This is a genomic window from Acidovorax sp. NCPPB 3576, from assembly GCF_028473605.1.
Lineage (GTDB): Bacteria > Pseudomonadota > Gammaproteobacteria > Burkholderiales > Burkholderiaceae_C > Paracidovorax.
Window position 1 is genome coordinate 3468091 of the sequence record NZ_CP097267.1, and the last position, 57671, is coordinate 3525761.

Below are 57671 nucleotides of genomic sequence, written 5' to 3' on the forward strand. Positions count from 1 at the left end.
CTCAGCATCCAAACCACCGCCCTGGTGCCACCGGCTGGAATGCCATGTTCAACCAACCATATTGCTGCCCCGTGCTCTTTGCGGGCATAGCTGCGCCAGGCATGAGACGCACCTCTGCCCAGCCGGTAGGTCCATCCAAAAGTGTGTGACTGCGTGGTCATGGTCATCCTCCTTCGCCGTCCGAACCGTCAGCCTCCCCACGGATTGATCACCTGGATGCCACAGTCCAGGAAGTCCTTGACGTTGCGTGTCGCCAAACTGGCTCCCCGCGATTTTGTGATTGCCGCGATCATGGCGTCAAACTGGCTGATAGGCCTTCCTGCCGCCTTGCGTGATGCGGAGATTTCCGCATAGGCATCAGCGGCATCGTCGTCGAAGCCGAGGATCTGACCAGCCATGTCCGTGACGAAAATTCCTTTGACGGCCTCCAACAAAGCCGTCTTTCGTTGCCCATCCGGCAATACATGCACACCATAGAGTAGTTCTGCACGCGATATGGTGGTCGTGAAGAGTGCAGAGCGGCGCTGCCGGTCGAGCCAGGCCATAGGCACATCTTCCGGAGCCGCTCGCAGAGTCTCCGACAGGACGTTGGTATCGAGAACGATCATGCGCCGAACTCTGGCGGCACGCGGATGGCTTCACGTGCTGGCAATTCTATTTCCACACCTCCGAGACCCTCCACACGTGCCCTGATGGCCTGCACCAGCGAGGGCGCGCGTTCCGGCTCCTTGGACAGAGCGGCACGCAGGATGTCCCGGGCTTCTTCCTCCATGGAGCGGCCATGGATGGCGGCCTGGATACGGAGCCGTCCCTTGAGCTGCTCATCAATGTTCCGAATGGTCATCGTTGTCATCATTGCATCACCTCATTAGTCAATGACTGCAATTTAGTCGTTGATTGAAATGAACGCAACCGGCTGACGTGTTCGAGACCAGTTCGTGGGTTGACTGCACGCCGCTTTCTTCAAAGATTTGCACGGGACGACGCGATATACCAAAAGGATGAGGGCAAAAGGCAAGGGAATGGGGCCGAAGGGGAATGGCCCTACCTGCAAAAGGAAAAAGGCCCATCCGCTACCAACTCCAGGGATCGCATGTTCGCGCTGTTCCAACGAAAACGCCCTCCGCCACCCGCACAGGCCCCGCACCAGGACGCTGCGCCAAAAGGAAAAGGGCTGACCCGCCCCGAGCCCGCCGCGTCGCTGCTCGCCACCCCGCGCCGGCAAAAGCTGCTGGAACACATCTGGCAGCGCACTTCACTCTCACGAAAGCAGTTCACCACGCTGTACCAGGGCCCCCTGGAGCGCTATGCAGAACTGGTCCAGCAGTTCCCCGCGTCGGAAAGCCATCACCACGCTTACCCCGGCGGCATGCTCGATCATGGCCTGGAGATCGTCGCCTACGCGCTCAAGCTGCGGCAGTCGCACCTGATGCCAGCGGGTGCGACACCCGAGGACCAGGCAGCACAGGCCGAAGCCTGGACGGCCGCCACCGCCTACGCGGCCCTGCTGCATGACATCGGCAAGATCGCCGTCGATCTGGACGTCGAGCATGCGGACGGCAGCGCCTGGCATCCCTGGCATGGTCCGTTGCGCAAACCCTACCGCTTCCGGTATCGCAAGGACCGGGAATACCGACTGCACACCGCCGCGGCGGGCCTGCTCTATCGCCAGCTGCTGGACCGCGAAATCCTTGACTGGCTCAGCGGATACCCGACCCTCTGGGCCGCGCTGCTGTATGTGCTGGCAGGCCAGTACGAGCATGCCGGCGTGCTGGGGGAAATCGTGACGCAAGCCGATCGCGCTTCGGTCGCCCAGGAACTGGGCGGCGATCCCGGCAAGGCGATGGCCGCACCCAAACACGCCCTGCAGCGCAAGCTACTGGACGGCCTGCGTTACCTGCTCAAGGAAGAACTCCGGCTGAACCAGCCGCAGGCTTCGGACGGGTGGCTGACGCAGGAGGCGTTATGGCTCGTCAGCAAAACCGTGTCGGACAAGCTGCGCGCGCACTTGCTGTCACAGGGCATCGATGGCATTCCGGCCAACAACACCGCCGTCTTCAACGTCCTCCAGGACCACGGCATGCTGCAGCCCACCCCGGATGGCAAAGCCATCTGGAAAGCGACGGTGACCAGCGACGCGGGGTGGTCTCATGCCTTCACGCTCCTGCGGCTTGCGCCGGCGCTGATCTGGGAGGGTCACGAACGACCTGCGCCGTTCGCGGGCTCGGTAGAGGTGGTGCTGGACGAACCGGCAGCGTGCCAGGAAACGCCAACCACAGAACCGGAAAACTCGCACACAGTTCCCGGCTCCGGCCCATCGCCGTCAGTCGCTGCAGCGTCATCCCTGACGAAAGTCCCGCCTGTGCTGCCAACCCCAGGCGACGGCGTGGATGCGCTGCTGGCCTTGATGGAAACCCCGACAGTCGAACCCGTTGCAACCGAGGCGGCGAAAGCACTGTCGCAACCGACCCCAAGGAACCCGCCCACGGACAGCAGCCCCGAGCCGTCACGCAGCACAGGAACAGCCGTACAGGCACCATCGGGCGAGGACTTCATGGGCTGGCTGCGTCGGCACATCGAGCGACGCACGCTCATCATCAATGATGCCAAGGCCTTGGTGCACACGGTCGCTGGGACCGCTTACCTTGTCAGCCCGGGCGTTTTCCAGCGCTATGCGCAGGAGCACCCGCACGTCGCAGTCCTGGCCAAGCAGGACCAGGTGGCCGATTGGCTGTGGGTGCAAAAACGCTTCGAGAAACTGCAGCTCCATCGCAAGCAGGACAGCGGCCTGAACATCTGGACTTGCGAAGTCACGGGGCCACGCAAGTCCCGGCGCTTGCATGGCTACCTGCTGACGGACCCGAAGCGGTTATTCGAGGACGTGCCGCCCGACAACCCCTATCTGTCCAATCCCGTGAGCGAAGCGGCGCCGGATGGCAGCGCCCGGAAGGAATTGGCGGGAAAGTCCGTCACCTAAGCCGACCATTGCGCGTTGGGCGCTTTCTCCTTCAAAGTGAAGCACACGGCCATGACGGCTTCATGGAAGTTTTGCGGTGTCACGGCCTGAACGGGGGCCAGCCCATCCAACAGGTCGTGCGGCTGTGAAAGCACCCGGTAAATCTCCCAGGGGTCGGCATCACCGGCATGCTTGAGAACCGCCTGGATGAGCCTGTGTTTGAGTGGGTCGAAATGCCAGTCGGGAACCCGCTGGCCCAGGTTCCCCATGCTCAACGCGAGGATCTTCTTGTTGCTGATTTCGTAGCTGATCCAGCGGCGGGACTTGCCCGCCATTTTGGCGAACTCCGCAGCGGACAGGACATTCGGCGCATTGAAGATGTCCACCATCTCGTTGCGCTGGCGCTGGGCGTCGGACAACACGGACTGCTCCCTCGGGCCCGCGATGGCCGACAAGCGGCGCACCGTGTCCGGCACCGTTGGCGCAGTCTGAGGCGTACTGCTCACCAGCCGTACCGGCGTTGGTGCGATCACCCCGCGCGCATCGTGGTGCGAGTGTTCATGCAGAACTTCCGGGACGCCCTCCAGATGCAGGGTCAGGCGCATGCTGCCCGCTTCGACCTGATGCTGCTCGAACAGATCGAGCCGGTCCGCCCAGTCCTGCATCATGTGCCGACGTTGCTCCACATATTCCGCATGGTTGTAGGCGGCGCTCACCTGATCCGGGTCGGTGTGGGAAAGCTGGGCATCGATCCAGACCTTCGGGTAACCGATTTCGTGCAGTGCGGTGGACATGGTTCCCCGGATACCGTGGCCGGTCAGTTGATCGGTGTAGCCCATGCGCTTGAGTGCGGCATTCAGCGTGTTTTCGCTGATGCGTTTTTTCAGGTCGCTGTAGTGGCAGAACAGGTACTTTTGCGCGGGCTTGAACTTCGCCAGCATGTGCCGGACGATCTCCATGGCTTGCACGGACAACGGCACGATGTAAGGGGGAATGTCGGCGGGACGCTTGCCCTCCTTGCGCATCTCCAACTGCAATTGCTTCACGACCTCGGGCGGGATGATCCACAGGCCCTGATCGAGGTGAAACTGGTCCGGGGTCGCCAAGCGCAATTCCCCCGTCCGCACCCCGGTCAGCATCAGCAATCGTAGTCCGAGCTGGGTTTGCAGTTTGCCGTGGTATCTGCGCAAACGCTGCAGCATCGCGGGCAACTCGGCCATGCGCAGGAACGGGTTATGGCGAACCGGAGGCTGCGGCATGGCCACGACATCCAGATCGAACGCCGGGTTCTGTTGCAGTCCGGGCACGACGATCAGGGCGTAGCGAAACAACTGGCGCAGCCATGTGCGCACTTTCTCGGCGACGCTCAGGGCCTTGCGCCGCTCGATCTTGGCAACGACCTCCAAAAGGTCAGGCCGCTGGATTTCGTAGATGGGCGTTTTTCCGAGGGTGGGCAAAACATCGTTGTCGAAAACCCGTTTGATCTGCGAGAGCGTCGTTTGACGGCCTTCCTTGAGGCTCAGAGAACGGTGGATGACCCACTTGTCGAAGACAGCCTTGAAGGTGTTCTCGTCCGCCAGGCGCACGGCCTGCCGCTTTTGCTTTCGATCCGAGCGGGGATTGATCCCCTTGGCCAGCAGAGCACGGGCTCCGTCGCGCAATGCACGGGCTTCTCGCAGCCCCACTTCCGGGTAGGTTCCGAGCGACATGCGTTTTTGCTTGCCGACCCAGTAGTAACGGTAGTGCCATGCCTTGCCCCCGGTCGGAGAGACTGCGAGGCAAAGCCCGTCGATATCGCTGAGTGTGTAGGGTTTGCCGTTCGGCTTTGCGTTGCGGACGGCCATATCCGAGAGTGCCATGCTATCTCCTGAGCTTCGCGTCAGGGCTACATGCTTGTCTCTTTGGCCTCGCTCCTCCAGCAACAATCCGGTCTGCGCCGCGTCCGTATTGATGGACTTAAAAATGGACTTAAAAGTCCTGGATGCAGGCGGAATTCAATGGACGTCACTGGAATGAAAAAAGGGGCAAAAGCCCCTGTTTTCAACGACTTACAGACGTCAGTGGAAGTCTGTAGATCATAAATTGGAGCGGGAAAAGAGTCTCGAACTCTCGACCTCAACCTTGGCAAGGTTGCGCTCTACCAACTGAGCTATTCCCGCATTCTGCCTGATTGATTTCCACCAACCTAGCAAGACTCAAATTATAGCACTGCTTTTATCCACTCAATCTAGAACAAACGAATGTTCTTGTCATGGGCATCAAAATCGCTTCAGCGATCAGTGCTGGAGGCGCGGGCCGGAGTCGAACCGACCTACACGGATTTGCAATCCGGTGCATAACCGCTTTGCTACCGCGCCAAACCTGCTTCCCTTGGAAAAAAGGGGAAGCTGTGCTTCCCCTTTTTTGGAAATTGGAGCGGGTAACAAGCTACCCGCTTTTTTCCTAAGCCGTTGATTCAACACGGGTTCTGGGAACACCTCGCTGTTGAACGGACTGCATTGTGTACTACCTGCCGGATGTTGGCAAGGCTTTTCGTCCCATGGGATTCCATCGACCGCCACGCCGGTCTTCTGCGGTCCGGTTTTCCGATGGCCTTGCGCGAGAACGGTTGGCCTCACCATCGCCACCGACGAGTTTGCGCTCCGCGGACACTGCGCCAGTCCTTCCATGGCACGCCACCGAGGGCTGCACCATCGATTGGTCCGGTGGCCTTGGGCGACTGTGGGTCTCGGTCGCGCCTCGCGCGCTGCATCTGCGGATGCCGACCATTGCCCCGATTGCGACAAACCGGGTTTGTCGCAGTCCGCATTGTTCGCTGCCCCGGCGCTTCTTGTCGTCCTTCATGGCGGCGTCCGGCGAATCGCCGATGCCATCAGGAGAACCGACATGACGAACCAAGAGCCTTCCAAGGCCGTCACCATCGCCAGCGGCGACGTATCCACCCAGCTGCCATTGCTCCCAGTCCCGCTCGCCCTGCTGCGCGACCGGCGCGTGATGCCGCTGGAGCGCAATGCCTGGATGATCCTGCACGCTGGTGCCGATCCGAGCGGCTGCGTCAGCGGCGTTACCTATGCCGAACTGCAACAGTTCCTGTCCTGCGTCCCCGACCGCGAACTGGCCTCGCGTGAGACCGTCTCGCGCTGCCTCACCATCCTGCGGCTGACACGCTGGATTCACATCGATGCACACATCCGCAATCCGTTGACCGGGCGGGTCCGGGTGAACCACTATGTCGTCCATACCCGGCCACTGTCGTTCGCGGAAGTGCTCGGGCGTGACCTGACGTGGATCGGCCTTTTGGACCACGCGCTGGACCATCCGACGATCACGGTGCGCCAGATTGCGGAGCAGGCGTTGCGCGATCTGGCGGGACACCCCGAAGACCTCGCCCGGCTCCCGCAGCACCTGATCGCCCATGCCGGGGCACTGCGGCAGCAGGACGATGGCCGCGAGAATGGCGGCGATGATGATGATGATGACGATCCGCAAGGCGGTTGCGGTGATTGCGCAGGCGATGACAGTGAACTTGCCGTCTTGGACCGGCTACCCGGACAGGGGCACCCCCGCGACAACCCGCAAAGCCGGTCGCACGGGCGGCTCCCGCACACGCTCGCGCGTACGGTACGTAAAAATATAAATAAAAATAATACTTACGTACCGTGCCCGAGCGGCGTCCCGAACCGGGCCGATGGAGGCGGTCTCGATCTGCCGGCTTCCTTCGGCGCGCTCGCCGCAGACCAGCAGCGCGACGTACTGCGCCAGTTGCGGCGGGTGGCCCCCGACCGGCAACAGGAGGTGTTGGACGAATGGTCCGCACGCTGCCTGCTCGGCAAGGTGCTGCGGCCGGTGGGCTACCTGTTTGCGCTGATCGGCAGGGCGATCAAGGGTGAATTCCGTCTCTTTGCGGCAAAGCCGCGGGCCAGTGCCGCATGCGCGGACAAGCCGGCCTGCGCATCTGCTGCGCCAATCGGAACGGCGGCACGTCCCGATGCGGCCCCGCCTCGCCCCATGCCTGTCGTCCCCGCCTCTGTCCCGGTTCCAAACCGCAGGCAAGCCCCCCAGGTCACGCCGGCCGTGCGCGAGGCGGCGCGGGCATGGCGCGCGAAGATTCGCGCCAATCTCGGGCTGCCCGACACGGGCCTGCCGCAGCAGCTCGCATGCGCACCGATTCCGGCCATGGGATGGTCCGATGCATAGCGCTCCAGGCTCGCGCTGCCGCAGCCGGGTCGTCACTGCCCACCGCAGTGACGACCCGGCCCCCTGCCGCAACAATACGGTCTGGCGCAGCATCGCATTGCCTGCGGCCTGCATGACGATGGCCCGGCATATTGGCGCAGCGGTGACCTTCCGGCGGGTTTCCAACACCGGAGCAACGGGTGCAATGTCCCATGCACCGCTCACGTTGCAACTGCCCCGCCGTACCCATTCGGCGGCCCGCAAGCAGCGCAGGTTCCCGCACGCGCTGCGCCCCCCATCGGGGGTGGAACCGTCCTGGCACGCACCGGCTCGTCGCGCGCGCCGCCCCTGCCCATGGGGAGAGCCTGTTTTTTTACCGTGGCAGGTGTCCATCCGGCCCTCTTGCGTCCTTCCTCCAACCCGCACCGTGGGTGCGTTCCCGCTTTCACCGGCCCCGGCGCACGCCGCACGGCCATGCCTTTTTCCTCGGTCTGGCGCAGCCTGCCCATCGGTTTTTTCATCCCCCCGTTCTTCAGTTTCAAAGGAGGTCTTCATCCCGGCGTTTTCGCATGCGTCATCCCGGCCTTGCGCCGGTTTCCCCCGCTCCGGCTTCCCACAGGAAGCAAGGCGGGTGCCTCATCGGAGGCAAGAGGTGTTCTGAGCACCTGGCCCTTTGCCCTTAGGGGATTCCGCCATCGGCGGATTGGCATCAACACTGACCGGATTTGCCCTCAGACGATAACCACGTCGGCGCGCGCTGAACCAGCGACACGACGTGACATGACCAACTCCCGCGAAAGGACCGCGATGGACGATCTGACCTATACGCTGCGGCAACTGTGCCAGCGCAACCGCGACGGCAGCCATGCGACGCAGGCGGACCGGCAGCGTTCGCTGTCGCTGGCCGCCCGGCATTTGCGCGAGGCGGGGTTTCGGCAGATGCGGGCGTCTTCGCTGAAGGGCCGGCATGTGGACGCGCTGCTCGAACGCTGGCAGGCCGAGGGGCTGTCGGCGGGCACTTTGAAGAACCGGCTGGCCCATCTGCGCTGGTGGGCGGAGAAGGTGGGCAAGGCGGGCCTCATCGCTGCGGACAATGCGCAACTGGGGATCGCGCAGCGCCGCCATGTGAGCCAGGAGAGCAAGGCGCGCGCGTTGGGCGATGGGCTGGACCGGGTGGGCGATGCCCATGTTCGCATGAGCCTGCGCCTGCAGGAGGCGTTCGGGCTGCGCCGTGAGGAAGCGATCAAGTTCCAGCCGGGCTATGCGGACCGGGGCGATCACGTCGCGCTCAAGGGGTCATGGACGAAGGGCGGGCGCGAGCGCTGCATCCCGATCACGACGCCGCAGCAGCGCGCGGTGCTCGATGCGGCACATGCCCTGGCCGGGGCGGGTTCGCTGATCCCGGCGCACAAGACCTATATCCAGCAGCGCCACACCTATGACGGGCAGTGCAAGGCGGCAGGGCTGAGTCACATGCATGGGCTGCGGCATCGGTTCGCGCAGGCGCGGTATGCGGCGTTGACGGGCTGGGCCGCGCCCGCAGACGGCGGGCCCACGTCCCGCCTATTGACCCCGGCGCAGCGTGTTCAGGATGCCGAGGCCCGGCAGGCGATCAGCCGGGAACTGGGCCATGAGCGGGTGCAGATCACGGCGGTGTACCTGGGGCGGTAGCGGCTAAGGCTTGATGGCAAGGGGCGTGATGGCGGGGTGCGCCCGCTGCTGGGCGTGCCACAGGTCATGGGCGATTTGTTCGGCCAGGAACTGGCGGGCGGCCCCCAGGCCGGACAGTTCCAGCCGGTGGGCCAGATCGGCGGTGATCGGCGCATGGCCGTTCAGGACCGAGGACAGCAGGAGCGGCGAGTAGCCGATGTGCTGGGCGAGTGCCGTCGCGCTCAGGTCGAGGGCGGGCAGCACGTCTTCGCGCAGTGCGGCTCCGGGATGGGGCGGGTTGTGCATGGGCATGGGTATGGTGGTGATCGGTCGGGCAGTGAGGGAAGATCAAATCGGCCGCGACGTTCACAGTCCGTCGGGAATGCGCAGGTCGGGCCAGTCCTTCTTGTAGCGCACCAGCACGCGATCAAGCAAAGGTGTTTCCGGGTCGGGAAGCGGGATATCCGCTAACGGTGGCAGATAGGCCAATGGCTGGTTCATCAAGGGATGATCGAAACTGGTTGGGTTTTTAAGACCCGCCCACTCGCGGATGCGAAGGAAGGCAAGAATTTCATAGGGAAAAAGCTTGAATCTCGGATCATCGAATTCGTTGACGGCATCTTGGTCAGAATCGTCCGTCGCACGCAGGTGGTGTTCGGCCATGTCCTCGACCCACTGTTTGACCTTCACCAGATCCGTGGATTTCCAATCGGCCAGCACCTGGTCGTATGGAGCCATGTTTTCCGGATGGGAATAGGGCGTCATATCGATGAAGGATTCGCCTTTTCCCGCACGGAAAAGCTGGATCAGAAACCAGAAATGCGGATAGAGAGAACCTGCATCATGTCGATCATTAATGCGTAGATCGAGCAACTTTGTATCCAGCCCTTCCACGAAGGCGTCTCCCACGGCCAACGCCCGATTTTTCCAGCCGCAGATAATTTGAAGAGCCAAATAGAATGCTGCTACATCCTTGAGCAACGCGCCCGCTCGCCCTGCCCTTGCGGGAGGCTCTTCCATCAATGCACGCCAAGCGGCATATTTCCCTGCAAGAGCCAATGACAAGTGATCGCGCTTGGATTGCAGTCCTGATATTTCATAGGCAGCAAAATTCCATGTGAGAAAACTTTCGACTTGAAGCCGAACCGCGATAAATCCCGGAGTTCCAGCCACATACTTTTCGAGTTTTTCAGTAGGCTCGCGGGAGTGAAGTTTAATCATTAATGGGTTGGCGTGCCAGTCGCCAAGATCTCCATTCGCCGCCTTCAAAAGACGGACAACTTCTTTCGAGGGATTCATATTAATCAACTCCATAACGCAATTATATAAGATTATTTTTTCTTTTTCTTCTTCTCAACTATATCCCAAGGATTTGTAATCGCTTTCTTTTTTATGCACCCTTTTTCAGGGTCATCAATGAACACATCGTATTTTTCGTAATCAACCTTCTTACCTAGCTCCTGTGCTTCTAGTAGCCATTCAAGTCCCTTGGCTCCATTTGCAATCGCATCAGGAGAATTCTTGTAGTGGCCTCGACCGTTAGCTGCTCTCCCCAAGCGGCTGTTCGTAAACCCTTCACCGCCCAGCTTCGCCTGATCCCCCTTCAACGAAGGCGCAGTGGTCCCATCGGTGGTTTTAACCTCCAGCACCTTGATATCACCATTCGGATTCCGTGCCATCACGTCAATGCCGTGGCCAGACTTGTTTTGCACCTCCATGATTTCGGTGTAGCCCGCGTCGAACAAATCCATCTTGGCCAACCACTCGCCGCACTTTCCCTTGAACTGTCTGGAGCCGTCAACTTTACCCCCCTCCGGATTGCCCTTGTCCGTGGTCTTCTTGGCGGCAGCTTCCTCGGCCTCTCTGGCTGCGCGTTCCTCGGCTTCCTTCGCAGCCTTCTGCCCCGCCGCTTCCGCCGCCTCGCGCCCCGCCGTCTTGCCCAGGGCCTCGGCACCCGCTTCCGCGACCTGCTTGCCGTACTTCGTGGCGGTAGCGCCAGCGCCAAGGCCAGGGATCATGGCCACGGCACTGATGGCCGCATTCACCTTGTCGCCCTCGGCAAGATAGATCAGGGCGTTGGTGCCATCCGCCACCTCTCCGAAGCCGGGAACCAGCCCGACGGCATCCAGCCCGGTGTGCAGCACATTGCTGCCCCAGCTCGTCCACCAGCCTTTTTCAGGCTCCGTCGGCTTGATGGGAGGCGCGCTGTCGAAGTGAGGATTCGGAGCCGTTTCCGGCACCACCAGCCCGGTCGTGTTGCCGATGGGGCCGGGCGACGACCAATTGTTGGGTTTGATGCGCGCCGCAGGCGTCTGCGCAGCATCGGACGGGTCGTCATCCGGCCCGCGTTTTCTGGTTGCCATACAGCAATGGAGGTTGGATCAATTCATCCACCATCCGCAGCGTCAGTTCCGCAGGAGGTGGGCATTTGGGCTGCGTCCGTCAGCCCTTGAACGAGACGGACGACAGGCAATCGGGCTTGGACCATTTGAAGCCCAACGCAAGACGCTGCCCCTTGAAGGTCACCTCGCGTGTGATGAGCGCATCGGGAAACGGATTGGAGGGCGGGGTGGGCGGGCTGACCGGGCCCAGGTGACGCTCAATCGCTGCCACGTCCACGCATGTGCCTTGCAGTTCACGCAGAACGACGAACGGCGGTTTGTTCTGGGTCTTGAACTCGCGCACATCGGCCACGCCGACGACGACGCCATCCTGCAGCTTCAGCGGTCCTGGACTTTCGTAGAACACCACGTAGGCGTTCTCGCTGGCCTGGCGCAGTTCGATGCCCGATACGCGCGCGATGGCAGCGGCATCCTGACCGCCGGCTGGCGCAGCAAGGATTTCGATCAGAGCCCACAAGGTTTGCATCATCGTTGCCTTCATTTCTTTTTGTCCGCTATGTTCTGGTCGTACCAGTCCCCGTAATAGTTCGCATAGGGTTGCTTGGTGGTCGATGTGATCTCGCCCTGGCCAAACACCTTCCCCATGCTGTCGCGCGCCGCAGCGGCGTTGCCGTCCTTCACGTACTGGTCGAATGCGCCGTTGTAGGCGCCGTGGTTCGCGCTGTTGCCGGCGATGCCGATGTCCGGACCGCCGTTCTTGATGATTTCACGCTGGACCTCGATGTTCTTCATAGCCGCCGCGCCTTCATCCGCCAACTGTCCGTTGACGTAGGCCGCGCGGGATGAGTAATCCGCTTGATAGGAATAGGTGGCATGGCCCACCTCGTGCGACAGGACGCGTGTCGCGGCCGTCGGATCGTTCTTGAGGTTGCCGTCGAGCGTGATGGTCTTCGTGCCCTGGTTGGCAAAGCTGCCGCCGCCTTCCTTCCCATACTCGATCTTCCAGCCGTCCTGCTGCAGTTTGTCCAAATCCTGTTGCAGCGTGGGCGACTTGGCAACGATTTCGTCCACCCCCTCTCCAAGGCCGGTGGATGGGCCGGCCTTGCCGGCCGCCCCTCCCCCGGGCGCAGGCCAGTTCATCCACATCTTGTCGCCGGTCCGGACGATCGCGCGGCCGTTGATGAAGACCGATTTACTGTGGTCGATGTCGTGGCTGATCTTCATGTGCGTCTGGCTGACGACACCTTTGCCCGCGCCTGCCTCATCGCCTTTGACGTTATCGACGTAGCTCTGGTTATGCAGGTAGGCAGGCTTGCTGGCGATGAAGACATTCGGCGAGCAATGCATGCTCTGGTCCATCATATGAACGATGGGATAAGGCACCGGCACACCATTTTTGCTGGGCGTGAGGCACACGTCCGGCGCCATGCAAATGATCTTGAATCTGGCGTCCTTGGCGGTAATGGATTCACTGGCCACGGCTGTTTCTTTCCGCGGCCTTCGCGCGAGCAGCCCGCATCATTTCCTCATCGAGTTCCATGGCCGTGCCGGGGGGCCAGGTGCCCAGCTCCAGCCGCCGCACGCCTGTCTTGCCGCTGACGACGGCGCGGCGCACGATGCTGAGGACGCCGGTGCCCATGTCGAGGATCACGGTGTCGATGTTCATGGGAGCGAACGCCAGCACACCGACATGCAAACGCACCAGCAATTGCAGGTCCTGGCGCGGCAGGAGAAAGCCGTAGGGCCCTTGGTGGCGTGCGGCCGATGTGAAATGCACCAGCACGATTTCCTCGCCGCCCTGGGGATAGTCGATTTGCTGGTCTTCGGGCGCGCAGTTCCAGTATCGGTAATCGTGATCGTGCGGGCTCTTGGGCCACCGCGTCTGCTTCCAGCGTTCGTCGTGCGTGCCGGCCAAGGCGACCCGAGGCGCCCACCAACGACCAACCGGCCCTACCCCGATCACGGGATAGTCGCGCTGGCCATCGTAGGGGTGATCGAACACCTCGATCTGGGGAGCAGGCCGCAGGACATCGGGCGTGGCCCGCGCCGGGTCACCCGCGGAGAACCCGTCAAGCGCTGTGTCAGCATCGGGAATGGCATTGGGCAAGCGACCGCATCCGATGGGATTGGGCGCGAAAAATGCCGGCAACTTGGCATGGGCGTCACGGGCATGCATGCGCTGCTGATCGGTCAACCCGCCGATTGTTCCGTCCGCATGGACCTGCAGCAACCGCTCTTGCCGGATGACATTCGGCCCACCGAACGCCAGCTCGTAGCGCAACGGAACATGCTTCACGGCTTCCGGCTCGGTCACTTGCAGCGTGCCGAGCGTTCCGATGGAGCGTGCGAACCGCCGCGGGCCCGTGACGTGGAAGCGCTTCTCGATAGCATCGCCGAAGCGAAAGCCTACGGGCCAGCGCTGCATCGGCTGGCTCGTGGGGGAATGGGCCGTGGCATTCACCAGCAGCACATCGCATTTCGGCTTGTAGGGCGCGAAGTCACTTTCCAGCAGAGTGCTGGTTTCGTTGGGCTCGCCCAGAAATTGATCGGCTTCGCAAAGCGGTGACTGCTCTTGCGCCGGCAGCAGCCGGGGCACCATTCCACTGTCAGTTTTCTCCAGATTCAGCATGGAATAGGAGGTGCGGCTGACCATGACGTGATAGATATCGCCGAGCGGGTCCACGTGCTGGAAATACTGGCTGGGCCACTGGGTGTGGTTCGCAACCTCGGGAACCGCGGCGGAACGCAGCGGGGAAGGCAGGGCATGGGACGGCTGGGCCATGGCTGCTCAGTTCACATCGATGCGCTTGGCATCCAGGCCGATGTGCGTCGCTCCAACGACATCGATGTTGTTGCCGTTGATGGAGATCTGCCCGTCCTTTTCCATCTTGAATACCGAGGCGCCACATACCAGTTCGATGGAATCGCCGGCCTGAATGCGGATGGTTTTGCCGGTGGTCTGGTTCCAGTTGTCTCCCACCTTGGTGTCCTGGTCTTTCCCGACCGTGACGGACCGGCTATGGAGCACATTGGTGGACTGCGTGAATGCCACGTTGACGATCATGGCCGCGCCCACGTTCACGTTGTAGGCTGCGCCGATGTTCATCATCTTGGCCAGCCCGACGTTTTGCAGGTAGGCCAGGCCGACGGTCTCGGTCTTGAAGCTGCCGACCTTGATCGACCAGTTGTTGCCGATCTTGTCCTTCTCATTGCGACCGATGGTTTTTGTCCGGTTCTTGCCGATGCTCACCGTTTCGTCGATACCGACGTCCTCGCGGCGGTTGTCCCCGATGCTGATCTTCTCGTCATGGTCCACCCGCTCGGTGCGGTTGTTGTGGACCGTGATGTCCTCATTCCGGTCCACCGTTTCCGTCCGGTCGCGGTGGATGACGTTGGTCTCGTCCCGGTCGATGGTCTTGCGCCGATCATTGCCCACCCACTTGTCCTCGTCGTTCTCGACCTCGGTGAGCTGGTCCTTTTGCGCATGCAGCCACAGCTGCTCGGCCCCGGCCTTGTCCTCGAAGCGGATGGCGTTGGCGTCACCCGCGCCGTTCTTCAATCCGTCGCCGAACGCCCCGCCCTTGCTGGATTTGGTCTTGATGCCCGATTGCGTGGCGTTGCCCGGCAGCGCCCACGGCGGCATGTTGTCGGCGTTATAAACGCAGCCGGTGATGATCGGGTAGTCCGGATCACCGTTCAAAAAGTCCACGATGACCTCGTGGCCGATGCGCGGGATGAACATGGCCCCGAAGCCCGAGCCTGCCCAGCTACTAGACACCCGCACCCAGCAACTGGAGTTCTCGTTCATGGCGCCCACGCGGTCCCAGTGGAACTGCACCTTGACGCGTCCGTACTGGTCGGGCCAGATTTCTTCACCCGGGGGGCCGACGACCACGGCCGTCTGCGGGCCGGTGGTGCGCGGCTTGCGCGTGGTGCGCTCAGGCGTGTAGGGCAAGCTGGTAGGCTGGGCCTGCAAGGTGAACTTCTGGAACGACCCTTCTTCCTGCGGGGTGCCCTTGGGGCCGGGGGCTGCGGCGCTGACCTGGGGGTTTTCCTTGAAGTGGTATTCGATGCCGGTCAGCAGGTACTGCTGGTTCTGGTCTTCCCGCGGGTAGTTCTCCAGCGTGAAGGTGTAGCCGGGGGCCAGCGCCCGGTGGCGCGACTGGCCTTTGACGGTGCTTTGGCCGGTGAGGCTCGATTGCAGGCGCACGCGGGCATAGGCCTCGCCGTCGCCGAACTGGGTGTAGCCGCCCGGCCATTCGTAGATTTCGTGGCTGTCGTGCGCGTGGCCCGGCGGGGTCTGGCGCATGTTGGACAGGTCGGCACGGGGCTTCTGGAAGTCGTAGTCGTCGTTGTAGTGCCGGCCCGAATGGATCGCCTGGTGCAGTTCCCAGGCATGGATGTTCTCTTTGTCGGCGACGGCGGCCTTCTCCGGGGGATAGAACGGGATGACCGCCGCCCCCGGCAGCGGGCTGTGCGAGGCGACGATGTCGTCGGCCAGGATCAGGGTGTGCTGGCCCGCGGCATGCTCGAAGTAGTAATACGCCCCTTCGTGCTCCAGCAACCGGGACACGAAGTCGCAATCGCTCTCGCCGTATTGCACGCAGTAGTCCCAGCTGCGGTAGCTGCGGGTGAGCTTCTTTTGCAGGGGGTAGCCGTATTTTCCGAGGACTTCTTCGACGATCTCCGGCGCGGTCTTGTTCTGGAATATTTTGAAATCGGTCTTGCGGGTGGCGAGCCAGAGCCAGGGTTGTAGGCGCAGCCGGTAGGAATAGGAGCGGTGGTCCTCGCCTTGCATGCCGAAGCGGGTGACGATACCGTCCAGGTAGCGCCGGCCCCCGCCCTGCGTTTCCACCACGACCGTGGCGTTCTTGCCCAGGAGTGCCTTCGGGTCGATGCTTTTGCTGTCGCTCAGCAAATCCAGGTCGAGGCAGAACAGTTGGCTGATGGCTTCCGTGCCCTGCAACTGCCGGAACTGCAGTTGCTCTCCCAGGGGCGTTTGGATCGTGACGCGGCGGGTCATGTTTTGCAGGCCCGTGTATCGGACCGTTACATTGAAATGGCCGCGATCATATATCGCTGTGCGGAAAGTCCGGAAATTTTTACCCCAGTCGCAGGCGGGACATTGCGGCAGGGTTGCGTGACTCATTCGCAAATTAGGTAAGCGCTGGAGGCAGTCAGCCCCTATTGGCCTTGGTTCTCGTGTATTCCCCGCCCATCGTCGCTATCACGTCCTTCGCGTTCCAGTCCCCAATTTCAAAAGGCCCACGGCCCCAAGGGCAAGGGGCCATAAGGGTGAACGGGCCTACCCGGAAATGGTGCACGACAAAAGGAAAAGGGGAAAAGGCCCGCCCGCAACCGCAACCCATTCAACATTCGCCCACCCAGTCATCGCGGCCCCGGCCCCGTGTGATACCTCGGCGCGCGTGGCACGTCGCCCGTGATGCCGAATTCCCGCTTCGCCAGGGCTTTGAGGTAGGCTTCGATGACTTCCAGGCTGTCGGGGGCCTGCGGCGCGGCGGTGACCGTCTCCACCGGCTCGCCGGATTCCCAGCGGTCCAGGCGGTCGGCCCAGTCCTGCATCATCGTCCGCCGCTGCTCCACGTAGTCCGCATGGTTGTAGGCGGCACGGATCTGATCGGGGTCGGCATGGGACAGTTGGACCTCGATCCATTCCTTGTGGTAGCCCAGTTCGTTGAGCGCGGTGGAGAGGGTGGCGCGGATGCCGTGCCCGGTCAACTGGTCCCGGTAGCCCATGCGGTGCAGCGCGCCGTTGAGGGTGTTTTCGCTGATGCGCATCTTGAGGCTGCTGCGGTGGGGCAGCAGGTAGCGCTGGGCGGGGCGATGGGACTGGGCCTGCAGCAGTTGCCGCACGATGGTGATGGCCTGCCGGGGCAGCGGCACGATGTAGGGCGGGATGGTCTTGCCCAGACGGCGCAGTTTCATCTGCAGTTGCTTGACGAGGACGGGCGGAATGATCCACAGGCCCCGCTCCAGGTCGAACTGGTCGGGCGTGGCCGAGCGCAGTTCTCCGGTGCGAACGCCGGTCAGCAGCAAGAGCATCAAGCCCTGCCGCGTGGTGTCCAGTCCGCCGTAGCTGCGCAGCGCCCGTAGGAACGCCGGGATTTCCTCCATGCGCAGGAAGGGGTTGTGCGAGACGGGCGGCTTGGGCAGGGCGACGATATCGAGGTCGCTGGCGGGGTTGTAGCGCAATCCTTTCTCGACCATGGCATAGCGGAACATCTGGTTGAACCAGGTGCGAACTTTCTCGGCGGTGGTGAAGGCTTTGCGGCGCTCGATGCGGCGCAGCACCTCCAGCAGATGGGGCTGTTCGACCTCGAAGATGGAGTGCTTGCCCAGCGTGGGCAGTACGTCCCTGGTGAAGATGCGGTCGATCTGCGACAGGGTGCTTTGCCGGCCCGTCTTGAGGCTCAATGCCTTGAAGTCGCGCCAGGTCTGAAAGACTGCCTTGAACGTGTTGAGGGGAGCGGCGAGGGTTTCGGCCTTGCATTGCATCCGGTAGGTGCGCGGGTCGATGCCTTTGACCAGTTGGCTGCGCAACTCGTCGCGCTGTTCACGGGCCTGCTTGAGGGACAGTTCGGGATAGGGGCCGAGCGCCACGCGCTGCTGCTTCGATGCCCAGGAAAAACGGAAGTGCCATTTCTTGGCACCCTTGCCGCTGACGAACAGCACCAGACCATCGGTGTCGTTGAGCGTGTAGTTTCGACCGGTGGTCCGGGCCTGTCGAACGACTGCATCTGTCAATGCCATGGGGCACTCTCCTCAGATTTGAAGAGAGGTGTACCGACCGTGTGGGGGCTTGGCAGCAAACAATCCGCTCCACCGCGTGACCGTATTCCGTGTACTACTTTATGTACTACTTCGGGCCGGTTGGCAGTGGAATTCAGCGGAACTCGCTGGACGACCCACAGGGGGTTACCCCTGTGGAATCAATGGCCTACGGACCTTGGTAGATGTCCATAGAAGAGAAATTGGAGCGGGAAAAGAGTCTCGAACTCTCGACCTCAACCTTGGCAAGGTTGCGCTCTACCAACTGAGCTATTCCCGCATTTACCGAAGCCTCACATTGTACAACGTTTGCATCGATGGGATGAATTGTAGCGCAATTTTTAGGGACCTTCGACAAATTTCCATCAATGCTTCACAGAGCCGGCTGTCGCAGATGTTTTCTCCTCCGTCGCGGGGACTGTCGCTGCGATTTCCTCATCGGTGAGCGCGATCGGCTTGCGCTCGAGCGCCACTTCGAGCACCTTGTCGATCCACTTCACGGGCACGATTTCCAGACCGCTCTTCACGTTCTCGGGAATCTCCTGCAGATCCTTGACGTTTTCTTCGGGAATCAACACCGTCTTGATGCCACCACGCAGAGCAGCCAGCAGCTTCTCCTTCAGGCCACCAATCGCCGTGACCTCTCCGCGCAAGGTAATTTCACCAGTCATCGCCACATCGCCGCGCACGGGAATACCGGTCAGAGCCGAAACAAACGCCGTTGTCATGGCCGCACCTGCGCTGGGGCCGTCCTTGGGCGTCGCGCCATCAGGCACGTGGATATGAATATCACGCTTTTCGAACGCCTCGTCCTTGATGCCGAGCATGCGGGAGCGGCTACGCACCACGGTCCTCGCCGCTTCCACCGACTCTTTCATCACGTCGCCCAAGGAACCGGTACGAGTGATGACGCCCTTGCCTGGCATGGTGGCGGCTTCGATGGTGAGCAGATCGCCCCCCACTTCGGTCCATGCCAACCCCACCACCTGCCCCACCTGATTCTGCTGCTCTGCGCGACCGTAGGTGTACTTGCGCACGCCCAGATAGTCCGGCAGGTTGTCAGCATTCACCACGACTTGCGGCGTCAACTGCTTGAGCTGCAGCCCCTTGACGACCTTGCGGCAGATCTTGGACAGCTCGCGCTCCAGCGACCGCACACCCGCTTCGCGGGTGTAGTAGCGAACCACATCACGCACTGCTGACTCGGTGACCTGAAGCTCTTCATCTTTTACACCGTTGTTGCCCATCTGCTTGGGCAGCAGATACTTCATGGCGATGTTGGTCTTCTCATCCTCGGTGTAGCCAGACAGGCGGATCACTTCCATGCGATCCAAAAGTGCCGGCGGAATGTTCATGGAATTGGACGTCGCGACGAACATCACGTCGCTCAAATCGAAGTCCACTTCGACGTAGTGATCGCCGAACTTGTGGTTCTGCTCAGGATCGAGCACTTCCAGCAAAGCGCTTGAAGGGTCACCCCGGAAATCCGTTCCCAGCTTGTCGATTTCGTCGAGCAGGAACAGCGGGTTGCGCGTACCGACCTTGTTCAGGCTCTGCAACACTTTGCCTGGCATGGCGCCGATGTACGTCCGCCGGTGGCCACGGATCTCGGCTTCGTCGCGCATGCCGCCCAGCGCCATGCGAACGTATTTCCGTCCTGTGGCCTTGGCAATCGACTGTCCCAGCGAGGTTTTACCGACGCCGGGGGGGCCGACCAAACAAAGGATGGGCGCCTTGACCTTGTCCACACGCTGCTGCACCGCAAGATATTCAAGAATGCGATCCTTGACCTTGTCGAGGCCGTAGTGGTCTTCGTTCAGCACGCCTTCGGCATTGGCGAGATCGTGCTTGATCTTGGTCTTTTTGCTCCACGGCAGTCCGGTCAGCACCTCGATGTAGTTGCGCACGACCGTGGCTTCAGCCGACATGGGCGACATAAGCTTGAGCTTCTTGAGCTCGCTGTCCGCCTTCTTACGCGCGTCGGCGGGCATCTTTGCGAGCTTAATCTTCTTTTCAATCTCCTCGATGTCCGCGCCTTCCTCGCCTTCGCCCAGCTCCTTCTGGATGGCCTTGACCTGCTCGTTCAGGTAGAAGTCGCGCTGGTTCTTCTCCATCTGACGCTTCACGCGGCCGCGGATCTTCTTGTCGACATTCAGGATGTCCACTTCGCGGTCCAACTGCTCGAAGAGGTTTTCCAGACGCAGCTTGACATCAGACAGGTCGAGTACAACCTGCTTGTTTTCCAGCTTGAGTGGAAGGTGGGCCGCAATGGTGTCGGCCAAGCGACCCGGATCATCGATAGCGGAGATCGAAGTGAGAATTTCCGGCGGGATTTTCTTGTTCAGCTTGACGTACTGATCGAACTGCTGCATCACGGCCCGGCGCAACGCCTCGATCTCGCTGGGCTTGCTTTCATCATCCTGCGCCTCAACGGGCGCCACGGTCGCGGTGAAGTGCGTTTCATTGTCCTGAATGGCGGACACGAGGGCTCGTTGCTGACCCTCGACCAGCACTTTGACAGTGCCGTCGGGAAGCTTCAGCATCTGCAGGATGGTGGAAACGCAGCCCACATCGAACATGTCGGAGACAAGGGGCTCGTCCTTGGCTGCGGTTTTTTGGGCAACCAGCATGATCCGCCGGTCGGCGTCCATGGCCAATTCCAGCGCCTTGATGCTCTTGGGGCGCCCCACGAACAATGGGATCACCATGTGGGGGAAGACCACGACGTCGCGCAGCGGCAGCAACGGCAAGTCGATGGGGGTGGCAGGCAGTGGGGTGTGTCCGGACATGGAAATCCTCATGAAGCTGTTTGGAATATGGTCCGACAGCGAGATTTTTCAACCCATCACAATCACTACATGAGCGAAGGCAATGGGCTGCAGGCGAAGAGGACTGCAGGCAGGCCTGCTGCTTTACCGGCGGGCCGAGCCTCAGGCTTTCTTGGCGGCCTCTCGATAAACGAGCAGCGGCGCCTTGTTTTCCTCGATGGTGGACTCATCCACCACCACTTTTTCGACATTGGTCGCGTTGGGCAGGTCGAACATGGTGCTGATCAGCGACTGCTCCAGAATCGAGCGCAGGCCGCGCGCACCCGTTTTGCGAGCCAGCGCCTTGCGGGCAATGGCCTTGAGCGCGGCGGGACGGATCTCCAGGTCCACGCCCTCCATGGACAGCAGCTTGTTGTACTGCTTGACCAATGCGTTCTTGGGCTCGGTCAGGATCTGGACCAACGCGTCCTCGCTGAGTTCGGCCAGCGCCGTCACCACGGGCATGCGGCCCACCAGTTCGGGAATGAGGCCGAACTTGATCAAGTCTTCCGGCTCGATCTCGGTGAACACCTCGGTCAGCGAGCGTTGCTTCTTGCTCTTGACCGATGCACCAAAACCGATGCCTGAGGCCTCGGTGCGGTTTTCGATCACCTTCTCCAGACCCGCAAACGCACCGCCGCAAATGAACAGGATGTTCGTGGTATCGATCTGCAAAAAGTCCTGATTGGGGTGCTTGCGCCCGCCCTGCGGCGGCACGCTGGCCATGGTGCCTTCGATGAGCTTGAGCAAAGCCTGCTGAACGCCTTCGCCCGACACGTCCCGCGTGATGGAAGGGTTGTCCGATTTGCGGGAAATCTTGTCGATCTCGTCGATGTAGACAATGCCGCGCTGGGCACGCTCCACCTCGTAATTGCAGCTCTGCAAGAGTTTCTGAACAATGTTCTCGACGTCTTCGCCCACATAACCAGCCTCGGTCAGGGTGGTGGCGTCGGCCATCACGAACGGCACGTCGAGCATGCGCGCCAGTGTCTGGGCCAGCAGCGTCTTGCCCGAGCCCGTGGGCCCGATCAGCAGGATGTTGCTCTTGGACAGTTCCACCTCGTCCTTGCCGGCTTTGTCCTTGTGACGCAACCGCTTGTAGTGGTTGTACACCGCCACGGCCAGCGTGCGCTTGGCGAAGTCCTGGCCGATGACATAGCTGTCCAGGTTGGCCTTGATCTCCGCGGGGGTGGGAAGGTCGCCGCGCGATTCGCGTGTGCCATCGGCTGCTGGAAGCTCGTCACGAATGATTTCATTGCACAGGTCGATGCACTCGTCGCAGATAAAAACCGACGGACCGGCGATCAGCTTCTTTACCTCGTGCTGGCTCTTGCCGCAGAAGGAGCAGTAAAGGGTTTTTTCGCTGGAAGAGCCTTTTTTCTCGGCCATGGGGGCAATGCCTCGTGTTGCGGAACGTTGATCGGGATGATAACGAAATAAAAAACGGCGTCTTCCCTGGGGAAAACGCCGCGTATCCCATTGCGGAGCGATCAGGGGCGCTTGGAGATCACCTGATCGACCAAGCCGTATTCCTTGGCTTCATCGGCCGTAAGGAAGTAGTCGCGCTCGGTGTCGTTCTTGACCTTGTCCAGGGGCTGGCCGGTGCGCTCCGCCAGGATGCGGTTCATCTGGTCCTTGGTACGCAGAATGTCCCGCGCGTGGATTTCGATGTCCGTTGCCTGGCCGCGGGCGCCGCCCAGCACCTGGTGGATCATGATCTTGGAGTTCGGCAGCGAGAAACGCTTGCCCTTGGCACCGGCGGCCAGCAGGAAGGCGCCCATGCTGGCAGCAAAGCCCACGCACATGGTCGACACATCGGGCTTGATGAACTGCATGGTGTCGTAGATCGCCATGCCGGCCGTGACGCTGCCGCCCGGAGAGTTGATGTAGAACGAGATGTCCTTGTCAGGATTCTCGCTTTCGAGAAACAGCAACTGTGCCACCACGAGGTTGGCGGTCTGGTCATTGACCTCGCCCACCAAGAAAATGATGCGCTCTTTCAGCAGCCGCGAATAGATGTCGTAGGAACGCTCGCCGCGCCCCGACTGCTCGATGACCATGGGGACCATGCCCAAGGCTTGTGTTTCCAGTGCACTCATGTTTTCTCCTGTCAAGCGGATACTGTACCCAGAAATGAATTGGGGCTTGTGCACGCAAGCACAAGCCCCCGATGTCATTCAACCGCCAGAAACCGCAAGCGGTGGATCTGGCGGAACCAGCGCATCAGCCCTGGCCCATCAGTTCGTCGAAGGAAACGGACTTGTCCGTCACCTTGGCCTTGCCCATCACGAACTCGGTCACGTTGTTCTCGATCACGACGGCTTCGACTTCGGCCAGGCGCTGGCGGTCGCCGAAGTACCAGCGCACGACGTCTTCCGGCTTTTCGTAGCTGGCGGCCAGTTCGTCCACATGGGCCTTCAGTTGCTCGGGCTTGGCGTGCAGTTCATTCGCACGAACCAGCTCGGCCACGACCAGACCCAGGCGCACGCGGCGCTCGGCCTGGGGACGGAACACGTCTTCAGGGATTTCGGCCTTGTCGGCGTCCTTGATGCCGCGCTGCTTCAGGTCGGCACGGGCGCCTTCCAGCAGGCGGGCGATTTCGGACTGCACGCTGGCGTTGGGCAGGTCCAGTTCGGCCTTGGACACCAGGGCGTCCATCACGGCTTGCTTGTTGCGGGCCAGCAGGCGGAACTTGACTTCGCGCTCCAGGTTCTTCTTGATGTCGGCGCGCAGGCCATCGACCGTGCCGTCGGCGATGCCGAGGGACTTGGCGAGCTGCTCGTTCACTTCGGGCAGGTGGGCGGCTTCGATCTTCTTCACGGTGACCATGAAGTCAGCCGTCTTGCCGGCCACGTCCTTGCCGTGGTAGTCCTCGGGGAAGGCCAGCGGGAAGGTCTTGCTTTCGCCGGACTTCATGCCGCGCACAGCGTCTTCGAATTCCTTGAGCATCTGGCCTTCGCCGACCAGGAACTGGAAGTCTTCGGCCTTGCCGCCGGAGAAGGTCTCGCCGTCGATCTTGCCTTCGAAGTCGACCGTCACGCGGTCGCCGTCTTCAGCGGCGGCGGCTTGCGCGCGCTGGGCGAAGCTGCGGCGCTGCTTGCGCAGGATGTCGATGGTCTTGTCGATGGCGGCGTCGGTCACTTCGGCGGACAGCTTTTCGACTTCGGCGCCCGTCAGGTCGCCGATCTTGACTTCAGGGAACACTTCGAATACGGCGTCGAAAGTGACCTGGCCTTCCGGGGCACCGTCTTTTTCGGTGATGCGGGGCTGGCCGGCCACACGCAGGTTGGCTTCGTTGGCAGCCTGGGCGAAAGCCTCGCCCACCTTGTCGTTCAGCACTTCGTACTGCACCGAGTAGCCATAGCGCTGGGCCACGACGTTCATCGGCACCTTGCCAGGACGGAAGCCGTCCATCTTCACAGTGCGGGCCAGGCGCTTGAGGCGCGAGTCGACCTCGGACTGGATGGCGGTGAGGGGCAAGCTCAGCGTGATCCTGCGCTCGAGCTTTTCAAGGGTTTCAACGGTAACTGCCATGGCTCTTCCTCTATGAATATGGGACCGTGACGGCTGCTTTTACAGCCGCACCGTGGTGCGCGGGGGGGGACTCGAACCCCCACACCATTGCTGGCGTCAGGACCTAAACCTGGTGCGTCTACCAATTTCGCCACCCGCGCAAACTTACAGACAAAACAGGCGACCGGCAGGGCCGGCCACCTGTGTGAAATTGGTCAACCTTCGATTTTACCTTGTCGGCGGGCCGTCTCCGCTCAGGCCGCTTTCGGCGCGTGCCGATCGGGCTCTTTCACGCGGAACCAGGCCGCGTACATGGCCGGCAGCGCCAGCAGCGTGAGCACGGTCGCAACGATCAGGCCGCCCATGATGGCGACGGCCATCGGGCCCCAGAACACGCTGCGCGACAGCGGGATCATGGCCAGCACCGCCGCGGCGGCCGTGAGCACGATCGGGCGCAACCGCCGCACGGCCGACTCCACGATCGCATCCCACGCAGGCACGCCGCGCGCACGGTCCTGCTCGATCTGGTCGATCAGGATCACGGAGTTGCGCTGGATCATGCCCATGAGCGCGATCACGCCCAGCAGCGCGACGAACCCGAACGGCCGGCCCAGCAGCAAGAGCGCCCCAGCCACCCCGGCGATGCCCAGCGGCCCGGTGAGGAACACCAGCACCGCGCGGCTGAAGCTGTGCAGCTGGAGCATGAGCAACGTGAAGGTGATGAACAGCATGATCGGCACGCCCGCAGCGATCGATGCCGAGCCCTTGGAGCTTTCCTCCACCGCGCCCGCCACTTCGATGCGGTAGCCGCCCTGCCCGGCCGCGTGCCACTTCGCCTCGAGCTGGCGCAGCCCGGGCACCAGCGCTTCGGTGACCGTCGCGCCCTGCAGGCCTTCGATGACGTCGCCCTGCACCGTGATGGCGTAGTCGCGGTTCTCTCGCCACATGACGCCCGGCTCCCAGGTAAAGACCGGCCGCGCGATCTGCGTGAGCGGAATCGACTTGCCCGAGGCCGTGGGCAGGTAGGCATTGGCCACGTCAGTGATGGCCTTGCGCTCGTCCGGCGGCTGGCGGAACACGATGTCGATGAGCTTGTCGCCCTCGCGGTACTGGCCCACGGTCGTGCCGGTGAACACGGTGCGCGCAGCCTGCGCGATGGACTGGCTGGTCACGCCCAGGGCGCGGGCCTTGTCCTGGTCCACTTCCAGGCGCATCACCTTGACGGACTCGTTCCAGTTGTCGTTCACGCCGCGCATCTGCGGGTGCTCGCGCAGGATGGCCTTGACCTCGTCGGCCCGGGCGCGCAGCACGGCAGGGTCGATGCCCACCACGCGGAATTGCACCGGATACGGCACAGGCGGCCCGTTGGGCAACAGCTTCACGCGCGCCCGCACTTCGGGAAACTCGCGGGCCATCATCTCGGGCAGCCCCACGCGCATCGATTCGCGCACCTTGAGATCCTGCGGCACGACGATGAACTGCGACACGTTGGTCTGCGGGAACACCTGGTCCAGCGGTAGATAAAAGCGCGGCACGCCCGAGCCCACCCACACGCTCACGGTGGACACACCCGTTTCGGCGCGCAGGCGCTGCTCGACGCGGCGCGTGACTTCTTCATTGGCCTCGAACGAGGTGCCCTCGGGGAACCAGATGTCCATCAGGATCTCAGGCCGGCTCGAATCGGGGAAGAACTGCTGCTGCACGCGGCCCATGCCGACGATGCCGAGCGCAAAGGTCGCCACCGTGAGCCCGATGGTGATCCAGCGGTAGCGCACGCACCAGTCCACGCATCGGCGAAAGACGTTATAGAAGCCGCTGTCGAACGCCTCGTGCGGCTGCCCGTCTTCGCCCACATGCACATGCGGCGGCTTCTTGAGCAGCAGAGTGCCCAGGTACGGCACGAAGTACACCGACACCAGCCACGACAGCACCAGCGCGATCACCGTCACGGCGAAGATCGCGAAGGTGTATTCGCCGGTCACCGATTTGGCGATGCCGATGGGCAGAAAGCCCGCCGCCGTGATCAGCGTGCCGGTCAGCATCGGCATGGCCGTGATCTCGTAGGCGAAGGTGGCCGCGCGCACCTTGTCGTAACCCTCCTCCATCTTGCGCACCATCATCTCGACGGCGATGATGGCGTCGTCCACCAGCAGGCCCAGCGCGATGATGAGCGAGCCCAGCGATATCTTGTGCAGCCCGATGTTCCAGTACCACATGGCCAGGAACGTGACGGCCAGCACCAGCGGAATGGTGATGCCCACCACCAGGCCCGGACGGATGTCCAGCGTCCACCGCTTCCACAGCGGATGCTGGCCGGGGCGCTTGTGCAGCCCCAGCGCCAGGAAGCTCACGGCCAGAACGATCACCACGGCCTCGATCAGCACCTTGACGAATTCGTTGACCGACGAGGACACCGATTTGGGCTGATCCTGCACGTTCACGAAGCGCACGCCGGCCGGCAGGTTCTTTTCGATCTGCTGCGTGGCGGCCTTCAAGGCTTCGCCCAGGCGGATGATGTCGCCGCCCTTGGCCATCGACACGCCGAGCGCGATCACTTCCTGGCCCTGGTGGCGCACCTTCACGGCCGGCGGCTCGACATAGCCGCGGTGGATGTCGGCGATGTCGCCCAGGCGGATCTGGGCGCCCGAGGCGCCGCGGATCGGCATGGCGCGCAGGTCTTCGACCGCGCCGAACTGCCCGGCCACGCGCACCTGGACCTGATCCTGCGGCGTCTGGATGATGCCGCCGCTTTCCACGGCGTTCTGCTGCCCGAGCTGCGACAGCACCTGGTTCATGTCCAGGCCCAGCTGCGCCAGGCGCTTTTGCGAGATTTCGATGTAGAGCTTTTCGTCCTGCACGCCGAACTGCTCGACCTTGGCCACGTCGGGTACGCGCAGCAGCTGCTGGCGCACGTCGTCGGCGAAGGTCTTCATCTCGGCATAGCTGAAGCCTTCGGATTCGAGCGCGTAGATCACGCCATACACATCGCCGAAGTCGTCGTTGAAGAACGGCCCCTGCACGCCCTGCGGCAGGGTGGCGCGCATGTCGCCGATCTTCTTGCGGACCGTGTACCAGACGTTGGGCACATCGCCCGACTTGGACGAATCCTTGATGTTGAAGATGATCTGCGACTCGCCTGGCTTGGAATAGCTGCGGATCTTGTCGGCATACGGCACCTCCTGCAGCGTGCGCTCGAGCTTGTCGGTGACCTGCTCGGCCACCTGCTGCGCCGTGGCGCCGGGCCAATACGTGCGCACCACCATCGCACGGAAGGTGAAGGGCGGGTCTTCGTCCTGCCCAAGCTGAAAGTAGGCACCGAAGCCCATCAGCATCAGCACGATCATCAGGTAGCGGGTGAGCGCCGGATGGTCGAGCGCCCATTTGGAGAGATTGAAGCCGTCTTTCGGCTGGATCTGAGTCATGGGGCGGCCTTCAGCGGGCAGACGATGCTGGCGCGGCAGGCGCCGGGCCGGAGGCCGCGGCACCCGCGGGGTTTGCTACACCATTGATAGCACCCTGCGCATTGCCTGCTTGCGCTCCGGGCGTTTTAGGCTGGTAAGGCACGACCTTCTGGCCGGGCGACAGCACGTGCACGCCCGTGGCCACCACCTGCATGCCCGGGGCCAGGCCCGACGCCACCACGGCTTCGTTGCCGTCCGCCGTGGCGATCTGCACGACCTGCGAGCGCACCGTGCCGCTGGCGGCATCGAACACCCACACCGCCGTTTGCTGGCCGTCCTGGCGCAGCGCGCTCGTGGGCAGCTTGATGGCCTGCTGGCCCGCCTGGCCCAGCGCCTCGGGCAACACGTACACGGTGGCCCCCAGGGGCGGCGCTTGCGGGCCCTCGATGGCCACTTTGATCTGGAACGTGCGCGTGGCGGCATCGGCGCTGGCCGCCACCTCGCGCACCCGGCCGGCCAGCGGCGGGCCGCCCGACCATGACCGCACGGCCACCGGCTGGCCGGCCTTCACGCGGGCGACCTTGTCTTCCGGCACGGCGAACACCACGTCGCGCGGGCCGTCCTGGGCGATGCGCACCACCGGCGTGCCGGCCGAGACGACCTGCCCCGGCTCGGCATCGATGCTGGTGACCACGCCCGACACATCGGCCACCAGCCGCGTGTAGCCGGTCTGGTTGCCTTGCGAGGCGAGCTGCGCACGCGCCTGATCGAGCGAGGCTTCCGCCGCCTTGAGGGTGGAGGCACGGCGCTCCAGCTCGGCGCCGCTGATGAAGTTCTGGGCCTTGAGCGCGGCGTAGCGCTGGTAGTCGGCAGCGGCCAGGTCCCGCTGCGTGGCGGCGGAGGCGACCTGCGCGCGCGACGCATCGGCGGCCAACTGGTAGTCGCGCGGGTCGAGCTGGGCCAGCACCTGGCCCGCCTGCACGCGCTGTCCCAGCTCGGCCTGGCGCTGCACGATCTTGCCGGCCACCCGAAAGCCCAGGCGCGATTCAATGCGCGCCCGCACTTCGCCGGCATATTCGAGCTGGGTGTTCAGCGGGGCGGCGCCCACGGTGAGCAACTTGACCGAGCGCACCGGCTCGGGCGCGGGTTCGGGCTTGGAGCAGCCCGCGACGGCGAGCACGGCCGCACCGAGTGCCAGCCCTCCCATCGCGCGCTGCACCCAAGAAAATGCCCCGTGGTGGCGGGGCTGCGAGGGGGACGGCCGGGAAAGCCGCGGCGCGACAGAGGTGTTCATGCTGGTTCCGGAAAGCGGTTTGTTTTTACTGACTGACTGGTTAGTAATCTATGAGAAGCCCCGTCACCTTGTCAAGCGACAATCGCGCCGTGACGCCTCCCACCCCAAATTCCAGCCCTTCTTCCGCGCCGCCGGACACGCCCCAGGCGCCGGCCGTGACGCATTACGAAAATTTTCCCGTGGCCTCGCTGCTGTGCCCGCCGCACCTGCGCCAGCCCATCGCGGCCATCTACGCCTTCGCCCGCGCGGCGGACGACCTGGCCGACGAGGGCGATGCCAGTCCGGACGAACGCCTGGCGGACCTGGCGGCCTATGGCGCACAGCTGCAGGCCGTCGCCGCGGGCCACGCACCGGGCGCCCGCTGGGCCGCGATCTTCGGCCCGCTGCAGGCGGTGTTGCGCAGCCATGCCCTGCCCGTGCCGCTTTTGGCGGACTTGCTCAGCGCATTCACGCAGGACATCGCCCGCACGCGGGACGGCACCGTGTACGCCGACCGGGCCGAACTGCTGGATTACTGCAGGCGCTCGGCCAACCCTGTCGGCCGGCTGGTGCTGCACCTCTATGGCGTGCAGGACGCCGAATCGCTGGCGCGCAGCGATGCCATCTGCTCGGCGCTGCAGCTCATCAATTTTTGGCAGGACCTGAGCGTGGACATTCCGCGCGGTCGCCACTACCTCACCGATGCCGACTGCGCGGCGCACGGGGTGGACCGCGCGGCCCTGTCCACCCTGCGCAGCACACCCGCTACCCGCGCGCTCGTCAACGACTGCGCGACCTGGGCGCGCAGGCTGATGGAGGAAGGCGCGCCCCTGGTGCATCGCCTGCCCGGGCGCGCCGGCTGGGAACTGCGCCTGGTCGTGCAGGGCGGGCTGCGCATCCTGGACAAGGTGGAGGCGCTCGACGGCGACAGCCTGCACACCCGCCCGCGCCTGCACCCGCTCGACTGGGCCCGCATGCTGGGCCGGGCCGTGGTGATGTAAGCCAAATTCATGCCCGGCAAGCGCGGCTTCACTCACTGCGTTGGCAGTTGAAGGGCCAGACCTCCAATCGGCCTTCACCGCAATCAATACTAGGGCGTGTTGCTATATTTTTTATAGCATCAGGCCTTTTTCGACTGGCGGCATATCGGCCATCCGGCAGGGCGGGCCAGGGATACCGAGCATGCCCGGCGCCCGCTGGCCGGTTAGGCTGCGCGCCCCACCGCCCTTGGATTGCCCGCCATGTCCGTCAGTGTTTTCGATCTGTTCAAGATCGGTATCGGTCCCTCCAGTTCCCACACCGTCGGGCCCATGATCGCGGCGCGGCAGTTTGCCGTGGCCGTGCAGGAATCCGTGGGCCTGGCCCCCGTGCACCGCGTGGTGGTGGAGCTGTTCGGCTCACTGGCCGCCACCGGCATCGGCCACGGCACCGACCGCGCCGTGCTGCTGGGCCTGGCCGGGTACGAGCCCGACCGGATCGATCCGGACCGGATCGGCCCCACGGTGCAAGCCATCCGGGCGGGCGGCCAGATCGACCTGCTGGGCACGCACCGCATCGCCTTCATCGAAAAGGACCACCTGCTGTTTCGGCGCAAGAGCCTGCCGTTCCATCCCAATGGACTGAGCTTTCATGCCCATGGCGCGCAAGGCGAGCTGCTGCTCACGCGCACCTACTATTCGGTGGGAGGCGGCTTCGTGGTGGACGAAGGCGGCCAGCGCGTGCTCAACAGCGTCGCGGCCCTGGACGACGGCGCCGCGGGCTCGGGCGTGGGCCTGCCCCATCCCTACCGCACCGCGGCCGATCTGCTGGCCCAGTGTGCGGCCACGGGGCAGAGCATCGCCGCCGTGACGCTGGCCAACGAAGGGCACTGGCACAGCAGCGCGCACGTGCGCCAGCGCCTGCTGCAGATCTGGCAGACCATGGCCGGCGCCGTGCAGCGCGGCTGCGCCAGCCATGGCAGCCTGCCCGGCCCCATGCGGCTGCAGCGCCGCGCGGGCCAGTTGCACCAGACGCTGTCCGGCCGCGCCGAAGAGGCGCTGCGCGATCCGCTGTCGATGCTGGACTGGATCAACCTCTACGCCATGGCGGTCAACGAGGAGAACGCGGCGGGCGGGCGCGTCGTCACCGCCCCCACCAACGGCGCGGCCGGCGTGATTCCGGCAGTGCTGCACTACTACGTGAAGTTCGTGCCCGGCGCCGACGAGGACGGCATTGCCGACTTCCTGCTCACGGCCGGGGCCATCGGCATCATCTACAAGGAAAACGCCTCGCTGTCGGGCGCCGAGGTGGGCTGCCAGGGCGAGGTGGGCGTGGCCTGCTCGATGGCGGCCGGCGCGCTGGCGGCGGTGATGGGCGGCACGCCCGCGCAGGTGGAGAACGCGGCCGAGATCGGCATGGAGCACAACCTGGGCATGACGTGCGACCCGGTGGGCGGGCTGGTGCAGATCCCCTGCATCGAGCGCAACGCGATGGGCGCCATCAAGGCGATCAATGCGGCGCGCATGGCCCTGCGCGGCAATGGCACGCACATGGTTTCGCTCGACCAGGTCATCAAGACCATGATGCAGACCGGCGCCGACATGAAGAGCAAATACAAGGAAACCTCGCGCGGCGGGCTGGCGGTGAACGTCGTGGAGTGCTGACGGCCCGGGCAGGCACCCGGCCCCGCACCGACTGTGGCGAATAGGACGCACCCGCGGCCTGCGCCGCCCCCAAACCCTGCCATCTGGCGTTACACGCGCATACACTTTGCGCTCTTCGCCCGACGGGCGCATGCGTTTTCTCTTCACCCCTCCCCACCATGCATTTCATTTCTCGACTGCGCCCCTGGGCGCTCATGGCGGCCCTGGCCGCGTTCGGCAGCACGGCACCCGCGTGGGCGGAAGACACGCTGGCGCGCATCGCCAGCTCCGGCGAATTGAAGCTGGGCCACCGCGAAAAGTCCCTGCCGTTTTCGTTCAAGGACGCCAACGGCGCGGTGAAGGGCTACACGGTGGACGTGTGCCTGCAGATCTTCGACGAGATCAAGAAGGAGTTGAAGCGCCCCGACCTGCGCGTGCACTACCTGCTGGTGGACGGCAAGAACCGCATCAGCGACGTGAAGGACGGCGTGGTGGACCTGGAGTGCGGCGGCACCGCCAACACCGCCGCGCGGCAAAAGGAGATCGCGTTCAGCCACCACATCTTCGTGGCGACGTCTTCGTTCCTCGTGCGCAAAAGCTCGGGCATCAAGACGCTGGACGATCTGCAGGGCAAGAAGATCGCCGTGCAGGGCAAGACCACCAACGAAGGCTTGCTGCGTGCCAACGAGCGCACCTACAACCGCCACTTCAACTACGTGCTGGCCGACAGCACGCTCGACGTGGTGGGCGCGCTGGTCAAGGGCGAGGCCGATGCCGCCTTCGCCGACGATGCGGGCATCTGGATTCCGCTCACCCGCCTGGGCAAGAACGTGGACGACTACCACTTTTTGGAAAAGCGCCTGTCCCTGGAGCCCTACAGCATCGGCCTGCGCAAGGACGACCCCAAGTTCAAGGAGCTGGTGGACCGCGTGACGCGCCGCATGATCCAGGGCGGCGAGATGGCCGCGCTGTACAAGAAATGGTTCAGCGTGGACCAGCAGGGCATGCTGCCGATGAGCCTGTTCATGAAGGAAGCCCTGCGCCGCCCGAGCGACATGGGCGTGGAACAGATCGCTTTCTGAGGCCGGTCCGCCGCGTTGGCGGCAGGGGCGCGCGGTCCGGGACCGACGCGCGCCCTCCCCAGCCACTGGCTTACATGTAGCCCTGGTCGATCGCCTCCTGGTGCTCCCGCAATTCCTGTTCCTTGCGCGCCTGGATTTCCTCTGGCGTGCTGGGAGTCGAATACAGAATCGACGAAATCCCCTGGCTGTCGAACGCTTCTTCGATGTCTTTGGCCACGCTTTGCAAGGCATCCAGCTTGTTGAAAGACTGGCCGATGTCCATATTCGCCATCTGGCTCAGTGAGGCATGCAGCTGGGGATCGGCGTAGCGCAGGCCTTTCATCTCGTCGCTGGCGAGGAACTGCTTGAGCTGCTTGTGGCTTTGGAGGATGGCATCGCGCTGGCCTGACAGTTCATTGAACTCCTGGGCTGTCTTGAAGGTGCTCACCATCTGGGCACCGCTGCGGCGCATCGTGCGCTCCAGGTCGAAGGCCATGCCCGTCTGATCGACCTTGGTGAACTTGCCGGACAGGTCCGCCAGTTTCTCCAGCATCGGAAGGTTGGCCGCCAGTGCCTGGCTCAAATGGTGCGCCACGGGAATGTTCATCCTCGCCATTTCGTTGCGCAGGGCATTGTGCTCACGGACCGCTGTTTTTTTCTGGGCGGTGAGGGTTTCAAACCGCGAGTTCAGCGCGTCGTACTCCTTGTCGGACATGGCGTCGGTCGCGTTGTCCAACGCCGTGTCCACCTGGTGATGCTCCCTGGTCAGGGCGTCCATGCGGGCCTTGGCCTCCAGGTATTGCGCCTTGACCTGCCGGGTTCCGCGGATGAACTGCAATTTGGGCTGGGCCGTATCGGCTTCCGAGGATTGGGGTCTGGTCCGCCCGAAACTCGCAGAAGAGGCTGCCTGCTGAGGCCTTGCAGCTTGGGCCGTGCTCGTCGGGCGCGTGGGGCTTGATGGAGTCGTGGGACGCGAAGGACTCGTCGGGCTCGAGGGACGCGACGGACTCGTGGGCCTTGAGGGGCTCGCCGGGCTCGAAGAGCCCGAGGAACTGGTGGAGCCCCAGGAGTTGAGGGAGCTTGAAGAATGGGTGGAACCCCACGAGCTCAGCGAACTGAGGGAGCTGGACGAACCCGTGGGGCGCATCGAAGTGCGATGCACTCCCGGCTGGGACACCGGCGCATCGCTGCGCCCACCGCCGAACATCTTCAGGCCCGTGGAATCGGGCTGCTGCTTCCGGGAAGAAGGCGCGGCCGCCGAGGCCTGCTGATAACTCGAGGTTTGCACGCGCTGCTGTTGCTGACCGGCGAGGCCGGCCTGCTGGCTGCCTGGCCGGAACGACTGCAGGTTGACCCGAGGCTGCGACGGCGAGCCTTCCGGGTGGGCTTTCGCTCCGCCGGCACGGGCATTCAAGCCTGAAAACACAGACCCTTGCCGCTGTTGGGACTGCGCAGTGCCCGGCTGGGCCTTCTTCGCATGGCCTGTGGTTTGCGCCGCCACTTCTTTGACGAAGCGGTTGCCAGCAGATAGGACCTTGGAAGCGAGTTTGGACGTGAGAGACATGAAAACCTTTCAAAGCGGTCGCTGACCATGCCTCGCATGGGGAAATCGCCGCCTGAAATCCACTGTAGGCCGGCAGGCCCCATCCCACCGCCCAGCCGCCCGAAAGCGCTGTCAGGAATGCGAAGCGCCGCCCCTTGCCGTGCTGTCCGCAGGGCAAGCAGCCCACTCGCCGCCCAGCCCTGGCGCCCATGGGAGAATCCCGCCCCATGACACCGGAACAGTACGTCCAGCAAAAAGCCGCCGCCTCGGGCAGCAGCTTCTATTACGCCTTTCTGTTCCTGCCCGCGCCGCGGCGCGCCGCCATCACGGCCTTCTACGGTTTTTGCCGCGAGGTCGATGACGTGGTGGACGAAGTCTCGGACGCCGGCGTGGCCCGCACCAAGCTGGCCTGGTGGCAGGCCGAGGTGGCCCAGTCGTTCGCCGGGCGCGCCACGCACCCCGTGATGCAGGCGCTCATGCCGCACGTGGCGGCCTACGGCATCAAGGAGCATCACCTGCAGGCCGTGATCGACGGCTGCCAGATGGACCTGGAGCAGACGCGCTACCTCGACTTTCCCGGCCTGTCGCGCTATTGCCAATTGGTGGCGGGCGTGGTGGGCGAAGTGGCCGCGCGCATCTTCGGGCAGACCGACGACCGCACCACCGAATACGCCCACACGCTGGGCCTGGCGTTCCAGCTCACCAACATCATCCGCGACGTGGGCGAGGACGCGATGATGGGCCGCATCTACCTGCCCGTGGCCGAGCTGCAGCAGTTCGACGTGAAGGCGCACGAAATCCTCAAGCGCCAGTATTCCGAGCGGTTCACCGCGCTGATGCGCTTTCAGGCCGAGCGCGCGCACCGGCTCTACGACGAAGCGATCGCCCTGCTGCCCACGGGCGACCGGCGCGCCCAGAAACCCGGCCTGATGATGGCCAGCATCTACCGCACCCTGCTGCGCGAGATCGAGCACGACGGCTTCCAGGTGCTGCACCAGCGGGTCAGCCTCACCCCGCTGCGCAAGCTGTGGCTGGCCTGGAAGGTGCAGGCCCTCGGCCGCCTTTGACCGCAGCTTTTCGCATGCAACGGGTTGCCATCATCGGTGGGGGCTGGGCCGGCATGGCGGCGGCGGTGGCCGCCGCGCAGGCGGGGCACAGCGTGACCGTCTTCGAGGCCACGCGCGTGCTGGGCGGACGGGCGCGGGCCCTGCCCGCCCTCGATGCGCCTGGCGCGCAAGGCGCTCCAGTCCCATTGGACAACGGCCAGCACATCCTGATCGGCGCCTATGCCGAGTGCCTGCACCTCATGGAAACGGTGGGCGTGGACCCGTCCGCCGCCCTGCTGCGCATGCCGCTGTCGCTGCGCTTTGCCGATGGCAAGGGCATTCGCCTGCCAAACATCGCCCCGCCCTGGGACGCCGTGTGGGGCATTGCCACCGCCCGGGGCTGGAGCCCGCGCCAGCGGCTGGCCCTGATGACCACCACCGCCCGGTGGATGTGGGGCCTGGGCGGATTCCGCTGCGAGCCCGGCGATACGGTGCTGAAAATCAGCCAGGGCCTGTCGCCGCAGCTGATGGCCGAGTTCGTTGAGCCCCTGTGCGTCTCGGCGCTCAACACCCCCGCCGCCGAAGCCAGCGCCACGGTGTTTCTGCGCGTGCTGCGCGATGCGCTGTTCAGCGGGCGCGGCGGCTCCAACCTGCTGCTGCCGCGCACCGACCTGGGAGCGCTGTTTCCCGAGCCTGCCGCGCAGTGGCTGCAGACGCAGGGCCATGCCGTGCACCGGGCGCGCCGGGTGCAGGCCATCGCGCCCCAATCGCAGCAGTCCACCCAGTCACCGCCGTCGAGCGGCTGGACAGTCGATGGCGAGGCCTTCGACACCGCCGTGCTGGCCCTGCCCAGCAGCGATGCGGCCAGGCTGGTGGCCGCGTGCGCGGGCTCCGAACAGGCAGCGCCGCGCAAGGCGCTGTGCTCCGCGCTGTACGACTGGGCGGCCGTGGCGCAGGCGATGCGCTTCACCGCCATCGCCACCGTCTATGCGCGGGTGCCGGGCGCCCAGGGCCCTGTGCTGGAGAGCCCCATGCTGGCGCTGCGCTCCTGCACGCAGGAACCCGCCCAGTTCGCCTTCGACCGCGGCGTGCTGGGCGGCCCGCCGGGCCTGCTGGCCCTGGTGGTGAGCGCCTTCGAGGGCGACCGCGCCGAGCGCGAACAGCAGGTGCTGCGCCAGGCCATGCGCCAACTGGGCCTGCCGGCGCTGGAACTGGTGCAGACGGTGGTGGAAAAGCGCGCCACCTTCGCCTGCACGCCCGCGCTGCAGCGCCCGTCCAACGCGATCGCGCCGGGGCTTTGGGCCTGCGGCGACTACGTGCGCGGGCCCTACCCCGCCACGCTGGAAGGCGCGGTGCTGGCCGGCACGGCGGTCGGGCAGCAGTTGGGAAAAAAATAGCCTCCAGCGCATATTCCACTAGGGCGTATAGCTACAAAAATAATAGCAAACGCCTGCCATGGATCACGCCGTGCGGGGCAGCACGTCCGCCATCTTGAGCACGGACACACCCGTGTTGCCCCAGAAACGCTCCAGGCTGTCGGCCCGCTCGATCAGCAGCCGCTGCACCAGTGGCTCCAGCGACGTGGCGGCGGGATCGGCCACCAGCAGATAGCGCGGCTCCACGGTTTCGGGCACGCCGGCGGCGGTCTCGTTGACCTGCACCACCCAGTCGAGGGCCGTGAGCGCCTCCAGCACAGGCTCCAGCTGCAGCGCATCCACGCGCAGCGCCTGGCACAGCGCGCTCATGCGCAGCCCGCGGGCCGGCGTGCCGTGCGCCTGGTGCAGGGCCTGCAGCACTTCCACCGCCAGCTGGAAGGTCCAGCCCTGGCCGCTCGCCCGGCGCGCCACTCCGTTGAGCAGGCTGGGCAGGTAGGCCGCCACCACCGCGCCCAGCAGCACGATCACCCAGGCCACGTAGATCCAGACCAGCAGGATCGGCAGCGTCGCGAAGGCGCCGTACAGCACCGAATACGTGGGCACCGAGGCCAGGTACAGCCCCAGCACCTTCTTGGCCACTTCGATGCCGACCGAGACGAACACCCCGCCCGACCACGCATGGCGCCATTTCACCTGGGTGTTGGGCACGTAGCGGTACAGCGCCGCGGTGCCGCCGGCCAGCAGCAAAAATTCGATGGAGTCGAACAGCAGCCGCGCGCTGTCGGGCAGCGCGTCGTGCAGCCCGCGCGAGGCGGACGAGGCCACCGACGTGGTGAGCGCCAGGCTGGCCGCCAGCACCAGCGGCCCGAGCGTGATGACGGCCCAGTAGATCAGCACGCGCTGCCCCAGCGGCCGCAGCCGGCGCACGCGCCAGATGTTGTTGAGCGTGCGGTCGATGGTCAGGACCAGCGCCAGCGCCGTGCCCAGCAAAATCGAAAAGCCCGCCACGCCCAGGCCGCTGGCCTTGGACGCGAACTGCGTGAGATAGCCCAGCACCTGGCGCGAAATGCTGTCCGGCACCAGGCTGTCCACCAGCCAGCGCTGCAGCCCGGTCTGCAGCGTGCCGAAGATGGGGAAGGCGGTGAACACGGCCAGCGCCACCGTGAAGAAAGGCACCAGCGCCAGCAGCGTGGTGAAGGTCAGGCTGCTGGCCGTGAGGCCCAGGCGGTCCTCGCGGAAGCGCTCGCGCAACGTGTGCGCCGTGGTGCGCCAGGGAAAGTGCGACAGATCGGCCAGGACGGCTTCAAAGCGCTGCGCGAGTGGGGCTAAAGGCATGGCCGATATGATGCCACCCCGATGGCTTCTTCCCCCCTCTCTCCCGGCGCGCCGCGTGCCGCCTCCGGCCCGCTCGCCCCCGCGGCCCCCGCCGCCCCTGACGTCGCAGCCACCCGGTGGCTGGCCGTGGGTTGCCTGCTCGGCCTGATCGTGCTGAGCCTGGCGTGGGAGCTGTGGCTGGCCCCCTTGCGGCCCGGCGGCTCGTGGCTGGCGCTCAAGGCGCTGCCGCTGGCGGTGCCGCTCGCCGGCCTGCTCAAGCACCGCATGTACACCTACCGCTGGGTGAGCCTGGTGGTGTGGCTGTATTTCACCGAAGGCGTGGTCCGCGCCTGGAGCGACAGGCCGCCCGGCCAGTGGCTGGCGATGGTGGAGATCGCGCTGTGCCTGGGCCTGTTCGTGGCCTGCGCGCTGCACGTGCGGCTGCGCCAGAAGCACGCGCGGGAGGCGGCGGCATCCGCCAATGCCACGGCCATCCCGGCACCCCCATCCACACCGTAAAAAACGGCTCCGCCCCACGCCCTTTCCAGTCACCCCGTTTTTCGCGAGCGTTTGAAAACCATGTCCACCCTCCTGATCGACACCCTGCGCCAGACCGTCGGCGCCGCCCATGTGCTCACCGAGGGCGACCTCACCGCCTGGGAGCAGGACTGGCGCCGCCGCGCGCGCGGCAAGGCCCTGGCCGTGGTTCGGCCCGGCAGCACGCAGGAAGTGGCCGCCGTGGTGCGTGCCTGCGCCGCCGCCGGCACCTCCATCGTGCCCCAGGGCGGCAACACGGGGCTGGCAGTGGGCTCCATTCCCGATGAAACGGGCACGCAGGTGCTGCTGAGCCTCACGCGGCTGAACGCCATCCGCGCGGTGGACGCCGACAACCTCACGCTCACCGTGGAGGCGGGCGCCATCCTGCAGAACGTGCAGGACGCGGCCGAGAAGGCGGGGCTGCTGTTCCCCTTGAGCCTCGCGGCCGAGGGCAGCTGCACCATCGGCGGCAACCTGGCCACCAACGCCGGCGGCACGCAGGTCGTGCGCTACGGCAATACGCGCGACCTGTGCCTGGGCCTGGAAGTCGTCACGCCGCAGGGCGAGGTGTGGGACGGCCTCAAGGGCCTGCGCAAGGACAACACCGGCTACGACCTGCGCGACCTGTTCATCGGCAGCGAAGGCACGCTGGGCATCATCACCGCCGCGACGATGAAGCTCTACCCGCAGCCCGCCGCCAGCCTGACGGCGTGGGCGGCGGTGCCTTCGATGGAACACGCCGTGCAATTGCTGGCCCTGGCGCACAAGCACCTGGGCGCGGGCCTCACGGGCTTCGAGGTCATGGGCCGCTTCGCCCTGAGCCTGGTGGCCAAGCACATGCCGCAACTGCGCGTGCCCTTCATCGACCAGCCCGACGTGCCCTACGGCGTGCTGCTGGAAAACAGCGACAGCGAATCGGAGGCGCACGCCCGCACGCGCTTCGAGTCGCTGCTGGAAACCGCCTTCGAGGCCGGCTGCGTGACCGATGCGGTCGTGGCCGAGAACCTGGCGCAGGCGCACCAGCTGTGGCACATCCGCGAGAGCATTCCGCTCGCCCAGGCCGAGGAAGGGCTGAACATCAAGCACGACATCTCGGTGCAGATCCCGCGCATTCCGGCCTTCGTCGAATACGCCGACGCACTGCTGCAGCGCGAGATTCCCGGCGTGCGGCTGGTCAACTTCGGGCACCTGGGCGACGGCAACCTGCACTACAACGTGCAGGCCCCGGCCGAGGGCGATGCCAAAGCCTTCCTGCGCGATGAGGAAGCGCGCGTGAACCACCTGGTGTACGAGGCGGTGGCGCAGTTCGGCGGATCGTTCTCGGCCGAACACGGCGTGGGCGCGCTCAAGGTGGACAAGCTGGAGAAGTACCAGTCCCCTGTGGCGCTGGCCATGATGCGCGCCATCAAGGGCGCGCTGGACCCGCAGGGGCTGATGAACCCCCACTGCATGCTGCCGGTGCACGGCGCCTGACGGCCGGATGGCCGGATGGCCGGGGGCGGGCGGGCTCAGCGCCGCGCGTCTTCCAGCACCTTGCGCACGTCGGCGGGCAAGGGGATGGGCGCGCCGGCGTCCTGCACGTCCCATTCCTCATCGCCCGTCTGCAGCCACACGCGCATCGCGTCGCGCGACGGGTCCACCACCACGGCTGCGGCCTGGGCGTCGGGCTGCTGCGACCGCCGGCCGGTGATGTAGAGCAGGCCGCCTTCTTGCCGCAGCGGCGTGCTGACGGCCATGTTCTTCAGCAACTCGGGGGCATTGACCGGGCCGAGCAACTCCTTGATGCGCACCGCCATCGGGCCCGTGCGCAGGAAGTCGGTGCCGTCCGATGGCAGGCGGCCCACCTGCGCCTGCACGCTGGCCCAGGGGCTGGAGGCAGCGGGCGCCTGCGCTGTCGGCTTGGCGGCAGGGGATGTGGAAGCCTTGGGCGTGAGCGGCACGTTGCTGGCGCAACCGGCCAGCAGCAACGCAGCCAGGAACGGCAAAGAGGATGAAAGGCGCATGGGGCGGATTTCCTTGAATCGGGGGAGCAAGCGGCGAGCTTATCCGCTGCCGCCTAGAATCCACCGCTCCATCGTTGCGCAAGCGCCCAAGCCAACCGCCCATGACCGATTCCACCCGCCCCGTGCGCTCCCAGTACGAAGACTTCATGCGCCACGTCGATGCCCATGGCGTGGCCAAGGGGGACCGCACGGGCACCGGCACGAAGAGCGTGTTCGGCCACCAGATGCGGTTCGACCTGAACGAGGGCTTTCCGCTGGTCACCACGAAGAAGGTGCACCTCAAGTCCATCATCGTGGAGCTGCTGTGGTTCCTGACCGGCTCCAGCAGCAACCACTGGCTCAACGAGCGCGGCGTGACCATCTGGGACGAATGGGCGCGCGAAGACGGCGACCTGGGACCCGTGTACGGCGTGCAGTGGCGCAGCTGGCCCACGCCGGACGGCGGCCACATCGACCAGATCGCCCAGGTGATCGACACGCTCAAGAAGAACCCCGACTCGCGCCGCATCATCGTGAGCGCCTGGAACGTGGCCGAGCTGGACCGCATGGCCCTCATGCCCTGCCATGCGTTCTTCCAGTTCTACGTGGCGCCGCCCCAGGCGCCGGGCGAGCGCGGACGGCTGTCATGCCAGCTTTACCAGCGCAGCGCCGACATCTTTCTGGGCGTGCCGTTCAATATCGCCAGCTATGCGCTGCTCACCCACATGGTCGCGCAGCAATGCGATCTGGACGTGGGCGACTTCATCTGGACCGGCGGCGACTGCCACATCTACAGCAACCACGAAGAGCAGGTGCGGCTGCAACTGAGCCGCGCGCCCTTCCCCTACCCCACGCTGCACATCCTGCGCCGGCCGGACAGCCTGTTCGACTACCGCCTGGAGGACTTCGAAGTGCGGGACTACCAGCACCACCCGGCCATCAAGGCCCCGGTCGCGGTCTGATGCCTGCGCGATGCGGCCAGCCCATTGAATCCTTCGACGGGACGGCGCCTTCGGGTACCGCCCCGTTTTTCTTGTCTCCACCTGACCTTTTCCACTTCATCCACTATGTCTTCCGGCGGATTTCACGTACACGGCCCGCACGACCATGCGGTCGAGCATGCCAGCCAGGGCCACGGCGCCCATGAGGCCCACGCGCACGAGGGCGGCGGCTCGTCCACCAGCAAGATCGCCATGTTCACCGCGATCGTGGCGACGGTCGGTGCCATCTTTTCCTACATGGGCGGGGCCACGCAGGCCAATGCGGGGCTGCTCAAGAACGATGCGGCCATCCGCAAGACCGAAGCGTCCAACCAGTGGAATTACTTTCAGTCCAAGAGCACGAAGCAGTCGCTGACCGAGATGGCCCGCGACCTGGCGCCGGACGACCGCAAGGGCAGCTACCAGACCAAACTGGACCGCTACGAGGCCGAGAAGAACGACATCAAGACCCAGGCCGAAAAGCTGGAGCGCGAGTCGCTCGACTTCGACCACCAGAGCGAAGCCCAGATGCACCAGCACCACCGCTGGGCCCAGGCCACCACGGCGCTGCAGGTGGCCATCGCCCTGGCCGCCATCGCGCTGCTCACGCGCAAGAAGTGGCTGGAATACGGCATGTACGGCGTGGCCGCCATCGGCCTGGGCGTGGGCACCATGGCGTTCCTGCACCTTTGAGCCGCCGCCCGCCTCTGTGACCTCTGCGAGAAAGCCCCCGATGGCCCTGCACCTGATTTATGCGCGCGCCGCCAACGGCGTGATCGGCAAGGACGGCACCATGCCCTGGCACCTGCCCGAAGACCTGGCGCACTTTCGCCAACTCACGCACGGCAGCCCGGTGGTGATGGGCCGCAAGACCTGGGATTCGCTGCCACCGCGCTTTCGGCCGCTGCCCGGGCGCGCCAACATCGTGGTGACGCGCCAGGCGGACTGGCAGGCCGACGGCGCCCGCCGTGCCGCGGGCCTGCACGAGGCCCTGCAACTGGCCCAGGCCGAGGGCGCCACCACCTGGGTGATCGGCGGCGCGCAGCTGTATGCGCAGGCCCTGCCGCTGGCCACGCGGATCGAGGCGACCGAGATCGGGCAGGACTTCGAGGGTGACGCCTACGCGCCCGAGCCCGGCCCCGAATGGGTGGAGACGGCCCGCGAGCGCCATGTGAGCGCGGCCGGCCTGCCCTACAGCTTCGTGACGCTGGAACGGCGCTGAAACAGGCGCCTTCCGCCTTGATCGACGAGCGGCTGAGCCGCCGTGGCGGCCGCTGCCCTGGCAGGACGCGCGTTCGCAAAGCCCCCATGTCACGGTGCGGCGGTACAGTCGGTGCAAAATCCGCGTGGCGGAATCAGGCGACGCATGCCGTCGCCGACCGACCGCTCCGCCCAGGCGAATGCCATCCTTCCACGTCCCCTTTCCCAAGCCGAGCCCACCGTGAAACTAGACGCCATCGACCAAAAGATCCTGGATCTGTTGCAGGAAGACGCAGACCAGCAAGGGGCTGAGATCGCCGCCAAGGTCGGCCTATCGACCACGCCGTGCTGGCGCCGGGTGCAGCGGCTCAAGGAGAGTGGCGTCATCAAGAAAAGCGTGGCGCTGGTCGATGCGCAGAAAGTCAACGTCGGCGTGACGGTGTTCGTGTCGGTGCGCACCAGCACCCACACGCAGGAATGGTTCGAGAACTTCAAGGCCTGCATCCAGGTCATGCCGGAAGTGGTCGAGTTCTATCGCATGAGCGGCGAAATCGACTACCTGCTGCGCGTGGTGGTGCCCGACATCGCAGCCTACGACCGGGTGTACAAGAAGCTGATCGCCAACAACCACCTGTGCGACATCAGCTCCAGCTTCGCGATGGAAGAGATCAAGTTCACCACGGCGCTGCCGCTGAATTACGCGCGGTAGCCAAGGGCAGCCAGCCGTTGGCAAGCCAGGGCGGGGGGCGCAGCGGCGGTGCACTGCATCGGTCCGGACGCCAGCCCCCGGATGATTGCTATATTTTTAATAGCTAAACGCCCTAGTATCTATTGCGGTGGCGGCCTTCTTGGCCATCAGCCTGAGACAACGGCCTGGAGCGCCCCCCCCCCCCGCTGCACCGCACCGCCCCATCAACTGCGCCACAGCGCCATGCCGCCCGCCAGGCTCCAGGCCCGGGCGTGGCCCAGCCGGCGCAGGGCCTTGGCGGCCTGTGCGCTGCGGTTGCCGCTGCGGCAAAAGAACAGCACGGGCGTATCCGCCGACAGGGCCAGCCACTGCGGCAGCGCATTCACCAGGCCCGACAGCGGCACGGCCTGGCGCTGCACGGGCGCGCCCAGGTCGGGCGCCCGGCCCAGGCGCTGTTCGTAGGGCTCGCGCACATCCACCAGCAGCAGGTCGGGCTGCGACTGCAGCAAGGCCTGCAGCGCGGCCGACGTCATGTCGCTGGAGGCCGCGGCAGCGCAGGGCGAGTCCACGCGCGCACCGCACACCATCGGCTGGCCGCTGGCCTCCTGCGGTGCCAGGCCCTGCTCCAGCCGCGCCTTGGCCTGCGCGAAGCCCTGGGCGTCCAGCCGTCCATCGAGCACCTGCGCCAGCAGGGGCTGGACCGTGCACTCCGTAGCCAGCGTGGTGGCAAAGCGGTCGTCGTAGTCGTGCCCGGGCAGCAGCAGCGCGTGAAGCCCCAGCACCTCGGCCATCCGGTGCAGCGACGACCCGAAGGCGAGCGGCGCGCTCTGCGCAAAGTCGCTGCGCCCGAGCGCACCGGGCATGACGGTGTCGCCCACGAAGGCCAGGCGCAGCCCTTGCGCGCCATGCAGCAGGTAGGCGGTGGCATCTTCGGTGTGGCCCGGCGTGGCCAGGCGGGTGAGGTGCAGCGCGCCCAGGCCGATCCGGTCGGCATGCTGCGGCCAGCCCAGGGCATCCACGGCATCGTCCGCGGCCGGATGGCCGGCCAGGGCGGCACGCAGCGGCGCAGCGGAGGACGCGTGGTCGCCATGGCTGTGGGTGTCCAGCACCGCCGCCAGCGTGTATCCCTGGCAGCGCACCAGCTGGGCCAGCCGCCCGGTCAGCTCGGGCAGCGGATCGATCACGGCGCAGCGGCGGCTGGCGGCATCGGCCACCAGGTAGCAGCACGCGCCATCGACCACGAAGCGGGTCACGCCCTCGATGGGCAGCGCGGCCGGTTGCGCCGGGCCCAGGCAGCTGGCACGCAGCGATTCGCCGCACGCGCGGATGCGGGCACAGGCCTCATTGATGAAGGCCGCATCCGCCGCCGGCCCGAACGACAGCCGCACGGCCGAGTCCGCCTGCCAGGCGGGCAACTGCATGGCCTGCAGCACATGGCTGGGCTGCGCCTTGGCGGCGCTGCACGCCGAGCCGCCGCTGACGCGCACGCCCGCGGCATCGAACAAATCCAGCAGCAATTTGGAGCCCACGCCCGGAACCGAAAAGTTGAGCGTGGTGGGCAGGCAGCGCTCGGGCGGCGCATTGAAGACGAGGCCGGGAAAGGCATCCTCCAGCGCCACCCCCAGTTGCGCGCGGTAGCCCGCCAGCACCGGTGGCGGCTGGAACGTGGTGCCAGCCTCCAGCGCCGCCAGTACCGCGCCCAAAGCGGCGATGCCCGCCATGTTCTCGGTGCCCGAGCGCAGGGCGCACTCCTGCCCGCCGCCGGCCATCATGGGCGTGAACGGCGCGCCCTGGCGCACGTACAGCAGCCCGATGCCCTTGGGCGCATACAGCTTGTGGCCGGAGAACGTGGCGTAGTCGATGGGGTGGTCGGCCAGCTGCAGCGCCATCTTGCCCAGGGCCTGCACGCTGTCCACCAGCCACAGCGCGCCGCTGCCCGCCATCGCCTGGGCAATGCCCGCCAGGTCGCTGACCACGCCGGTCTCGTTGTTGGCGGCCATGGTGCACACCAGCGCGGCGCGCGGCGCATGGGCACGCAGCCAGTCGAGGTCGTGCCGGCCATCGCGCGCCACGGGGATGGGCAGCACCTGCAGGCCGAGCTGCAGCAGCGTGTTCCAGTGCCTGAGCGCCTCGGGCACCGCCTTGTGCTCGGTGGCGCCGTACAGCAGCCATTGCTGCGGCCCCAGAGTGCCGTCGTGGCCTGCGGCGGTGCGCTGCCTGCGCACATGGTCCAGGGCCGACAGCACGGCGGTCTGGATGCCCTCGGTCGCGCCGCTCACGAACATCAACTGCCCCGAAGGCGCACCGACCACCCGGCGGGCGCGGGCACGCACCGCGTCCATCAGCGCGCGGGCCTTGAGGCCGGTGCTGTGCGTGCTGCTGGGGTTGCCGTAGTCGTGCGCCATCGCGGCCAGGGCGGCATCGCGGGAGGCGGGCAGGACGGGCGTGGTGGCGTTGGCGTCGAGGTAGATTTCCATGGCATTGCTCTATTTCGATAGATCTTGGTAACTGCACCTATCGTAATTAGCACTCATGAGAATCAATTTCTCATTTTTTATGAAATTTTGAATTTTTCATGATTCCCTCGTTCCATCGACCACCTTCGGCGCAAGGCGGTTGCCAACAGGGAGCCGGGCATGCGTGCAGCCCTGGCCAGGAGGCTCGTCCACAATAGCGGGCTCGCCGCGGCCGCCCCGTCCCGCCCCGACAGGCGCCGCGATGCCGCCCGCGTGGGATTTGCAGCAGCGCACGGTTTTCGCGCGCCGAAGCGATCCAGGTGAAGTCCAGAGAACACAGAAAAATGCAGCAGCCGGTAGAAAACGCTCCCTTGCCCGCCCCAGCCTCCACTCCTTGCGCCCCCGCTGCGTTCCAGCCGGGCAGCGATCTGTCGCATCACACGCCGATGATGCAGCAGTACCTCGCCCTGAAAGCGGCGCACCCCGACACGCTGCTCTTCTACCGCATGGGCGATTTCTACGAGGTGTTCTTCGCCGATGCCGAGAAAGCCGCGCGGCTGCTGGACATCACGCTCACGCAGCGCGGGCAGTCCGGCGGGCAGCCGGTGGTGATGGCCGGGGTGCCATTCCATGCGCTGGAGAACTACCTGGCCCGGCTCATCAAGATGGGCGAGTCGGTGGCGATCTGCGAACAGGTGGGCGAGGTGGGCGCGAGCAAGGGGCCGGTGGAGCGCAAGGTGGTGCGCGTGGTCACGCCGGGCACGCTCACTGACAGCGAACTGCTGTCCGACAAGGCCGAATCGCTGCTGCTGTCGGTGCACCAGGGCCCGCGCGCGCGCTGCGGCCTGGCGTGGCTCAGCGTGACGCAGGGGCTGGTCCACCTGGCCGAGTGCACGCACGACGAGGTGGGCACCTGGATCGCCCGCATCGGCCCGAGCGAGGTGATCTACAGCGCCGGGGTGACCGAGCGCTTCGAGCAGCAGCTCAAAACGCTGCGCCAGAACGGCACCTTCGCCTGCCCCTTGAGCCTGCGGCCGGACTGGCAGTTCGACGCCGCTCTGGGCGAGCGCAAGCTGCTGGAGCAACTGGGCGCGGCCAGCCTGAATGCCTGGAGCGCGCAGGACCTGGCCCAGGCACACGCCGCCGCGGCGGCGCTGCTGGCCTATGCCGAGCACACGCAGGGCCGCTCGCTCACCCACGTGCACGGCGTGCGCGTGCAGCAGAGCGACGAGCTGATCGCCCTGCCCCTGGCCACGCGCCGCAACCTGGAGCTGACGCGCACGCTGCGCGGCGAAGATTCGCCCACCCTTTTTTCGTTGCTGGACACCTGCATGACCGGCATGGGCAGCCGCCTGCTCAAGACCTGGCTGCTGGAGCCGCGGCGCGACCGCACCGAGGCGCGCCAGCGCCTGGCGGCCACGGCGGCGCTGCGCGGCACGGCCTCGGGCAGCGGCCCGTGGCAGGCCCTGCGCGGCGAGCTGCGCGGCGTGAGCGACGTGGAGCGCATCACGGCCCGCATCGCGCTGCGGCAGGTGCGCCCGCGCGAGTTGCTGGGCCTGTGCAAGACGCTACAAAAAGCAGAGCAGCTTGCCTGCGCTTTTATTGCGCCAGAGCCGTTTTTGGCTCAAATCTTCGAGCACCTGCGCCCCCCCGTCGATTGCGGCGAACTGCTGCGCGCGGCCATCCATGAAGAGCCTGCCGCCCTGGTGCGCGACGGCGGCGTGATCGCTGCGGGCTTCGATGCCGAGCTGGACGAGTTGCGTGGCATCCAGACGCACTGCGATGCCTTTTTGCTCGACCTGGAAACACGCGAGAAGGCCCGCACCGGCATCGCCAACCTGCGCGTGCAGTTCAACAAGGTGCATGGCTTCTACATCGAGGTGACCAGCAGCCACCTGGATCGGGTGCCCGACGACTACCGCCGCCGCCAGACGCTCAAGAACGCCGAGCGCTTCATCACGCCCGAGCTGAAGACCTTCGAGGACAAGGCGCTGTCGGCGCAGGAGCGCGGCCTGGCGCGCGAGAAATGGCTGTACGAGCAGTTGCTGGACCGGCTGCAGCCGCACGTTCCCGCCCTCACCCGGCTGGCCCATGCGCTGGCCACGCTCGATGTGCTGTGCGCGCTGGCCGAGCGCTCGCTCACGCTGAACTGGTGCGCGCCGCAGTTCGCTCCCGAGCCCTGCATCGAGATCGAGGGCGGGCGCCACCCGGTGGTGGAGGCGCGGCTGGCAGAAACATCGTCCGGCAGCTTCATCGCCAACCACACGCGGCTGAACGCCAACACCCGCATGCAGGTGATCACGGGGCCGAACATGGGCGGCAAATCGACCTACATGCGGCAGGTGGCTCTGATCGTGCTGCTGGCCAGCATGGGCAGCCACGTGCCGGCCACGTCGTGCCGCCTGGGGCCCATCGATGCGATCCACACGCGCATCGGCGCGGCCGACGACCTGGCCAACGCGCAATCGACCTTCATGCTGGAGATGACCGAGGCCGCGCAGATCCTGCACTCGGCCACGCCGCACAGCCTGGTGCTGATGGACGAGATCGGGCGTGGCACCAGCACCTTCGACGGCCTGGCGCTGGCCAGCGGCATCGCCACGCACCTGCACGATCGCACCAAGGCGTTCACGCTGTTCGCCACGCACTATTTCGAGCTGACCGAGCTGTCGGCGCGCCACCAGCATGCGGTGAACGTGCACGTGGGCGCGACCGAGTCGGGCTCGAACATCGTCTTCCTGCACGAGATCCAGCCGGGGCCGGCCAGCCGCAGCTACGGCATCCACGTGGCGCGCCTGGCGGGCGTGCCGGGCCCGGTGCTGAACCATGCGCGCCACACGCTGGCCGCGCTGGAGCAGCGGGCCGGCGAGGGCGAAACGCAGGTGGACCTGTTCGCCGAGCCGCCCGACGCCGAGGGGCCGATGGTGAGCCCCGCGGAAGCGGCCCTGGCCGAACTGCAGCCCGATACTTTGAGTCCGCGCGAGGCGCTGGACGCGCTGTACCAGCTCAAGCGGCTGGTACGGGGCTAGGCCGCGCAGGCCATCGACCTCAGGCGAGGCTGACTTACTCGGCTGGAGGAACCGCGGGCTTCTATTCCTTGGCCGTGCGTTCGAACTTGGTCTTGGCCGCGATCTGCTGGCCTTCGGACAGGCCATCCATGTCGCGGTACAGGTGCACCGACAGAGCGATGTCGCCGGACTTGTTCTTGAGGCTGTGGGGCACGCCCAGCTCGTCAGGCCCGAAGCCGGCCCACGACGCCTCTGTCCGCGCATTTCTTTCGGTCTTTTCGGCCAGCGGCGTGTTGTCTTTCGTTTCGCCGGTCGGTCGGTAGATCCGCTCCGACAAATTGCCCTTCAGGATGAAAGAAGCGCACTCGTTGGGATGGTCGTGGATGGGGGTCTTTTGCCTGGCATCGAACGCGAACAGTTGCAGGCAGAACGACTCTCCCTCCTTCGCGTGGCTGTGCAGCAGATAGCGACCGTAACCCGCCAACTGTGTGGCGTCCTTGGGCTGATAAATATCGGTGGACAACTGGGCTTCCTCCAGCAGGCCCTTGAGGGCGTCCGCCACGCAATCGCGCACGTCCTTGCCCGCCGCGATCTCGGCTTGCACGGAGGCATTTTGCAAAAGCTTCTGAACGCCGGCTTCCAGGCGCTTTTGGTTAGCCACATGGGTCTGCCGGGCTTGCAGGGACAGCGTGGTGTACACCTTGTCGAGCTTGGCCTCGCGGGCTCCGATGCCCGAATCCGCGCCCAGCAGCGAGGTGCGTGGGCGCTTGGCCGAAGCACCTTCCGCGCTGGCGTCCGGGGACCGCGCCTGCAGGCCGTCCAGGCGGGCATCGCCGCCCGGCTGGCTCGAACCGGCAGGCCGCTTGTTCGAAGAGGCGGTATCGGCGACTTCGGCGCGGTCGGAACGGGGAGAAACGGTGCGGGAAGGGGAAGAGATGGAGCTGGTCGTCATGGTTCGAAAAAAGAGTGGATGAGGAAGACAAAGCGGGAGAACAACGGCGATTCACCGTGTCGCCACCCACCCGCCATTCTTCGAACCACACGGCGGAATCCCGCCGCCCGTGCGAAGCCGAAGCCCGGGAATGCGAATGTCTTTTCATATTGCGAAATCATCTGAAACATTGGCGACACGCGGCACCCGTTTGCCTCTGTTTCTGCCGCACCGTCTTGGGGCAAGCCCGCAGCGCGACGGCGACAACGCCTACACTCGACCCTTTGCCTCCGAAGTCGCCCCCATGACGTATTGCGTCGCCATCAAGCTCAACGCCGGACTGGTTTTCCTGTCCGATTCCCGCACCAATGCGGGCCTGGACCAGATCAGCTCCTTTCGCAAGATGATGATCTACGAGAAGGCAGGCGACCGATTCATGGTGCTGCTGTCCGCCGGCAACCTGAGCATCTCGCAGTCGGTGCGGGAGATCCTGCAGTCCGAGCAGCTCACCGACCGCGAGGGCGGCGAGCCGATGACGATCTGGAACGCCAAGAGCATGTTCGACGCCGCCCGCGTGCTGGGCGCAGCCGTGCGCCATGTGCACGAACGCGACGGCGCCGCGCTCAAGCGCTCGGGCGTGGACTTCAATGTCTCGCTGGTGTTCGGCGGGCAGATCCAGGGCGAGGGCATGCGCCTGTTCCAGGTGTATTCGGCAGGCAACTTCATCGAAGCCACCTCGGAGACGCCGTACTTCCAGGTGGGCGAATCCAAATACGGCAAGCCGGTGCTCGACCGCGTGCTGACGCCCGACACGCCGCTGGACGAAGCCGCCAAGTGCGCCCTGGTGTCGATGGACAGCACGCTCAAGTCCAACCTGTCGGTGGGCCTGCCGCTGGACCTGGTGGTGTATGAGGTGGGCCAGTTCGCCACCGACAAGATCGTCTGCATCGACGAGCACAACCCCTACTTCCGCATGCTGCACAACAGCTGGGGCGAAAAGCTTCGCGAGGTGTTCGACAGCATCGAAGACCCCGCCTGGCATGGCGGCCTGACCGAGGTGCCGCTCAAGGTGGAGCCGTCGCGCAGCCGCCCGATCAAGAAGATCACCAACCCGCGCGACAAATTGGTCTGAGGCCCTGGCGGCACGCGCCCCCCCTTTCGAAGCAACCGCAGCCCCATGCTCCCCATCGTCTTCTCGCACGCCAACAGCTTTCCGGCGGGCACCTACTCGGTGCTGTTTCGCCATCTGAAGGACCGGGGTTTCGATGTGAGCGCGCTGGACCGCTACGGGCATGCGCCCGAGTACCCGGTCACCAACAACTGGCCGCACCTGGTGCAGCAATTGGCCGACTTCGCGCAGGAGCATGTGCAGCGCGTGGGCGGGCCGGTGTTCTTCGTGGGGCATTCGCTGGGCGGCTTCCTGAGCGTGATGGCTGCCGCACGCCATCCCGATCTGGCGCGCGGCGTGCTCATGATCGACTCGCCCCTCATCAGCGGCTGGCGGGCCAGCGCGCTGGGCATGGCCAAGCAGACGCAGCTGGTGGGCGCCGTATCGCCCGGCAAGGTCAGCCGGGCCCGGCGCAACGCCTGGGCCAGCCCCGGCGAGGCGCTGGAGCATTTCCGCAAGAAAAAAGCCTTCGCGCAATGGGACGCCGAGGTGCTGCGCGACTACATCCAGCATGGACTGCGCGAGCAGGATGGCCGGCACATGCTGCATTTCGACCGGGCGGTGGAGACCGCCATCTACAACACCCTGCCCCACAACCTGGCGCAACTGCTGCGCGCCCACCCGCTGCGCTGCCCTGCGGCGTTCATCGGCGGGCGGGCATCGGCCGAGGTCCGCCAGGTGGGCATGGCGATGACGCTGAACATCACGCAAGGCCGGGTGACGGTGCTCGACGGAAGCCACCTCTTCCCGATGGAGCAACCCAGGACCACGGCGGCCGCCATCGAGGCGGCCCTGCTGAACCTCATGGCGGTCCGGCCCGCCTGATCCGCGGATCGCTCTGCCACGCCTGCCCGGGCTGGCGCAAGGCCAAGCACGGAGAACAGGCGCCCGGGCGGCCCACGCCGCGCCCCTGGCCTCCTTTTCTGACCTTCCTGTCTTGTCGCGCCCCTCCTTTGCCGGACCGACCCGGAAATGACTTCTGTGGTGCCAACGCACCTGCACCGTAAAAAAATGGAATCCGCTTAGAAAGTTCTCATACACTGCGGCAGCGTTACAAGGTGATACAGCGTGCCTTATCCCGACACAATCTGCCCGCCCAGCGTCTGCGATGCCTTACCCGGCCATGGCGGGCCATTCCTCCCGCCCCACGGCGGCTGCCGCGCATGACGTATCGCGCACCGGGGTCCGTCCGACCGCCTGGGGCATGGACCGATAAAAGCACTTCCGCCTGCCAGGCTCCCCCCGGCACGGCAGGCTTGGCCGATCGGCGCGCGGCGCGTTGACGCCAGGCCAGCGCATCGCCGTCCGTTGCCACTGCCGCCATGCATCCGCCCTTCAGCCTGCCCCTGTGGTTTTCGCGATGGCTGCTGTACGGGCGGCACCGGCTGCTTCCAGGGGGCCTGCTGCTTGCGGCCCTGCTCCTTTGCCCCGTGGTCCGGGCGGCACCACCGCTGGTGCTGCACGATGGCATGCCACCCACCGATCTGTGGCGCTCGTTCGCCGTGATGGCCGACCGCACAGCGGCCCTGACGGCCGAGGAAGCACTCGCTCGCCCTGGCGCGTTCGTCGCCCCGGCACACAGGGCCGGCTCGCTCGGTGTGCATGCCGGAGCCCTGTGGCTGCGCGCCACGCTGGTCAACCAGGCCCGGGCGAATACCGGCTGGGTGGTGAGCATCGACCATCCCGCACTGCACCAGGTGGACATCTACCTGGCGCACGAGGGGCGCATCACGCAGCAGGCCACCATGGGCAGCCTGCGCCCGTTCAGCCAGCGCCCCTGGCAGTCCCGCACCCCGGCCATGGGCCTTTACATGGCCGCCGGCGTGCCCTACGAGCTGCTGGTGCGCGTGCGCACGGGCGGCAGCATGATCGTGCCGGCCACCGTGGCACAGGCCCCGGCGTTTCTCTCTGCCGCCCTGGGCGAGCAGATGCTGCAGGGCCTGTTCGCAGGCCTGTCCGCATGCCTGCTGATCTACAGCGTGGGGCAATGGATCAGCGGGCATGGTCGTCTTTTTCTGCACTACGCGCTGCTGGTCGCGGCCAGCATGGGCTTTTACCTGCAACTCTTCGGCATCGGGGCGCAGTACCTGTGGCGCGACCAGCTTTGGGTCGAACTGCACATCGCCACCCTGTGCGGCTTCGCGGCGCTGGCGACCACGTTCCTTTTCCTCGGGCACGCCCTGCTGGAGGGCAAGGCGCGCGGCGGTTTCTTTCGCGCCATGCAGGCCGGAGCGGCCATCAGCGCGGTCCTGGGCGCCGCCTTTATGGTGGATGGGATCGGCACGCGAACGGCCATGGTGCTGCTGAGCGCACTGGGCCCGTTGCCCTGGCTGATGAGCGCGCCGGTGGCCTGGGCCCGTGCGCGGCGCGGCAATCCGCTGGGTGCCACGCTGCTGCTGGCGAGTGCCACGTACCTCATCGCTGCGGCCACCATGGCCGGCCTGTCGCAAGGTCTGCTGCCTGCGAACGGCTGGACGCTGCACGCCTTCCAGATCGGCACGGTGGCGATCATGCTGCTGTTCATGCGCGTGCTGGGGCTGCGCACCGCGGCGCTGGGCCGGGCCGCGCAGGATGCCCGGCGCGAACGCGACGCCATGCGCTCGCTCGCGCACACCGACCCGCTCACGGGCCTGGCGAACCGGCGGGGGCTCGACCTCGCGCTGGCAGCCGCCATGGCCCGCTGCACGCCCGACCATCTGGCGGCCGTGTACATGCTTGACCTGGACGGTTTCAAGCCGGTGAACGACCGCCACGGCCATGCCGTGGGCGACCAGTTGCTGGTGGCGGTGACGGCCCGCCTGCACGAGCACCTGCGCCACACCGACACGGTCGCCCGCATCGGTGGCGACGAGTTCGTGGTGATGGCCAACGATCTGGCCAGCCCCGAGCAGGCGCATCAGCTCGGCACCCAGTTGCTCGATGCCTTTCGCGCCCCCATCGTGCTCGGCGCGCTGGAACTGCATGTGGGACTGACCATCGGCTACGCCCTCGCACCGCTGGATTCCACCGAGCCTGCCCTGCTGATCAAGCTGGCCGATGCGGCCATGTACAGCGGCAAGCAAAGCGGAAAGTTCTGCGTTCGGCGCAATACCGGCGACCTGGCGCTGTCGTCCGCCTGAGGCGCCCCCGCCGTTCGACACCCGATTTCTCTCTCACCTTTTTCTTTCTTTCCTTTCTTCCTTTCCTTCCTTCATCCAACCACCCGAGGAGCTTCCACCCATGGCCCACCGCAAGAGTCCCGCCCGCATCGCCAAGGACGCCCGCGTCGCCCACCTGACCGCACTGGCCACCAACCAGCCTGCGGACGACCCCACGCCCTGGCAGGCGCTCGCCACGCTGGAACACGGCCTGCTCGGCCGCATCGTCGTGCCCGGCGATCCGAAATACGAAGACGACCGCCAGGAGTCCAACCCGGCCTTCCAGGCCTATCCATGGGTCATCGTCTATTGCGCATGCGAGAACGACGTGGCGCTGTGCCTGGCCTACGCCCGCACCTTCAACGCCTGGGTGGCCGTGCGCTCGGGCGGCCACAGCACGGCCGGCTATTCGGTCAACAGCGGCATGGTGATCGACCTCAGCCTGCTCAGCGGCGTGGTGCTGGATCGCGCCCAGGCGCTCGTGCATGTGCTGCCCGGCACCCCGTTCGACCAGTTCAATGCCGCGATGAACAACACCGGCTGGCACGTCCCTACCGGCGCCTGCGGCAACGTGTGTGTCGGCGGCTTCGTGCAGGGTGGCGGTTATGGCTACACCTCGCGCGCGTTCGGCATCCAGAGCGACCTGGTGGATTCGATGCGCGTGATGCTGGCCGACGGCTCCACCGTGACGGCCAGCAAGACCGAAAACCCGCTGCTCTTTTGGGCGCTGCGCGGCGGCACGGGCGGCAACTTCGGCGTGGTGCTGCAGGTGACCTACCGCATGGTGCCGCTCGACCAGGTCTGGGCCTGGTCCATCAGCTGGGACGCGGCACACGCCGCACAGGTGCTGGAGCTCTTCCAAAGCAGCTACATGAAGGTGGGTGCGCCCGACACGCTCGGCTACATGATGAACCTGGGCTATCTGAACGGCCAGCCCGTGTACATGGTGCAGGGCATGTTCTGCGGCACGCGCGAGGACGGCATGCACGCCATCGCGTCGCTGCTGGCCGTGCCGAGCGCGAAGCTGCTGGTGGACCAGACCGGCACTTACCCGGACATGAACCTCTACCTGGAAGACAAGCCCTACACGCTGCCCGACAACCTGCCCGATGGCATCTGCGAATCCAAGGCCAGCGCGTACATCGCCCAGCCGGTCACGCAGGCCCAGTGGCAGCAACTGGTGGATTACTTCAGCACCTCGCCCAACACCTGGTCGCTCGCTTACCTTGAGCCCTACGGCGGCGCCATCAACCGCTACCCGGCAGCCGACAGCGCGTTCATCCACCGCCATATGGACTGCGACCTGGTGGTGGACGTGTTCTGGCGCAACGAGGAAGAGCGCGCCCACATGGAGCTGTGGATGGCCGGCCTGATGGAGCTGGTCAAGCCATGGCTGTGCGGCGCCGTGTACCAGAACTACCCCGATGCCACGCTGGAGAACTTCGCCGACGCCTATTGGGATGCCCCCACGTACGCCAAGCTGCAGCAGGCCAAGCTGCAGTACGACCCGACGAACTTCTTCCACTACGCGCAGAGCATCGCGCTGCCGCCGCCTCCGAAGGGTTGATCCGGCGCATTGAAGCCGCCGCCATTGCCATCGAGCGCACCCTGCGCCTGCCCGCATGCATGCCCTTGGGAGGCAGCGGGCGGGCAGCGGGCGGCCCGTGCCGGCGCCCCCTTCGAACCGTTCAATCGGACGCGTTGGCGTATCGCACGCAGCCCGAACCCGCGCGCTTGGCGGCGTACATGGCCTGGTCCGCCCGGCCCATGAGTATCTCGATGTCGCCCTCGATGGGGGGATAGGTCGCCACGCCGACGCTCGCGCCCACGCGCACGTCGCAGCCCTCCACCCGCATGGGCTGGCCCAGCGCATCGATGATGCGGTGGCCCAGGCTGCTGGGAGCGCCATGGTCCACATCGGTGTCCAGCATCACCAGGAACTCGTCGCCCCCGAGGCGGGCCACCGTGTCCTGCGCGCGCACCACGTTGCCAAGGCGCTTGGCCACGAGCCGCAGCACCTCGTCGCCCACCTTGTGGCCCTGCTCGTCGTTGATCCTTTTGAAGCCGTCCAGGTCGATGAAGAGCAGTGCCACCGTGCCGGCCTGGTGCCGAGCCGCCTCCAGCGACCGCTCGCAGCGGCGATGGAAGGCCGAGCGGTTGTAAAGGCCGGTCAGCGAGTCGTGGTTGGCCAGATACTGCTGCTGGCGCGAGATTTCGATCTTGGAGGAGACGTCCTGCACCAGCGACATGATCGATGTGACACGGCCTTCCGCATCGGTGAGCGCGGAGTTGAACCATTCGCAGTGGATCTCGGTCCCGTCGCCGCGCAGAAAGCAGGTTTCCACGCGGTTCTGCGATTCGCGGCCGGACTGCAGGCTGGCAAGAGCCTGCGCGAGGTGTTCGTCCATGGCCGCCGTGCCCGGCAGCGCCAGCAGTGACCGGGCCTCGATCTGCACCACGTCTTCCCAGCCCATCAGCTGAATGGCGCGGCGCGAGCAGTGCAGCAGCCGCAGCTCATGGTCCATCTCCAGCACGGCCAGCGGGCTGTTGTCCATGTGCGAGGACAACCGCTGGTTGGCCGCGCGCAGGGCGTTCATGGTCACCTGCAGCTCATGCACGTCCAGTGCGGTGGTCACGAAACCGTCGATCTCGCCCTGGGCGTTGCGCCAGGGTGCCAGGCAAATGGTGCGCCACTCCTCGAAGCCTTCGGGGTTGTGCACGAGGCGCTGGTAGTTCAGGCGCTCGCCGCGCAGCACGCGCTCCACGAACGGCATGAAGCGCGAATGGTTGTAGTCGCCGTAGAGCTCCAGCAGCGTCTTGCCGACCAGCTCCGAGGCCGGGGCACCGAACCAGCGGGCATATTCGTCGTTCACGTACACGACGCGCTGTTGCCGGTTGATCGCCGCCACGGTGGCGCCTACGCTGCGCGTGAGCAGCCCTAGCATCTCTTCGGCTGAAAACTCGGCAGCCGCCCCCGACGCGGGCAGCGCGCGAAATCCCGGCAGCTCGTTTGGCGTCATACGGTGGGAACCTTTGACTGTTTTCGTTGGCGGCGTGGGCAAGCGGGTTGCGGGGCTCTTGAGCGGCTGCCGGTGCCGCGGTGCCCCGGCTTTCCGGCTTTCCGGCTTGCGCGGGGCAGCTTATCACTTTCTGTTACCAATGCCTCGGCGGCCTGGCGGGCGACAGCCAAGGGCCCCCTGCTCCTGCCTGCTCGTCAATCGGCCCAGGTGACCCATCCGGTCCAGGCCGTCAACAGCACCACGATGCCGAAGCCGATGCGGTAGTAGGCAAACGGCACGAAACTGTGCGTGCTGATGTAGCGCAGCAGCCACCGCACGCACAGCCAGGCACTGATGAACGAAAACACCAGCCCGACCGCGAACAGGGGCACGTCGGCCATGGACAGCAAGTGCCGCTCCTTGTAGAGGCTGTACATCCCCGCGCCGATCAGCGTCGGGATGGCCAGGAAGAACGAGAAGTCGGTGGCCGCCTTGCGAGACAGCCCCAGCAGCATGCCGCCGATGATCGTGGCGCCGCTGCGGCTCGTGCCGGGCACCATGGCCAGGCACTGTGCCAGCCCCACCTTGAGCGCGTCGAGCGGGGTCATGTCGTCCACATCGTGCACACGCACCGCGCGGGGCGAGCGGCGTTCGGCCCACAAGATGACGAAGCCGCCCAGGATGAAGGTGCTGGCCACCACCACGGGCGTGAACAGG

The 57671-nt window shown here is 65.4% G+C and carries 44 protein-coding genes, 4 tRNA genes and 1 pseudogene (2 of these 49 only partly in view); 20 read left to right on the forward strand and 29 right to left on the reverse strand.

Annotation, left to right across the window (positions count from 1 at the left end; translation table 11 throughout):
• The 3 genes in view from M5C98_RS15990 to M5C98_RS16000 are tightly spaced (at most 27 nt apart) and all read right to left on the reverse strand, a layout consistent with a single transcriptional unit that may run on beyond the window.
• Positions 1–161: the start of a DUF3742 family protein gene (locus M5C98_RS15990; RefSeq protein WP_272548431.1), read on the reverse strand. It extends 202 nt beyond the left edge of the window; only the first 161 of its 363 coding nucleotides appear in the window; it begins with the start codon at positions 159–161; the stop codon falls past the left edge of the window.
• 27 nt (positions 162–188) lie between these two features.
• Positions 189–608, reverse strand: coding sequence for a type II toxin-antitoxin system VapC family toxin (locus tag M5C98_RS15995; RefSeq protein ID WP_272548432.1), 420 nt, complete (start codon positions 606–608; stop codon positions 189–191).
• The gene (locus M5C98_RS16000) at positions 605–853 is read right to left on the reverse strand and encodes a FitA-like ribbon-helix-helix domain-containing protein (protein WP_272548433.1); all 249 of its coding nucleotides are present in this window, start codon (positions 851–853) and stop codon (positions 605–607) included. Before M5C98_RS16000 ends, M5C98_RS15995 begins: the two co-directional genes overlap by 4 nt.
• Positions 854–1093: 240 nt before the next feature.
• Between M5C98_RS16000 and mobH the strand changes: the two genes are divergently transcribed.
• Positions 1094–2977 carry a MobH family relaxase gene (gene mobH / locus M5C98_RS16005; RefSeq protein ID WP_272548434.1) on the forward strand — a complete coding sequence of 628 codons (1884 nt, stop codon included), beginning with the start codon at positions 1094–1096 and terminating at the stop codon, positions 2975–2977.
• Here the strand turns inward: mobH and M5C98_RS16010 are convergent.
• From M5C98_RS16010 to M5C98_RS16020, 3 genes are all read right to left on the reverse strand, one after another.
• Positions 2974–4815, reverse strand: a complete 1842-nt coding sequence (locus M5C98_RS16010) for a tyrosine-type recombinase/integrase (protein ID WP_272548435.1) — start codon at positions 4813–4815, stop codon at positions 2974–2976. The two genes, mobH and M5C98_RS16010, sit on opposite strands and share 4 nt — an antisense overlap.
• A 224-nt stretch (positions 4816–5039) precedes the next feature.
• Positions 5040–5115, reverse strand: a tRNA-Gly gene (locus tag M5C98_RS16015).
• A 124-nt stretch (positions 5116–5239) separates the two neighbouring features.
• Positions 5240–5313, reverse strand: a tRNA-Cys gene (locus M5C98_RS16020).
• Between the two features lie 529 nt (positions 5314–5842).
• Between M5C98_RS16020 and M5C98_RS16025 the strand changes: the two genes are divergently transcribed.
• Complete coding sequence (locus M5C98_RS16025) at positions 5843–7153, forward strand: STY4528 family pathogenicity island replication protein (RefSeq protein WP_272548436.1); 1311 nt, start codon at positions 5843–5845, stop codon at positions 7151–7153.
• Positions 7154–7939: 786 nt separating this feature from the next.
• A complete protein-coding gene (locus M5C98_RS16030; protein ID WP_336298506.1) occupies positions 7940–8803 on the forward strand; it encodes a phage integrase N-terminal domain-containing protein in 864 nt (287 codons plus the stop codon).
• Between the two features lie 3 nt (positions 8804–8806).
• Here the strand turns inward: M5C98_RS16030 and M5C98_RS16035 are convergent, their stop codons facing one another.
• The 16 genes and pseudogenes from M5C98_RS16035 to M5C98_RS16115 form a co-directional block, all read right to left on the reverse strand.
• Positions 8807–9094 carry a HigA family addiction module antitoxin gene (locus M5C98_RS16035; RefSeq protein WP_272548438.1) on the reverse strand — a complete coding sequence of 96 codons (288 nt, stop codon included), beginning with the start codon at positions 9092–9094 and terminating at the stop codon, positions 8807–8809.
• Positions 9095–9148: 54 nt separating this feature from the next.
• Positions 9149–10081, reverse strand: a complete 933-nt coding sequence (locus M5C98_RS16040; protein ID WP_272548439.1) for a hypothetical protein — start codon at positions 10079–10081, stop codon at positions 9149–9151.
• Between the two features lie 32 nt (positions 10082–10113).
• On the reverse strand, positions 10114–11145 hold the full coding sequence (locus M5C98_RS16045) for a hypothetical protein (protein ID WP_272548440.1): 1032 nt from the start codon (positions 11143–11145) through the stop codon (positions 10114–10116).
• Positions 11146–11224: 79 nt separating this feature from the next.
• Positions 11225–11650, reverse strand: a complete 426-nt coding sequence (locus tag M5C98_RS16050) for a hypothetical protein (RefSeq protein WP_272548441.1) — start codon at positions 11648–11650, stop codon at positions 11225–11227.
• An 11-nt stretch (positions 11651–11661) separates the two neighbouring features.
• On the reverse strand, positions 11662–12603 hold the full coding sequence (locus tag M5C98_RS24725; RefSeq protein WP_336298479.1) for a DUF4150 domain-containing protein: 942 nt from the start codon (positions 12601–12603) through the stop codon (positions 11662–11664).
• The gene (locus M5C98_RS16065) at positions 12593–13906 is read right to left on the reverse strand and encodes a DUF2169 family type VI secretion system accessory protein (RefSeq protein WP_272548442.1); all 1314 of its coding nucleotides are present in this window, start codon (positions 13904–13906) and stop codon (positions 12593–12595) included. The genes M5C98_RS24725 and M5C98_RS16065 overlap by 11 nt, the downstream gene beginning before the upstream one ends.
• Before the next feature lie 6 nt (positions 13907–13912).
• On the reverse strand, positions 13913–16147 hold the full coding sequence (locus M5C98_RS16070; protein WP_272548443.1) for a type VI secretion system Vgr family protein: 2235 nt from the start codon (positions 16145–16147) through the stop codon (positions 13913–13915).
• A 515-nt stretch (positions 16148–16662) separates the two neighbouring features.
• Positions 16663–17895 (reverse strand): annotated as a pseudogene (locus tag M5C98_RS16075) (tyrosine-type recombinase/integrase); the annotation flags it as partial.
• 222 nt (positions 17896–18117) lie between these two features.
• Positions 18118–18193: transfer RNA gene (locus M5C98_RS16080), tRNA-Gly, on the reverse strand.
• Positions 18194–18278: 85 nt separating this feature from the next.
• Positions 18279–20702, reverse strand: coding sequence for an endopeptidase La (lon, locus tag M5C98_RS16085; RefSeq protein WP_272548444.1), 2424 nt, complete (start codon positions 20700–20702; stop codon positions 18279–18281).
• Between the two features lie 141 nt (positions 20703–20843).
• The gene (gene clpX, locus M5C98_RS16090) at positions 20844–22109 is read right to left on the reverse strand and encodes an ATP-dependent Clp protease ATP-binding subunit ClpX (RefSeq protein WP_092740458.1); all 1266 of its coding nucleotides are present in this window, start codon (positions 22107–22109) and stop codon (positions 20844–20846) included.
• Between the two features lie 101 nt (positions 22110–22210).
• Positions 22211–22819: an ATP-dependent Clp endopeptidase proteolytic subunit ClpP gene (gene clpP, locus M5C98_RS16095; protein WP_272548446.1), complete on the reverse strand. Its 609-nt coding sequence runs from the start codon at positions 22817–22819 to the stop codon at positions 22211–22213.
• A 124-nt stretch (positions 22820–22943) separates the two neighbouring features.
• Positions 22944–24254: a trigger factor gene (gene tig, locus M5C98_RS16100; protein ID WP_272548447.1), complete on the reverse strand. Its 1311-nt coding sequence runs from the start codon at positions 24252–24254 to the stop codon at positions 22944–22946.
• A gap of 53 nt (positions 24255–24307) precedes the next feature.
• A tRNA-Leu gene (locus tag M5C98_RS16105) sits at positions 24308–24394 on the reverse strand.
• Positions 24395–24487: 93 nt separating this feature from the next.
• Complete coding sequence (locus tag M5C98_RS16110; protein ID WP_272548448.1) at positions 24488–27655, reverse strand: efflux RND transporter permease subunit; 3168 nt, start codon at positions 27653–27655, stop codon at positions 24488–24490.
• A gap of 10 nt (positions 27656–27665) precedes the next feature.
• Entirely contained in the window at positions 27666–28928 is a 1263-nt protein-coding gene (locus M5C98_RS16115; protein ID WP_272548449.1) for an efflux RND transporter periplasmic adaptor subunit, read from the reverse strand.
• Positions 28929–28978: 50 nt separating this feature from the next.
• On the opposite strand from M5C98_RS16115, the gene hpnC reads away from it, so the two are divergent.
• The 3 genes from hpnC to M5C98_RS16130 all read left to right on the forward strand — a co-directional run bounded on the left by hpnC (position 28979) and on the right by M5C98_RS16130 (position 32610).
• The gene (gene hpnC / locus M5C98_RS16120; RefSeq protein ID WP_442867188.1) at positions 28979–29908 is read left to right on the forward strand and encodes a squalene synthase HpnC; all 930 of its coding nucleotides are present in this window, start codon (positions 28979–28981) and stop codon (positions 29906–29908) included.
• Between the two features lie 240 nt (positions 29909–30148).
• Positions 30149–31549 carry an L-serine ammonia-lyase gene (locus M5C98_RS16125; RefSeq protein WP_272548451.1) on the forward strand — a complete coding sequence of 467 codons (1401 nt, stop codon included), beginning with the start codon at positions 30149–30151 and terminating at the stop codon, positions 31547–31549.
• Positions 31550–31707: 158 nt separating this feature from the next.
• A complete protein-coding gene (locus M5C98_RS16130) occupies positions 31708–32610 on the forward strand; it encodes an amino acid ABC transporter substrate-binding protein (RefSeq protein ID WP_272548452.1) in 903 nt (300 codons plus the stop codon).
• A gap of 70 nt (positions 32611–32680) precedes the next feature.
• Here the strand turns inward: M5C98_RS16130 and M5C98_RS16135 are convergent, their stop codons facing one another.
• Positions 32681–33427: a hypothetical protein gene (locus M5C98_RS16135; RefSeq protein WP_272548454.1), complete on the reverse strand. Its 747-nt coding sequence runs from the start codon at positions 33425–33427 to the stop codon at positions 32681–32683.
• Between the two features lie 127 nt (positions 33428–33554).
• Here M5C98_RS16135 and M5C98_RS16140 point away from each other — a divergent pair, with 127 nt between their 5' ends.
• The 3 genes from M5C98_RS16140 to hpnE all read left to right on the forward strand — a co-directional run bounded on the left by M5C98_RS16140 (position 33555) and on the right by hpnE (position 36575).
• On the forward strand, positions 33555–33860 hold the full coding sequence (locus M5C98_RS16140; RefSeq protein ID WP_272548455.1) for a hypothetical protein: 306 nt from the start codon (positions 33555–33557) through the stop codon (positions 33858–33860).
• Between the two features lie 499 nt (positions 33861–34359).
• Positions 34360–35199, forward strand: coding sequence for a presqualene diphosphate synthase HpnD (gene hpnD, locus M5C98_RS16145; protein ID WP_272548456.1), 840 nt, complete (start codon positions 34360–34362; stop codon positions 35197–35199).
• Positions 35200–35213: 14 nt separating this feature from the next.
• Positions 35214–36575: a hydroxysqualene dehydroxylase HpnE gene (gene hpnE / locus M5C98_RS16150; protein ID WP_272548457.1), complete on the forward strand. Its 1362-nt coding sequence runs from the start codon at positions 35214–35216 to the stop codon at positions 36573–36575.
• A gap of 63 nt (positions 36576–36638) precedes the next feature.
• Here hpnE and M5C98_RS16155 read toward each other — a convergent pair whose 3' ends face one another.
• Positions 36639–37889: a YihY family inner membrane protein gene (locus tag M5C98_RS16155; RefSeq protein WP_272548458.1), complete on the reverse strand. Its 1251-nt coding sequence runs from the start codon at positions 37887–37889 to the stop codon at positions 36639–36641.
• A 21-nt stretch (positions 37890–37910) separates the two neighbouring features.
• On the opposite strand from M5C98_RS16155, the gene M5C98_RS16160 reads away from it, so the two are divergent.
• Complete coding sequence (locus M5C98_RS16160; RefSeq protein WP_272548459.1) at positions 37911–38387, forward strand: DUF2069 domain-containing protein; 477 nt, start codon at positions 37911–37913, stop codon at positions 38385–38387.
• Positions 38388–38447: 60 nt separating this feature from the next.
• Complete coding sequence (locus M5C98_RS16165) at positions 38448–39878, forward strand: FAD-binding oxidoreductase (RefSeq protein ID WP_272548460.1); 1431 nt, start codon at positions 38448–38450, stop codon at positions 39876–39878.
• A 35-nt stretch (positions 39879–39913) separates the two neighbouring features.
• Here the strand turns inward: M5C98_RS16165 and M5C98_RS16170 are convergent, their stop codons facing one another.
• Positions 39914–40408: a hypothetical protein gene (locus tag M5C98_RS16170; RefSeq protein ID WP_272548461.1), complete on the reverse strand. Its 495-nt coding sequence runs from the start codon at positions 40406–40408 to the stop codon at positions 39914–39916.
• Positions 40409–40509: 101 nt separating this feature from the next.
• On the opposite strand from M5C98_RS16170, the gene M5C98_RS16175 reads away from it, so the two are divergent.
• The 4 genes from M5C98_RS16175 (at position 40510) to M5C98_RS16190 (ending at position 43276) form a co-directional block, all read left to right on the forward strand.
• The gene (locus tag M5C98_RS16175; protein WP_272548462.1) at positions 40510–41349 is read left to right on the forward strand and encodes a thymidylate synthase; all 840 of its coding nucleotides are present in this window, start codon (positions 40510–40512) and stop codon (positions 41347–41349) included.
• 105 nt (positions 41350–41454) lie between these two features.
• Positions 41455–42060: a DUF4337 domain-containing protein gene (locus M5C98_RS16180; RefSeq protein ID WP_272548463.1), complete on the forward strand. Its 606-nt coding sequence runs from the start codon at positions 41455–41457 to the stop codon at positions 42058–42060.
• A gap of 40 nt (positions 42061–42100) precedes the next feature.
• On the forward strand, positions 42101–42589 hold the full coding sequence (locus M5C98_RS16185) for a dihydrofolate reductase (RefSeq protein ID WP_272548464.1): 489 nt from the start codon (positions 42101–42103) through the stop codon (positions 42587–42589).
• 219 nt (positions 42590–42808) lie between these two features.
• Complete coding sequence (locus tag M5C98_RS16190) at positions 42809–43276, forward strand: Lrp/AsnC family transcriptional regulator (protein WP_272548465.1); 468 nt, start codon at positions 42809–42811, stop codon at positions 43274–43276.
• Between the two features lie 203 nt (positions 43277–43479).
• On the opposite strand, the gene M5C98_RS16195 is transcribed toward M5C98_RS16190, so the two are convergent.
• Complete coding sequence (locus tag M5C98_RS16195; RefSeq protein ID WP_272548466.1) at positions 43480–45732, reverse strand: aminotransferase class V-fold PLP-dependent enzyme; 2253 nt, start codon at positions 45730–45732, stop codon at positions 43480–43482.
• A 425-nt stretch (positions 45733–46157) separates the two neighbouring features.
• Between M5C98_RS16195 and mutS the strand changes: the two genes are divergently transcribed.
• Complete coding sequence (mutS, locus tag M5C98_RS16200) at positions 46158–48740, forward strand: DNA mismatch repair protein MutS (protein WP_272553305.1); 2583 nt, start codon at positions 46158–46160, stop codon at positions 48738–48740.
• Between the two features lie 61 nt (positions 48741–48801).
• Here the strand turns inward: mutS and M5C98_RS16205 are convergent, their stop codons facing one another.
• On the reverse strand, positions 48802–49671 hold the full coding sequence (locus M5C98_RS16205; protein ID WP_272548468.1) for a cysteine dioxygenase: 870 nt from the start codon (positions 49669–49671) through the stop codon (positions 48802–48804).
• A 283-nt stretch (positions 49672–49954) separates the two neighbouring features.
• Here M5C98_RS16205 and M5C98_RS16210 point away from each other — a divergent pair, with 283 nt between their 5' ends.
• From M5C98_RS16210 to M5C98_RS16225, 4 genes are all read left to right on the forward strand, one after another.
• On the forward strand, positions 49955–50782 hold the full coding sequence (locus tag M5C98_RS16210; RefSeq protein ID WP_272548469.1) for a proteasome-type protease: 828 nt from the start codon (positions 49955–49957) through the stop codon (positions 50780–50782).
• 45 nt (positions 50783–50827) lie between these two features.
• Entirely contained in the window at positions 50828–51643 is an 816-nt protein-coding gene (locus M5C98_RS16215; protein WP_272548471.1) for an alpha/beta fold hydrolase, read from the forward strand.
• Positions 51644–52140: 497 nt separating this feature from the next.
• Positions 52141–53937 (forward strand): diguanylate cyclase, encoded by a 1797-nt coding sequence (locus tag M5C98_RS16220; RefSeq protein WP_272548472.1) that lies wholly within the window; start codon positions 52141–52143, stop codon positions 53935–53937.
• A 100-nt stretch (positions 53938–54037) separates the two neighbouring features.
• A complete protein-coding gene (locus M5C98_RS16225; RefSeq protein WP_272548473.1) occupies positions 54038–55522 on the forward strand; it encodes an FAD-binding oxidoreductase in 1485 nt (494 codons plus the stop codon).
• A gap of 121 nt (positions 55523–55643) precedes the next feature.
• Here M5C98_RS16225 and M5C98_RS16230 read toward each other — a convergent pair whose 3' ends face one another.
• Both M5C98_RS16230 and M5C98_RS16235 read right to left on the reverse strand, forming a co-directional pair.
• Entirely contained in the window at positions 55644–56975 is a 1332-nt protein-coding gene (locus M5C98_RS16230; protein ID WP_272548475.1) for a diguanylate cyclase domain-containing protein, read from the reverse strand.
• Positions 56976–57169: 194 nt separating this feature from the next.
• Positions 57170–57671, reverse strand: partial view of an undecaprenyl-diphosphate phosphatase gene (locus M5C98_RS16235; protein WP_272548476.1) — the 3' portion only. 323 nt of this gene lie beyond the right edge of the window; the window shows 502 of its 825 coding nt (coding positions 324–825); the start codon falls outside the window, past its right edge — the gene reads right to left on this strand; it ends in the stop codon at positions 57170–57172.

Excerpts from the sequence above, each read along its gene's own strand:
- M5C98_RS15995 (WP_272548432.1), bottom strand. The coding sequence starts at position 608 with ATGATCGTTCTCGATACCAACGTCCTGTCGGAGACTCTGCGAGCGGCT.
- M5C98_RS16000 (WP_272548433.1), bottom strand. The coding sequence starts at position 853 with ATGACAACGATGACCATTCGGAACATTGATGAGCAGCTCAAGGGACGG.
- mobH (WP_272548434.1), top strand. The coding sequence starts at position 1,094 with ATGTTCGCGCTGTTCCAACGAAAACGCCCTCCGCCACCCGCACAGGCC.
- M5C98_RS16010 (WP_272548435.1), bottom strand. The coding sequence starts at position 4,815 with ATGGCACTCTCGGATATGGCCGTCCGCAACGCAAAGCCGAACGGCAAA.
- M5C98_RS16025 (WP_272548436.1), top strand. The coding sequence starts at position 5,843 with ATGACGAACCAAGAGCCTTCCAAGGCCGTCACCATCGCCAGCGGCGAC.
- M5C98_RS16030 (WP_336298506.1), top strand. The coding sequence starts at position 7,940 with ATGGACGATCTGACCTATACGCTGCGGCAACTGTGCCAGCGCAACCGC.
- M5C98_RS16035 (WP_272548438.1), bottom strand. The coding sequence starts at position 9,094 with ATGCCCATGCACAACCCGCCCCATCCCGGAGCCGCACTGCGCGAAGAC.
- M5C98_RS16040 (WP_272548439.1), bottom strand. The coding sequence starts at position 10,081 with ATGAATCCCTCGAAAGAAGTTGTCCGTCTTTTGAAGGCGGCGAATGGA.
- M5C98_RS16045 (WP_272548440.1), bottom strand. The coding sequence starts at position 11,145 with ATGGCAACCAGAAAACGCGGGCCGGATGACGACCCGTCCGATGCTGCG.
- M5C98_RS16050 (WP_272548441.1), bottom strand. The coding sequence starts at position 11,650 with ATGCAAACCTTGTGGGCTCTGATCGAAATCCTTGCTGCGCCAGCCGGC.
- M5C98_RS16065 (WP_272548442.1), bottom strand. The coding sequence starts at position 13,906 with ATGGCCCAGCCGTCCCATGCCCTGCCTTCCCCGCTGCGTTCCGCCGCG.
- M5C98_RS16070 (WP_272548443.1), bottom strand. The coding sequence starts at position 16,147 with ATGACCCGCCGCGTCACGATCCAAACGCCCCTGGGAGAGCAACTGCAG.
- lon (WP_272548444.1), bottom strand. The coding sequence starts at position 20,702 with ATGTCCGGACACACCCCACTGCCTGCCACCCCCATCGACTTGCCGTTG.
- clpX (WP_092740458.1), bottom strand. The coding sequence starts at position 22,109 with ATGGCCGAGAAAAAAGGCTCTTCCAGCGAAAAAACCCTTTACTGCTCC.
- clpP (WP_272548446.1), bottom strand. The coding sequence starts at position 22,819 with ATGAGTGCACTGGAAACACAAGCCTTGGGCATGGTCCCCATGGTCATC.
- tig (WP_272548447.1), bottom strand. The coding sequence starts at position 24,254 with ATGGCAGTTACCGTTGAAACCCTTGAAAAGCTCGAGCGCAGGATCACG.
- M5C98_RS16110 (WP_272548448.1), bottom strand. The coding sequence starts at position 27,655 with ATGACTCAGATCCAGCCGAAAGACGGCTTCAATCTCTCCAAATGGGCG.
- M5C98_RS16115 (WP_272548449.1), bottom strand. The coding sequence starts at position 28,928 with ATGAACACCTCTGTCGCGCCGCGGCTTTCCCGGCCGTCCCCCTCGCAG.
- hpnC (WP_442867188.1), top strand. The coding sequence starts at position 28,979 with ATGAGAAGCCCCGTCACCTTGTCAAGCGACAATCGCGCCGTGACGCCT.
- M5C98_RS16125 (WP_272548451.1), top strand. The coding sequence starts at position 30,149 with ATGTCCGTCAGTGTTTTCGATCTGTTCAAGATCGGTATCGGTCCCTCC.
- M5C98_RS16130 (WP_272548452.1), top strand. The coding sequence starts at position 31,708 with ATGCATTTCATTTCTCGACTGCGCCCCTGGGCGCTCATGGCGGCCCTG.
- hpnD (WP_272548456.1), top strand. The coding sequence starts at position 34,360 with ATGACACCGGAACAGTACGTCCAGCAAAAAGCCGCCGCCTCGGGCAGC.
- hpnE (WP_272548457.1), top strand. The coding sequence starts at position 35,214 with ATGCAACGGGTTGCCATCATCGGTGGGGGCTGGGCCGGCATGGCGGCG.
- M5C98_RS16155 (WP_272548458.1), bottom strand. The coding sequence starts at position 37,889 with ATGCCTTTAGCCCCACTCGCGCAGCGCTTTGAAGCCGTCCTGGCCGAT.
- M5C98_RS16160 (WP_272548459.1), top strand. The coding sequence starts at position 37,911 with ATGGCTTCTTCCCCCCTCTCTCCCGGCGCGCCGCGTGCCGCCTCCGGC.
- M5C98_RS16165 (WP_272548460.1), top strand. The coding sequence starts at position 38,448 with ATGTCCACCCTCCTGATCGACACCCTGCGCCAGACCGTCGGCGCCGCC.
- M5C98_RS16170 (WP_272548461.1), bottom strand. The coding sequence starts at position 40,408 with ATGCGCCTTTCATCCTCTTTGCCGTTCCTGGCTGCGTTGCTGCTGGCC.
- M5C98_RS16175 (WP_272548462.1), top strand. The coding sequence starts at position 40,510 with ATGACCGATTCCACCCGCCCCGTGCGCTCCCAGTACGAAGACTTCATG.
- M5C98_RS16180 (WP_272548463.1), top strand. The coding sequence starts at position 41,455 with ATGTCTTCCGGCGGATTTCACGTACACGGCCCGCACGACCATGCGGTC.
- M5C98_RS16185 (WP_272548464.1), top strand. The coding sequence starts at position 42,101 with ATGGCCCTGCACCTGATTTATGCGCGCGCCGCCAACGGCGTGATCGGC.
- M5C98_RS16195 (WP_272548466.1), bottom strand. The coding sequence starts at position 45,732 with ATGGAAATCTACCTCGACGCCAACGCCACCACGCCCGTCCTGCCCGCC.
- mutS (WP_272553305.1), top strand. The coding sequence starts at position 46,158 with ATGATGCAGCAGTACCTCGCCCTGAAAGCGGCGCACCCCGACACGCTG.
- M5C98_RS16205 (WP_272548468.1), bottom strand. The coding sequence starts at position 49,671 with ATGACGACCAGCTCCATCTCTTCCCCTTCCCGCACCGTTTCTCCCCGT.
- M5C98_RS16210 (WP_272548469.1), top strand. The coding sequence starts at position 49,955 with ATGACGTATTGCGTCGCCATCAAGCTCAACGCCGGACTGGTTTTCCTG.
- M5C98_RS16215 (WP_272548471.1), top strand. The coding sequence starts at position 50,828 with ATGCTCCCCATCGTCTTCTCGCACGCCAACAGCTTTCCGGCGGGCACC.
- M5C98_RS16220 (WP_272548472.1), top strand. The coding sequence starts at position 52,141 with ATGCATCCGCCCTTCAGCCTGCCCCTGTGGTTTTCGCGATGGCTGCTG.
- M5C98_RS16225 (WP_272548473.1), top strand. The coding sequence starts at position 54,038 with ATGGCCCACCGCAAGAGTCCCGCCCGCATCGCCAAGGACGCCCGCGTC.
- M5C98_RS16230 (WP_272548475.1), bottom strand. The coding sequence starts at position 56,975 with ATGACGCCAAACGAGCTGCCGGGATTTCGCGCGCTGCCCGCGTCGGGG.